The sequence below is a fragment of the Streptomyces sp. NPDC014733 genome (genome assembly GCF_043083385.1).
Classification (GTDB): Bacteria; Actinomycetota; Actinomycetes; order Streptomycetales; family Streptomycetaceae; genus Streptomyces.
Window position 1 is genome coordinate 1,018,319 of record NZ_JBIBYO010000001.1, and the last position, 55,202, is coordinate 1,073,520.

Consider the following 55,202-nt stretch of genomic DNA (forward strand, 5'->3'; position numbering starts at 1 on the left):
ACGGGTTCGGCAGCGGCGACTTCGGGCTGGTCATCGCGGTCAACGGCGCGCTGATCGTGCTGCTCCAGATACCGGTCACCCGCTTCATCGAGCACCGCAGCCCCGCCGCGCTGCTGATCGGCTCCGCGCTGCTGGCCGGGTACGGCTTCGGGCTCACCGCGGTCGGCGGTTCGGTCGCGGTGTACGCGGTGACGGTCGCCGTCTGGACACTCGGCGAGGTCGTCAACGCCCCCACCCAGATGGGGCTGGTGGTCCGCCTCTCGCCCACCCACGGCCGCGGTCGCTACCAGGGCATGTACTCCCTGTCGTGGTCGGTCGCGTCGCTGACCGCGCCGCTGGTCGGCGGCACCGTCATCGACCACTACGGGCCGGACGTCCTGTGGGCGGGCTGCGCCGTCGTCGGCACCGTCGCGGCGGTCGGCTACGCGCTGCTGCTGCGCCGGCTGCCGGGCACCGGCGCCTCACAGCCGCAGCGCACGCTGCGCGTCGTGAAGGTTGGGCGGGAAGACCGCGCCCGGGTGTCCGTACCGCTCGGCGCGGGTGCGCAGCGGTCCGGTGAAGTCGGGGGTGTCGATCTGGCCGAACGGGCGGACCTCGCTGATCGCGACGGTCGCGCTGTACGGGGCGATGTCGTCGAGCCGGACGCAGCCCGCCCGGTGGTTGGCGACGGTGATGTTCCAGTGGGTGAAGCGGGCGCCGTAGAGCGGTCCGGCGCTGCCGTCGCCGCCGTGGGCACCGTCGTTGGTGACGGTGATGTCCGTCCGGACGTTCGCGAACGGCAGTCCGCGGTGGGTGTCGAAGGTGCCCATCGCCATCCGGCCCCGTGACCAGACGTTGTGGCTGGACAGCCCCTCGACGTTGATGCCGTGCAGTTGGGTGCCGGGCGGCGCCGGGACCGTGCGGCGGTCGAGGGTGAAGTCCTCGACGAGGTTGTCGTGCGAGCCCTCGCGGCAGCAGTACGGATGGTGGCTGCCGCGCCCGGAGACGCGGGTACGGCGCAGGGTGCACGCCTTGGCGGCGACGAGCAGGAAGCCGTTGTCGGCGTGGCGGACGTGGACGTCGTCGACCCAGCAGTCCCAGGCGCACTGGAGGGCGACGCCGTTGTAGCCCTTGTCGAGCAGGTGCGGGGACTGCGGCGTCTCGGTCATCTCCAGGGTGAGCGCCTCGACGCCGGCGCCGGTCAGCGGCGTGACGTGGGTGGTGAGGCGGGGGCGGAAGGCGGGGCGCGCGTCGAGCGGCAGCGGGCGGTCGAGGGTGAGGCGGCGGCGTCGGGGGTCGACGGCGGTGACCCGGCAGGGCCACTCGTAGGGGACGTACGAGGTGAGCTTGGTCCGGTCGTCCCAGGGGTAGGCGGCGGCGCCCGGAATGTCACCGCTCATGTGGCGCAGCAGGGTGTGGTCGGCGTCGTCGGAGAGCTGGAGCAGGACGCGGGCGCCGGGGTGCAGGGCGGAGGTGTCGGCGACGGTGAGGGTGCGGTCGCCGCGGCGGGCGGGGCGGACGGTGGTGAGGGTGCGCCAGGCGTCGCGGCGGTTGCCGGTCCAGCCCTCGAACGGCCACTCGCGCGCCCTGATCGCCCCGGTCAGCGACGCCCAACGGGCCTGCGGACAGAGCCAGATGAGGCCGCCCGCCCAGGACCAGCTGGACTTGTCGCCGCCGTAGCGGCTGCCGTACGGGCCGATGAGATCGGTGAGGCTGCGGGTCGCGTACAGCGTGGTGCGGCCGCTGCCCGCGCCGCGCAGGACGACGTTGTCGTGGCCGATGCGGATGAGGGAGTCGATGCGGTAGGTGCCCGGCGGGAGGTACACGGTGCCGCCGCCGCGCCGTCCGGCGTCCCGCAGCGCGCGGTTGAGGGCCGGGGCGGCGTCCGCCGAGCCGTCGGGGCGGGCACCGTATTCCCGGACGGCGTCGGCCACTACGGGACGCCGGGGCGGTTCGGCGCCGCCGCGGTATCCGGCGCGGCCCACGTAGGGGATCTGCGGGTGGGTGAAGGGGCTACGGGTGAACTCCCGCCAGAGGGCGGCCGTGCGGTCCCGGGTGCCCGCCGGGTCCGGGGCGGCCGGAGGTGCGGCGTGCGCGGTGCCGGACGGCAGGGCCGCCGCCGCGGCGGCGCCGATCGCGCCGCCGAGCAGCCCTCGTCTCGTGGTCGCCATGCGCCCCGCCCTCCCACGTACACGTATGTGATCGGCGTTCAGGTTGCTGATGGCGTGAGGATGCCACGGGTCGCGGACGGGCGGAAGAGGGCCGGAGCACCTCGGCGTTCGGGTCCCCGGACGTGCTGTCGGGGTGGCCGCACCCCCGATACGGGTGTCAGCCCCCTCGCGCCCGGCCCGGCGGGTCCACGATGCTGAACACGGGCCCGCGGCGGCGCTGCGGTCACCCGGTGGATTGCGTACGGAGGACGGGGGCGCGGCGCCCGGTGCCGCACCGGCCGGGGCTCGCGCGCGACACGGCGGGACGCGGCACGGGGCGCCGGGAACGCTCTCCGGGAAACGCCGAACCCGAGGCGGAGGGAGACGGTACGGATGGATTCGACGGAGCAACGGGGGATCCGGCGGGCGGCGACGGTGGCCGCCGCGGTCATGACGGCCAGTCTGATCGTGGGGGTCGCCGTCGGAACCGGCGGCCCGGGCGGCCACCGCGGCCCCGGCGGGCCCAACGGGCCGGTGGTCACGACGCATTCGACGGGCTCGATGAAGCCCGTGGGCGCCACCGGCACGGCCGACCGCGACACACCACCGGCCGGCGCCCGGGCGCGCACACCGGACGCCGGGCCGTTACGCCCGGCGTGACGCCGGCCGGGAGGGGCGGGGAGGGGGGAGGGCCCCCTCCCTGACCTCACCCTTCGTCGCCCCCCGCCCCCTCCCCCGCCCCCCGCGTCAGGTTCCCGAACGCCTCAAGGTTCCGGGTCGACTCGCCCCGGGCGACGCGCCAGGCGTACTCCTTGCGGATCGCCGTGGCGAAGCCCATTTCCAGCAGGGTGTTGAAGCTGCCGTCGGCGTTCTCCAGGACGGTGCCGAGGATGCGGTCCAGCTCCTCCTCGGTGACGGCGGTCAGCGGGAACTTCCCGACGAGGTAGACGTCGCCGAGCTGGTCGATCGCGTAACTCACGCCGTAGAGGCGGGTGTTGCGCTCCAGGAGCCAGCGGTGGACGGCCTCGTGGTTCTCGTCGGGGCGCCGTACGACGAAGGCGTTGACGGAGAGGGAGTGGCGGCCGACGACGAGGGAGCAGGTGGTGGAGAGTTTGCGGGTGCCGGGCAGGGTGACGACGTAGCGGCCGGGGGCGGGGGACTCCCACGTCAGTCCGGCGTCGCCGAGCGTGCGCTCGATCACCGCGGCGGCGGTCGCTCCGGCACCCCGGTCCGTCCGCCCGTCCTTCGCCTCAGTCACCTCGTCAGCCATGGGGTGATCGTAGGTGACGACGCCTTTCCTGCAGTGCGGCGGCGTAGACGTCGCCGGTGGCGGCGGCCGCGGTGTCCCAGCCGAAGGACTGGGCGTGCCGGGCGGCCGCGGCGCCCATCCGGGCGGGCAGCGCCGGGTCGGTGACGAAGCGGTCGAGGGCGCGGGCGTAGTCGGCCGGGTCGTGGCCGGGGACGAGATGGCCGGTGACGCCGTCGCGGACGGCCACCGGCAGACCGCCGACCTCGGCGGCGATCACCGGGGTGCCGCACGCCTGCGCCTCGATGGCGACGAGCCCGAAGGATTCGCTGTACGAGGGCATGACCAGCACGGATGCGGCGCGGTACCAGTCGGCGAGCTGCTGCTGGCCGACCGGCGGGCGGAAGCGGACGACGTCGGTGATGCCGAGCAGGGCGGCGAGTTTCTGCAGCTCCTCGGGCTTGGCGAGGCCGCTGCCGCTGGGGCCGCCGACGACCGGGACGACGAGGCGGGAGCGCAGCTCCGGCCGCCGTTCGAGGAGGACGGCGACGGCGCGCAGCAGCACGTCGGGGGCCTTGAGCGGCTGTATCCGCCCGGCGAAGAGGGGTATCAGCGCGTCCTGCGGCAGGCCGAGGCGGTCGCGGGCGGCGGCGCGGCCGGCGGCGACAGAGGCGTCCGCGCCGGGGCCGCTCAGGGTGACGGAGGTGGCGCCGGGGCCGAGGGGCCGGAAGCGGTCGAGGTTGACGCCGGGGTGGACGACGGCGACCCGGGCGGGGTCGGCGTCGTAGTGCCGGACCAGCTCGTCGCCCTCCTCGGCGGTGTTGGCGATGAGGCGGTCGGCGGCGCGGACGATCTGGGTCTCGCCGATGACGCGGGCGGCGGGCTCGGGGGTGTCGCCCTCGGCGAGCGAGGCGTTCTTGACCTTGGCCATGGTGTGCATGGCGTGGACGAGGGGGACGCCCCAGCGTTCGGCGGCGAGCCAGCCGACGTGGCCGGAGAGCCAGTAGTGGGCGTGGACGAGGTCGTAGTGGCCGGGGCGGTGGCCCGCCCACGCCTGCATCACGCCGTGGGTGAAGGCGCAGAGCTGGGCGGGCAGCTCCTCCTTGGCGAGCCCTTCGTACGGTCCGGCGTCGACGTGGCGGACGAGGACGCCGGGGGCCAGTTCGACGGCGGGCGGGAGGGTGGCGGTGGTGGCGCGGGTGAAGATCTCCACCTCGATGTTGATCGCGGCGAGCTTCCGGGCCAGTTCGACGATGTAGACGTTCATGCCGCCGGCGTCGCCGGTGCCGGGCTGGTGGAGCGGGGAGGTGTGGACGCTGAGCATCGCCACCCGGCGCGGGCGGCGGGCGGCTCCGGGGAGCCGCAGCCGGGACGGGCCCGGGTGCTGGCCGAGGGGACGGCTGCGGAGCCGGGACACGTATGGGCTCACTGCGAGCTACCTCTCTCCTGTGACGGGCTGCGCGCCTCCGGCCTGGTCCAACAACGCGGACCCGGCATCCATTTCCCCCGGACCGCCCGAGTTCCCACCGTTATCCAACCGTAACCGTACGGGGCGGGGTGCCGACTGGACGTGACGAGCGTGCCGCCGGACGGGCTTCCTGAAGACACCCCCTTAGGCTCGTCGTATGCCCCGCCGCTCCGCCGTCCCCGCCGCCGCCCGTCCCGTCGGGAACGCCACCCGGGGCACGACCAACCCGAACCGGCTGCGCCGGATGGACCGCTGGATCGCCGCCGAGCACGGGGCGGCGCTGCGGCGCAGCCAGGACCCGGTAGCCGTCGATCTCGGCTACGGGGCGGCACCCTGGACGGCGCTGGAGCTGCTGACGCGGTTGCGGACGGCCCGGCCGGATGCGCGGGTGGTCGGGGTGGAGATCGATCCGGAGCGGGTGGCGGCGGCCCGGCCGTTCGAGCGGCCCGGGCTGGAGTTCCGGCACGGCGGGTTCGAGGTGCCGCTGCCCGGCGCCCCGGGACGGGCACCGGCGCTGATCCGGGCGGCGAACGTGCTGCGGCAGTACGACGAGGACGAGGTCGCGGCGGTCTGGCGGCGGCTCTGTGCGCGGCTGGCGCCGGACGGGCTGCTGGTCGAGGGCACCTGTGACGAGATCGGGCGCCGCCATGTGTGGGTGGCGCTGGGTCCCGAGGGGCCGCGCACGGTGACCTTCGCGACCCGGCTCGCCTCCCTGGACACCCCGTCCGACCTGGCCGAACGGCTGCCGAAGGCGTTGATTCACCGCAATGTGCCGGGTGAGCCGGTGCATGCCTTCCTCCGCGACTTCGACCGCGCGTGGGCGGCGGCCGCCCCGCTCGGCGCGCTCGGTGCCCGGCAGCGCTGGCTGGCCGCCACCCGCGCCCTGGCCGCCGACTGGCCGCTGACCGGCGATCCGCGCCGCCGCCGGCAGGGCGAGGTCACGGTGGAGTGGGAGGCGGTGGCGCCCCGGGGGTGAGGCCGGGCGGGGCGTCCACCGCGTGCGGACCGGCCGCCCCCGGCGGGACGCCGCCGGCGTGGCCGCCGCGGCCCGGCACCGGCCGGACCCGGGCACCGCCCGGCTCTCACGCCACCCGTCCTCACGCCGCCGGAACCCGCTCCCCCGCCACCCTGCGGGCCAGCTCCCTCAGCCGGGCTTCTGTCAGGGAGCCTTCCTGAGCGCTGTAGGTGACGAGGAGCTGATCGTCCTCCACGGACAGGCGGAGGCTTTCGAAGGTGATGTCCAGGGTGCCGACCTCCGGGTGGACGAGGCGCTTCACGCCGTAGCGGCATTCGCTGACCGCCTGCGCCGTCCACACCCTGCGGAACTCCGGGCTGCGGTCGAGGAGTTCGCCGACGACGGTCCGGATGCGCGGATCGTCCGGGTGCCGTCCGCTCTCGGCGCGCAGGGCGGCGGCGGCCTGTTCGGTGACGCGTTCCCAGTCGGGGTGGAGGGCGCGGGCCGCCGGGTCGAGGAAGACCAGCAGTGCGGAGTTACGCCGCTCGGGTGCGAGGGCGGCGAGGTCGAAGCCGATCCGGCCACCCAGCGTGTTCCAGGCGAGGATGTCCAGGCCCCGGCCGAAGACCATCGCCGGGACCGCGCCGTCCATCGCGTGCAGCAGCTGCCGCACCTCCGGCCGCACGGTCCGGCCGGGGGCGTCCGGGCCCCGGCCGGGTGTGCGGCGGCCGTGGGAGGCGAGGTTGCGCAGGTACGTCGCCTCCCCGCCGGTCAGCCGCAGCGCCCCGGCGAGGGCGTCGAGGACGCCGTCGGAGATCGCGGGGGCGCGGCCCTGCTCGATGCGGGTGTAGTAGTCGACGCTGATGCCGGCGAGCTGGGCGACCTCCTCGCGGCGCAGGCCACGTACCCGGCGGCGGTGCAGCCCGCCGGGCAGCCCGAGGGCGTCCGGGTCGAGCGCCGCGCGGCGGGCCTTGAGGAACGAGCTGATCTCAGCTTCGGCAGACGGCATCCGTCCAGTATGCGGCGGGGTCCGCTCGGGTGGTTCTGCCGGACCCAGGTTGCGGCGGGTCTGGTGCCGCGGGTGGGCGGCCCGCAGGCTGAGGGCACCCGCCGCCGGACCCGCAGGGCCGGTGGGCAGGGCTTCCGCCGTGCGCACGGCCCCCACCCGCACTCTCCGCAGGAGGAGCAGCAGATGAAGCAGAGGACGCTCGGCGGCACCGGGATCTCCGTGAGCGAATTCGCGCTGGGCGCGATGATGCTCAGCCCCATGGGCGGCACCGACCCCGACGAGGCCGTCACGGCCGTCCAGCGGGCGCTGGACGCCGGGATCAATTTCGTGGACACCGCCGACATGTACGCGGCGGGTGAGTCGGAGAGGGTCGTCGGCCGGGCGCTCAAGGGCCGCCGCGACGACGTCGTCCTGGCGACGAAGTTCTACCACCCGATGGGCGACGACCCCAACCGGCGTGGCGGCTCCCGGCGTTGGATCGTCCGCGCGGTCGAGGAGAGCCTGCGGCGGCTGGGCACCGACCGCATCGACCTCTACCAGATGCACCGCCCCGACCCGGCCACCGATCTGGACGAGACGCTCGGCGCGCTGTCGGATCTGGTACGGGCGGGAAAGGTGCTGGCGGTGGGGAGTTCGACGTTCCCCGCCGAGCAGATCGTCGAGGCGCAGTGGGTGTCCGAGCGGCGCGGCCACGTCCGCTTCCGTACCGAGCAGCCGCCGTACTCGATCCTGAACCGCGGGGTGGAGGCGGCGGTGCTGCCGACCGCGCAGCGGTACGGCATGGGCGTGCTGACCTGGGGTCCGCTGGGGGCCGGCTGGCTGTCCGGGCGGGATCTGTCGGTGAGTTCGCGGGCGTCGCTGGAGACGCGGAAGTTCGATCTGTCGCTGCCGGGCAACGCCCGTAAGGCGGCGGCGGTGGCGGAGTTGAAGCAGGTGGCGGAGGAGGCGGGGATGTCGCTGCCGCATCTGGCGACGGCGTTCGTCCGCGCCCACCCGGCGGTGACGTCCGTGATCATCGGGCCGCGCACCCTCGACCAGCTGAACGGTCTGCTGGCGGGCGCGGAGGTGACGCTGAGCGCGGATCTCCTGGACCGTATCGACGCCATCGTCCCGCCGGGCACCGACCTCAACCCCGCCGACAACTACTACACGGCCCCGGCGCTGGCGGACGCGTCACTGCGGCGGCGGTGACGCGTGTGGGCGGGTGGCCCCGGACCGGCTCCGGGCGGGTGGCCCCGGACCGGCGGCCCCGGGCGGACGGCCCTCGGACCGGCGCCCCGGGCGGGGCTTTCGAATTCCTCCGCCGGAATTCGAACTCCTTTCACCCGCCCGGCCCGCCGTCCCGGCTCCGCCCGCGTCCGGGTGGAATTCCGCACTAGATTCGACCGGCGTCCGGATTCCGGGAATTTCCGGAGGAGAATTCCGGGCCCGCCGTGAATTCCGCACCCGGGAGAGACCGTTGACCCTGCCGCCACCACCGCGCCCCGCCCGCCCGACCGCCGCCCGGCCGGCACCCGGCCCCCGCACATCCCGCCGTACCGTCCGCGCCGCCGCCCTCGGGGCGGTCGCCGTCCTGGCCGCCGCCGTGCCCGGTGTCGGCGTCGCGGCCACCCCGCCCACGGCCACCGCAACGGCCACCACACCGGTCGTCGACGGCGTCTACACCCTCGGCCAGCGCGGCCAACGGGTGACGGAGCCGGACGGGGACCCCGACGCGCACGCCACGCTGGTGCCGCCCGCGGCGCAGCCGGACACGCAGCGGTGGGAGATCCGCTGCGACGACGGCGGCGACTGCACGCTGAGCAATGTGCGCAGCGGCGCGTTCCTCGGCCACCGCGGCGGGCCGGCCGCCCATGAGCCGGTGACCACGCGGACCGAACCGACGGCCTGGCATCTCGACCCGGCGGGCGCGCCCGGCACGTACCGGCTGCTCGCCGCCAAGGACCGGAATTACGCGCTGGACCTCTCACCGCTGCTCATTTATCCGCCCCGGCTGGAGTTGAACACCGCGGGCGGGAACAGCAGCCAGGTGTGGGAGATCCGGCCGGCGCATTCCTGAGCCGACGGCGGACGATCCCGGTCCGGGCCGGATACGGGCGGGTGGGCGCGGCCGGTGTGGCCGAGGGCGCCCGCCCGGGCCCAGGGGGGGCGCGCACCCCACCTCCGCGCGCCCCGCACCCCGCACCGCGCGCCCGTCAGCCCACCACCCCGGCTCCCCGCAACACCTCCAGCAGCGCGTCCACCAGCCCCCGGTCGCGTTCCTGGGTCACCCGGGCGCGGGCCGCCGCCGGGGGCAGCCACAGCAGTTGGTCGACCTCCCGGTTGGGGAGGAAACCGCCGCCGGTGGCCTCGGCGGCCCAGTAGCGGACCTCCTTGGGGCGGCCCTCGACGACGTAGTGGACGGTGGGCAGACGGGGGCCGAGGGTGCAGGTCATGCCGGTCTCCTCGACCGTTTCGCGGACTGCCGCCGCCCGGAAGCTCTCCCCCCGCTTCAGCTTGCCCTTGGGGTGCGACCAGTCGCCGTACTTGGGCCGCCCGACGAGCGCGATCTCCAGCCCGTCGCCGGACCGGGCCGGGCGCCACAGGACGCAGCCCGCGGCCCGGATCGGGCGCGCCCCCGGTGCGGCCGGACCGGGCGTCCCCTCGCCGCTCGCCGTCGTCATCTCGTCGCTCCTCCTGCCGGTCACGGGCCTCCTCGGGGCATCGGGCGCGGGCGTCAGCTCCAGCGGCTCTCGGGCGCGGGCCCGGGCAGCCACAGGCGGCTGAAGGCATGGCGGGCCGCGGCCACCTCATGGCGCTGGTCGGCGTGGAGGACGCCGAGCGCGTAGGCGGTGGCCGGGGCGATGCGGGGCGTCCGGGCGGCGGACGCCGCGGCGGACGCGGCCTCGGCGGCATCGCGGTGGCGGCCCAGCGCCCGCCCGGCCTCCGCCAGCCGCGGGTCGGCGCGGCCCGGCGCGACGACCTCCTGGGCGTAGCGGCTGAGCCGGACCAGCGTGCGCACCTGGTGCCAGGGGGCGTCCTCGCGGTGCTCGGCGGAGAGCGCGTCGGACGGGTGGGCGTGTCCGGCGCGGGCCGACGGCAGCGCGGCGACGGCCTCGGCGAGACGGCGGTGGGCGTGCTCGGCGAGCGGCTGGAGCGCCCCGGTGGCCGGGGCCGTCCCGGCGGCGCGGGCCGGTGGCGCCTCGGACGCCAGGACCGCGACCGCGTCGGCGAGCGCGTGGAAGCGGGCGGAGCCCAGCGCCTGGAGGGCGGCGGAGTGGGCGCGGCTGCGGGCCAGGGTGAGCTGGCGGTCGAGGAGGGCGGCGGCGCGTGCGGCGCCCGCCGACAGCAGCCCGTCGCCGTCCGCCTCGCCCGCCGCGTCGGCCGGCTCCGTTCCGGTGCCGGTGCGGCCGCGCGCCGGTGCGGCGCCGCGCCCGGCGGCCGTACGGTCCCCGCGCCCGGTGCCGCGTCCGGCGGGCTGGGGCCGGTCGGGGCGGCCGGTGAGACGCTGGAGGGCGGCCATCAGGCGGTCGCGGCGGTCGGCGAGGGCGTGCTCACGGGCGAGGGCGCCGGACAACCAGCCCAGTTCCGCGCGGAGTTGGTCGGCCCACGCCTCCTCGGTCAGCGGCCGGAAGGTGTGCAGGGTGGCGCTGATCCGGCGGGCGGCGCGGCGCAGCTGCCGGGCGGCGTCCTCGGCGGCGTCGGCGTCCGAGCCGCTCTCGCGGTGCTGCCGCAGGCTGCGCAGGAAGTCCGCGGACCGGTCGTGGAGGTACGCGGCGAGGGCCTGCCCGGCGGTGGCCCCGTCGGCCGGCGCCCCTTCGAGGGAGCCCCCGTACGGGCCGGGCCCGTCCACCACCGCGGCCCGTGTGCCGCACCCCGGGCCGGGCCCGGATCCGATACCGATGCCGATGAGACCGCCCGGCCCCCCGGCCGGAAGGTCAGGTCGCTGGGCCACGCCGGCGCCTCCGCGCGTCGATGAGCATTTCCTGTACGTTGCGCAACGGCTTGCCGTCCGCGTCGACCGCGTTCCGGGTCCAGTCGCCGTCGGGGCCGAGGTGCCAGGACGAGGTGGCGTCCGAAGTCCCGGTCTCCAGCAGTCTGTTGAGGGCGGCGCGGTGCGCGGGGTCGGTGACCCGCACCAGCGCCTCGATCCGCCGGTCGAGGTTACGGTGCATCATATCGGCGCTGCCCAGCCACACTTCGGGCTCGCCGCCGTTGCCGAAGGCGAAGACCCGGGAGTGCTCCAGGAAGCGGCCGAGGACGCTGCGGACCCGGATGTTCTCGCTCAGCCCGGGCACCCCGGGGCGCAGCGCGCAGATGCCGCGGACCCATACGTCGACGGGTACACCGGCCCGCGAGGCGCGGTAGAGCGCGTCGATGACCGCCTCGTCGACGATGGAGTTGACCTTGATGCGGACGTAGGCGGGGCGTCCGGCGCGGTGGTGGGTGATCTCCTTGGCGATCCGCTGGACCAGCCCCTCGCGCAGGGAGCGGGGGGCGACCAGGAGGCGGCGGTAGGTGCCGCGCCGGGAGTAGCCGCTGAGCCGGTTGAAGAGGTCGGAGAGGTCCGCGCCGACCTGCGGGTCGGCGGTGAGCAGGCCGAGGTCCTCGTAGAGCCGGGCGGTCTTGGGGTGGTAGTTGCCGGTGCCGACGTGGGCGTAGCGGCGGAGCGTTTCGCCTTCCTGGCGGACGACGAGCGACAGCTTGCAGTGCGTCTTGAGGCCGACGAGCCCGTAGACGACGTGGCAGCCGGCCTCCTCCAGCTTCCGCGCCCAGGTGATGTTGGCCTGCTCGTCGAAGCGGGCCTTGATCTCGACGAGGACGAGGACCTGCTTGCCGGATTCGGCGGCGTCGATCAGCGCGTCCACTATCGGCGAGTCGCCCGAGGTGCGGTACAGCGTCTGCTTGATCGCCAGCACGTCCGGGTCGGCCGCCGCCTGTTCCAGGAACGCCTGGACGGAGGTGGAGAACGAGTCGTACGGGTGGTGCAGCAGCACGTCGCGGGCGCGGACGGCGGCGAAGATGTCGGGCGCGGAAGCGGACTCGACCTCGGCGAGGTCGCGGTGGGTCCCGGCGACGAACTTGGGGTACTTCAGCTCGGGCCGGTCCTGTGCGCCGATGCCGAAGAGTCCGGTGAGGTCGAGGGGGCCGGGCAGCGGGTAGACCTCGGCCTCGGAGATCTTCAGTTCCTGGACGAGCAGGTCGAGGACGGACGGGTCGATGGACTCCTCGACCTCCAGCCGCACCGGCGGCCCGAAGCGGCGCCGCATCAGCTCCTTCTCCAGCGCCTGGAGGAGGTTCTCCGCGTCGTCCTCCTCCACCTCCAGGTCCTCGTTGCGGGTGACCCGGAACATGTGGTGGGCGCGGACCTCCATCCCCGGGAACAGCTCCTCCAGGTGGGCCGCGATGACGTCCTCCAGCGGGACGTACCGCTGCGGGGACGCCTCCAGGAAGCGGGAGAGCAGCGGCGGGACCTTGACCCGCGCGAAGTGGTCGTGGCCGCTGACCGGGTTCCGTACGACGACGGCGAGGTTGAGCGAGAGGCCGGAGATGTACGGGAAGGGGTGCGCGGGGTCGACGGCCAGCGGGGTGAGGACGGGGAAGATCTGCTGGCGGAAGAGGGTGAACAGGCGGGCCTGTTCCTTCTCGGTCAGCTCGGGCCAGCGGATGAGGTGGATGCCCGCGTCGGCGAGGGCGGGGGCGACGTCCTGCTGGTAGCAGGCGGCGTGCCGGGCCATGAGCTCGCGCGAGCGGGTCCAGATGAGGTCGAGGACCTCGCGGGGCTGGAGCCCGGAGGCGGAGCGGGTGGCGACGCCGGTGGCGATGCGGCGCTTGAGCCCGGCGACGCGGACCATGAAGAACTCGTCGAGGTTGGACGCGAAGATCGCCAGGAAGTTGGCGCGCTCCAGCAGCGGGGTGGCCGGGTCCTCGGCCAGCTCCAGCACCCGTTCGTTGAACGCCAGCCAGCTGCGCTCACGGTCGAGGAACCGCCCCTCGGGCAGCTCCTCGCCGCCCGCCCCGGGGACGGCGGTCTCCTCGTACTCGTCCGGGTCGGAGTCCAGATCGGGCGCCAGCTCCGGGACGGACGGGGCGACCGCGTTCGGGCGGTGGGCCGCGATGGCACCGACCGACGGCTGGGCCGCGGGGCTCCGGTCCGGCAACGCCACGGCGGGCCGGGACGGGGCCGGCTGCCCGGTCTCGGTGGGGACCTGAGCGCTCGGCTGCTGGTTCATGTCCCCATTCTTCCGCGCCTGGTGCGTTCCAGGCGCGTCGGACGGGTACGCGGCGGAGAGCCGTGGTGGGGGAACGTTCGGCACAGCGGGCTGCATTCACCGATGCTCGCAAGCGCGTCTGAATCACCGGTAACGCGAACGTGGCGACCAGGCAAGCGGGGCGCTACCGAGCAGGAACGGAGTGGGGTGAACGGGGGCGTACGGGGCCCGCCGGGGCGGCGGAATCCGGCCCGCGCGCGGGGCGCGCGACGCCCCCGGAACACGCGACGGCGCCCGGTCCGTCCGTGGGGAACGGGCCGGGCGCCGTCGCGCCGCGGGCGGGGCCGGTCAGCCGAACTGCCGCCGGACCACCCGGTAGATCACCGCGGTCACCACCGCGGCCAGCGCGAGGGCGATGCCCGCCTCGATCCAGGCGAGCGGCCAGTGGTGGGCGGCCGGGTGCTGAACGATGTACGAGCCGCCGTCGACGTGGTGGGAGAGCAGGCACTTCTCCACGCCGGGCCCGGCGGAGCAGGTGCCGCGGGGCAGGTGCTCGCCGCTGGTGGTGAGGCTGCCCTCCCACAGCACCCAGGAGTCGTCCGGCACCCTGCCGCCGTGCGGGAAGTCCGTGGTCACGGACGGCAGCAGGTACTGCCTCGCGTTCATGAACACCAAGGTCAGGGCGGCGGAGACACCGAGGGTGAGGACCATGGCCACGATGGTCCGGCGGAGCAGCAGCCCGACCAGCGTGCCGGTCGCGAGCATCAGCAGGCTCTGGGCGACGGGCACCGGCCCGAGCGCCATGAACCCGGAGTCGGAGTACCAGTACGCGCCCAGCGTCTCCTGGCCGCCGGAGCGCCACATCCACAGGTAGCCCGCGGCGAGCCCGGCGGCGGTGACGGCGGTCAGCACGGCGGGCAGCGCCAGCTTCGCGGTCAGCCAGCGCAGCGGCCCGACGGACTGGGTCAGCGCGACCTTGTGGGTGCCGCTCTCCAGCTCCCGGGCGAGCAGCGGCGCGCCGACGAACAGGCCGATCAGCGCGGGCAGCAGCACCAGCAGCAGCTGTCCCAGGCGGAAGGTCTTGCCGTACCCCGCCCGGAAGTCCTCCACCGCTCGCTGGAGGCCCTCGCAGCGCGGGCTGGGGGAGAAGAGCGCGCAGCCCGCGATGTCGTGCTGGGCGAGGTACGCGGTCATCGAGGCGCCCTGCACCACCATCCCGATGCCGCCGGCCAGCAGCAGAGCGAGGAGGCCGAGCGCCACGCCCCGGTTCTGCCGCCACACCAGCCACAGCAGACCGCCCCGCCGGCTCGTCCCGGCGGTGCGTCCCGCCGCCCCCGCCGTCCGGGGTTCCGTCGCCGTGCTCATACCGTCACTCCTTCGTTGCCGTGCAGTTCCCACCTGTGTCCCGGGGGTCCCCCGCCGCTCTGCCGCCGTCCGCGCGGGACACCGGACAGCAGCGGCCCCTGGGCCGTCCGGAACGCCGCGCCGCCCCGGGGCGCGCCCCCGTTGCGCGGCAGCCCCGGCACGCCCGGCCGCTGCCAGAGCCGCGGGCCCGCCGGTGCGCCGCCGGGCGCGGGCGGGGCGGGCGCCCCGGGTGAGCGGAGATAGCCGAGCAGCAGCTCCTCCAGCGACGGTTCGGCGGCCTCCCAGGGCCCGTCGAGCGCACCCTGCCGCCGGACCAGCGCGGTGTAGCGCCGCCCCGACCACTGCGCGTCGACGACCGGATGCGCGGCGAGCCCGGCGGGCAGCGTCCCGGGCCGGGCGGCGGTGCCCAGCAGCAGCGCGTGCGCGGCGATCACGCCGTCGACCTCACCCGCCAGCCGGACCCGGCCCTCACCCAGCAACAGCAGGTGGTCGCAGATCCCGTCCAGCTCGGCGAGGGCGTACGAGGAGAGCACGATCGTGGTGCCGTGCACCGCCGCCTGCTCCATCAGCTGGGCGGCGACCTCGTGCCGGGCCAGCGGGCCGAGTCCGGCGAACGGCTCGTCCAGCAGCAGCAGTTCGGGCCCCTTCGCGAGCGCCTGCGCCATCGCGAAGCGGGCGTACCGCTCCGCCGACAGCTCCCCGACGCGCGCCTGGAGCGGCACCCGTCCCGCCTCCAGCACCCGCTCGGCGCGCGCCGCCTGCCACGGCCCGTCGTGCCGGGCGCGGGCGTACCGCAGCGCCTCGGAGACGGTGCGCCAGGGCCGGGTGACCCGCTCGCGGCCCAGGTACGCGACCCGGCCGCGGCCGTCCGCCGTCCTGGGGTCGGCGCCGAAGACGCGGACGGTTCCCGCGTCGGGGCGCAGGAGTCCGGCGGCGAGGGAGAGGAGGGTGCCGGTGCCCGCGCCGGGCGGTCCGGCCAGCGCGCAGATGCGTCCGGCGGGCAGCCGGAACGTGCAGTCCCGCAGCTCACCGTGGTGCCGGTGGCGCCTGCCGAGACCGGTCGCCTCCATCGCCGTACCCCTCGAAGCGTCGCCGAGGGGGCCACTCGTCGCCCGCCGCACCCGCACACCCCATTCCACTAATTAAGTAGTGGAAGAGTGGGGGAAAGGGGCTGCACCTGTCAACCTGAACGCTCTACGCTCCCCCGATGCCGACCTCTCCCGCACACTCGCCGCTCCCCTTCACCCCGCCGAACCCGCTGCGCACCGCGCGCCTCGACCTCCGCCCGGTCACCGACGACGACTTCGCCGCCATCCACGCCTACCAGCGCCTCCCCGAGGTCTGCCGGTACCTCTACTGGGGCCCGCTCGACGAAGCCGGGTCCCGCGACTCCGTCGCCAAGAAGACCGCCCGCACGACGCTGCGCACGGAGGGCGACGTCCTCCAGCTCGCCGTCGTCGTCCGCGAGACCGGCACCCTCGTCGGCGACGTCACCTTCGTCTGGACGAGCGCCGCCCACCGCCAGGCGAGCATCGGCTACGTCTTCCACCCCGCCCACCACGGCCACGGCTACGCCACCGAGGCGAGCCGCGCCCTCCTCGCCCTCGGCTTCGACCACCTCCGCCTCCACCGCATCCAGGCCGAGTTGGACGGCCGCAACACCGCCTCCGCCGCTCTCCTCGAACGCCTCGGCATGCGCCGCGAGGCCCACCACGTGGAGAACGAATTCCTCGACGGGGAGTGGACCGACGAGGTGGTCTACGCGATGTTGGCGCGGGAATGGGAGGCGCTGCGGGCGCCGGCTCCGGAGGCCGCGCCCCGCGTCTGAACTGCGGAAACCAGCCGGGCAGGTCCCGGCCGGGTTCCGGGGCGACCCGCACGCCGGTGACCGCGGCGCCGGTTCGGGATGATCCTCCGGAAACCCTCAAGCAGCTTGTCGCACACGGAGCACAACCGTCACGATTGACCCCATGGCACCCTTTGCAGGACTGAGCGGAAAGAAGCACAGCGGACAGAAGCACGACGTCGTGCCGGTCATCCGGGACGCGGACGTGATCACGGCGGCGCTGCGCCAGGCACTGGCCGACGCCCCGCCCGAGGAACGCCCCGGCCTGGAACGCGCCGCCGCACTCGCGGAGTCCACCGCCGCGGCCACCGAGTCCCAGCTGCGCGCCCGCTGGGTCCGCTCCCGGCTGACTGCCGCCGGCTTCACCGGAGCCGTCGACTCGGTCGCGGCGGTCAAGGCCCTCCGCCAGGCGGAGCCGAAGCTGACCCTGCTGGCAGCGGTCGAACTGCAGAAGGACGCCGTGAACCATCCGGAGTGAATCCGCCGGGGCCGGGCCCGTCGAGCGCGCCCGGCGAGGCGTTACGCGGCGGCCGGCCTTCGACCGGTCCGGTCCGGCGTTACGCGGCGGATGCGCCCGGGGTGGCCGCCGGGCCGGGCACGGGCGCCCGGCCGGGCGCAGCCGCCGGCCCGCGGGCTTCCGCCCCGGCCCCCGCCGCCCCGCCGATCTCCGCCGCCAGATCCACCACCGTGCACCGCCGCAACTCCACCACCAGCTGCGACGCCAGGAACCACGCCGCGTGCGGATGCCTGTACGGCAGGACCCCGTCGTCCGACGCGGCGGCCAACCCACCGCCCCGGCCCGGCGCGTGGAACCCGCCGTACACCCCGCGCACCCGCGCCTTCCGCACCCGTACGGCGACCGGATCGCCCAGCTGCGGACAGTGCCGCACCGCGACCGCCGCGCACCCCACGCAGACCGGCGGCTTCATCCCGTACGCCCCCTCAGGCCACCCCGGCGCCCGGCCCTCCTGCCGGGGCAGCAGGAACAACACCCCACGCCCGCCACCTCGTCCCGGTACGCCGGCCCCGCCCCGTCCCGCCCGCACCGTCAGCGAACGCACGGCCACCCGCTCCCCACTCCAGGCGGTGATGTACGGAACGGGCACCTTGCCGTGTCCTCCGGAATGCAGCATTGCCTTCGGCCTCCTTGCCACGAGGTTCGAATCCCACTCCCGGGTGAAGTCGGCCCGAGATGTGCTCAGTTGGTCACCTGGGGAACGCGGCGGGCAATAAAGGCGCACCCATTGAACCGGCGGCATTCAAGTTTGCTGCCGATGTCTGTGCCGGCGTGCGCCCACATGAGGAGAGGCCACAGCGTTGGACGAGACCACCCCACCCGAGCACTTGAATCCGCTGCAACGCTTCGGCCGCGACGTCAGAGAGGTACGTCTGGCCCGCAAGCTCACCCAGAAGCACCTCGCCAACTCGACGGGCTACTCCGACGGCTACGTGAGCAAGGTCGAGTCCGGCACGCTGCTGCCCAGACCCAGCATGAAGTTCGCCAAGGGCTGCGATGTCGCCTTCGGCACCGGCAAGTTGTTCACCGGAATGCTGGAGCGGATCGAGGAGGGCGACCACCCGAGCTGGTTCGTCCCATACCTGAACCTGGAGAAGAAGGCGACGCGGATACTGGATTACTCGGCGAACCTCGTGATGGGGCTTCTCCAGACGGAGGATTATGCGCGGGCGGTGTTCCTCTCGCATCACTCCCAGGAGGCATCCGAGGCGATCGAGGGCAAGACCGCCGCACGAGTTCGCCGCCGTCAGATCTTCGAACGGGAGAAGCCTCCGCTCCTGTGGAGCATCATGCACGAGTCATGCCTACGCACGGTGATGGGTAGCGCCGAGGTCATGGCTGGCCAGCTCGCATACCTGCTGGAAGCCGCTGAGTCGCCGTACATCACGCTCCAAGTGATGCCGTTCCCGGCAGGCGCCCCAGCCGCCTCCACGAGGCCGTTCACCGTGTTGCGTTTCGACGGCTCCCCCGCGGTCCTCTACACGGAAACGCGGGTAGGAGGCAGTTTGCATGACTCCGCACAAACGGTCGAAGCCGCCATCGATGACTACGATCTGTTGAGGGCGCACGCGTTGTCCCCGGACGCATCCCTGGACTTGATCAAAACCGTGCTGAAGGAGTACCGAGCATGAGCCCCGACGTCGATCTCACCGCCGCAGAGTGGGTCAAGTCGTCGTACAGCGACGCCAACGGCGGCCAATGCGTCGAGTTCTCCCGCACCTTCGCCTGGGTCAAGTCGTCCTACAGCGAGGGCAACGGCGGGGCGTGCCTCGAATTCGCGCCCGCCGCGCAGGCGCACGGCATCGTCCCCGTCCGCGACAGCAAGAACCCCGACGGGCCCGCACTGGTCTTCCCCGCCGGGCACTGGACGGCGTTCATCAAGGCCCTGGAGGGCGGGGAGTTCAGGGCCATCTGATCTCTCGGCGCCGGGGCGGCGGACCGGCCACCGCTGCGGCCTGACTTACTGCTGCGATGCCCGGGAGGCGGCCCCGGCGAAGGCGACATGCAGGTCGATGACGACCTCCTCGCCCTCCCAGCGGCCGCGCTCCGAGATGCCGAGGCCGATCAGCGCCAGCTCACCGGCCTGGTCGCGCAGTGCGTACTGCTCATGGGTCTCCTCGCCGAGGTCGCCCAACTCGTCGCGCTCCCAGGCGGCCACCGCGGCCTCGGCCACAGCCCTGGGCAGCCGCACCGTGACAGGGCCGACCTGCGCGTCGACCTGCTTCCCGATCGCCGCCAGCACCTTCGCGTCTTCCCGATACCGGGCGTACTGCTCCTGATCCGCCACAGGGCGAGACTACTCCGGGCACACTGAGCGGAAGCCCGCTTCCCCCGGTGCTGCATACCGGGGGAAGCGGGCCTCCTTGTCTCGCCACCGTACGACGGGACCCACGACCCGCCACGCGGTGACCGCTCAGCGGTCACCGGCAGTCGACTGTTGGCGATCGGACCGATCAGCGGTAGTAGACCGCCATGATCGGGTCACTGTCGTCGCACCACACCTCGTGGTAGCCGTTCGCCTGGGCGCCGGCCAGCTCCTTCGCCTCGCACTCCGCCTTCGAGGGGTACCGCTCCGCGCCGGCGGGAATCCAGCCGTCGCCGGGCGGCGGGGCGGCGAACGCAGTGGCGGCGGACAGCGGGATGGATACCGCCGCGGCACCGACGGCGAGGCCGATACCGATACGGGAACGCCAGGACTTCATCTCTTCCTCCATGCACAAAGGCTGAATTCAGCGCTGCTCAGCACGCACACACCCGTTGCCAAGACCCCCTCTGTGCGGGGACGTTGATGGCGCGTGTGTTTCACGGAGAGAGATGCGGGCCCGGCGAAGGAAGTTCGCTCCGGGATGCAGGTTTCTCGGGTATGCCCTCGCGCTTACGTACCCCCGGTCCGTACGGGCAAGTCCCGGGATAGTCCGCGTAATGTGGGGGCAAAGCGGGAAGCCGGAGGGTGAATGAGCGAACGGCTCTCCCGCCCGCTGCATCTCCATGGCGAGGGCCCCGCGACCGGCACGCGGTCGCGGGGCCCTCGGGCGTCAGGCCGGCGGTCCGGCTCAGGTCTCCGAGCGGTACATCAGGTCCGTCTCGTGGGTGACGAAGCCCAGGCGTTCGTACACCGTCACCGCGGCCGCGTTGTCGGCGTCGACGTAGAGCATCGCGGTGGGCAGGCCCTCGGCGGCCAGGTGGCGCAGGCCGATGGCGGTGAGGGCCTTGCCGAGGCCGCCGCCCTGGGCGCCGGGGCGGACGCCGACGACGTAGACCTCGCCGAGACCCTCGTCGGCATGCACCTTCGTCCAGTGGAAGCCGACCAGCGTGCCCTCGCGCTCCGCGAGGAAGAAGCCCTTCGGGTCGAACCAGGACTCGGCCTTGCGGTCGTCGAGGTCGCGCTGGGCCAGCGAACCCTGCTCGGGGTGGTGCGCGAAGGCGGCGGCGTTCACGTCCAGCCAGGCGGCGTCGTCCTGGCCGGGCTGGAAGGTGCGGACGGTCACGCCGTCGGGGAGCTGCGGTTCGGGCAGGTCGAGGTTGGTCAACGGGCGGCGCATCTGGCGCAGTTCGCGGAACTTCGTCAGGCCGAGGGTCTGCGCCAGGTGGCGGGCGGCGGCGTGGCCGCCGTGGGCCCAGACGCGCAGCCGGCGGCCGGACTGGGCCAGTAGTTCATTGCCGAGCGCCCGGCCGTGGCCGCGGCCGCGGTGCGCGGGGTGGACGACCAGTTCGGCGGCGGGCGCCTCCACCGGGTCGGTGTCCTCCAGCTGGCCGTAGCCGACCAGCGCGATGCCCGCCTCGGCCTCCTCGGACGGTACGGACACCAGCAGGTGCCGCACCCCTTCCCGGGCCCCGCCGCGCAGCTGGAGCCGTCCCTGTTCGGACACGGCGGGCTGCCCGTCGGTCCGCGCGGCCTGCTCGATCAGCGCGAGTACCTCGGCGGCTTCCTCGGACGTGAGCGTGTCGGCGACCCGGATCCGGCGGCCGGTGGGGCCCATCTCCTGTGCAGCGTCAGTCATGGTCTGAAGCGTACGGCCCCGGGGGGCGGGGCGGACGGACTCGTGGGGGCGGGCCCTGCGCACCCCGGTCCCGTACGGGTCGGAGCCCTACGGGGTGACCCGTACGGGCACCGCCTCTCCGGGGTGACCCGCACGGGGCGGGACCTCCGGGGCACCCGGTACGGGCTGCCGGGACCCTGCCGGCCGGCGCGGGGCGGCGCGGATACCGGCTCGCCGGGGGCTCACCGCGGCCGCTGCTCCAGCACGGCGCGGAAGGTGCGCTCGCCGATGCCGTGCATCAGCGGGTTGTCCGCCGAGCGCGTCAGGAAGACCAGCGACAGGGCGAGCGCCCAGCCGCGCGCCCGCTCCCAGGTCGCGTCGTCCGCGCGGCCGTACGCCCGCCGGAGGGCGGCGCGCTGCCCCGCCGTGAACAGCATCCAGGCCACGGACAGATCAGTGGCGGGGTCGCCGGCGGTGATGTCCCCGAAGTCGATCACGGCGCCGATACGGCCGCGGTCGACCAGGATGTTGGCCGGGTGCAGATCCCCGTGCAGCCACAGCGGCGGACCGGCCCAGGCGGGCGCGGCGAGCGCCGCCTCCCAGATCCGCAGCGCGGCGGCGCGGTCGGCCGGAGCGAGGTGTGTCAGCCCGCTCAGGACGCCCTCGGCGCGCCCGGCCAACGGAATGCCGCGGGACGGATGGCCGGGCGCCTCCGCAGGGGCCGGGGTGTGCAGTGCGCGCAGAAAGCCGCCGAGCGTCGCGGCGGCCGACCCCGGATCGTCGGGGGCCGAGACCGCCGCGGCCCGGCCCGGGAAGAACGGCACGACGCTCCAGGGCCACGGGTACCGGTCCGTGCGCCGCCCGACCCGTACCGGCGCCGGTACGGGCAGCGGCAGGCGGCCGGCCAGCTCCGGCAGCCACCGCTGCTCGTGGGCGACCAGTTCGGCGGCGAGGGCGCGCCGCGGCAACCGGACGAGAAGCTCCGTGCCGAGCCGGCACACCAGGTTGTCCCAGCCGTTGGCCAGCACCTCGACCGGCAGGCCCGCCAGGTCGGGGTGCTGCTCACCGAGCAGCCGGCGTACCTGCCCGGCGGAGACGGGCAGGTCCGCGGCGGGCATTCCGTGAACCGTCACGGCAAGGACCCTACGCCGCACCCCGGCGGGCCCGCGCCGGACGCGGACCCGTGGCGGACGGGCGGCGGCCTCCGCCGGCCAGCCCGATCAGGCCGACGGACCGTCACCGCCCGGCCATCTCCCGGCCCTGTTGCGCTACGCGCGTTGACCGTAGGCTGCGTGCGCCCGGACGCAGTCGCGTGCCGGTACCGCAGCCCCGCCCGGCCGCCCGCATCCGCGCGGCGCCGCCGGGTGACCGGTCCACGGAAGGGATCCCATGGAAGCGACACCCCAACGGCGCCGCCTCGTGCGCAGATTGACGGCCGGAGCGGCGGTACTGGCCGCCGCCACCGCGGTCACCGCGGCCTCGCTGCCGTCCGGTGCGGGGCCGGGCGCCGGCCGCGCGGGCGCCGCCCAGGGGCGGACCGTCGACGTCCAGTTGCTCTCGTTCAACGACTTCCACGGCAATCTGGAGCCGCCGCAGGGCTCGTCCGGGACGGTCGAGGAGATCCAGAAGGACGGCAGCAAGAAGACGGTGGCGGCGGGTGGCGTCGAGTACCTCGCCCAGTCGCTGCGCACGGCCCGTAAGGGACATCCCTACTCCGTGACCGCGGCCGCCGGGGACATGGTCGGGGCCAGTCCGCTGCTCTCCGGGCTCTTCCACGACGAGCCGACCATCGAGGCGATGAACAAGCTCGGCCTCGACGTCACCTCCGTCGGCAACCACGAGTTCGACGAGGGCCGGGCCGAGCTGACCCGCCTCCAGCGGGGCGGCTGCCACCCCAAGGACGGCTGCTTCGAGAAGGGCAAGACCTTCCAGGGCGCCGACTTCCCGTACCTGACGGCCAACGTCACCGACGACAAGACCGGAAAGCCGCTGCTCAAGCCGTACACCGTGTGGAAGCACCACGGCGTGAAGATCGGCTTCATCGGGGTGACCCTGAAGGGGACCCCCGACATCGTCAACGCCGACGGCGTCAAGGGGCTCACGTTCCACGACGAGGTCGCCACGATCGACAAGTACGCCAAGGTCCTCGACAAGCAGGGCGTGAAGTCGGTCGTCGCCCTCATCCACGAGGGCGGGATGCCCGCCTCCACCTCGTACAACTACGACTGCGACAGCCCCGGTCCGGGCGACGGCATCTCCGGGCCGATCACCGAGATCGCCAAGAAGGTGACCCCGAAGGTCGACGCGCTGGTCACCGGCCACACCCACCAGTCGTACGTCTGCACCCTCCCCGACCCCTCCGGGAAGCCCCGTACGGTCACCTCCGCCGCGTCGTTCGGAAAGCTCTACACCGAGACCACGCTGACGTACGACCGTGCCACCGGCGACATCGTGCGGACCGCCGTCAAGGCGCGCGGCGCGGGGCGGGCGGTCAACCACGTCGTGGACCGGACGCAGCCCAAGGCGGCGGACATGACGTCGCTGATCGCGCGCTGGAACAAGCTGGCCGCGCCGGTCGCGGACCGGCCCGTCGGACACATCTCCGCGGACATCGCGGGCCGGGGCGCGCAGGCAGCGGAGTCACCGCTCGGCGATGTCGTCGCCGATGCGCAGCTGGAGGCGACCACGCCCGCGGACAAGGGCGGCGCGCAGCTCGCCCTGATGAACCCCGGGGGGATCCGTTCGGATCTGGCGTACGCGGCGTCCGGCAAGGAGGGCGACGGGGTCGTCACCTACGGGGAGGCGTTCACCGTCCAGCCGTTCACCAACATGATGCGGACCCTCGACCTGACCGGCGCTCAGCTGCTCACCGCGCTCCAGCAGCAGGTCAGCGGCGCCAACGAGGCGTCGCCGAAGATCCTGCAGGTCTCCGACGGGCTCACCTACACCCTGGATCTGACGAAGTCCGGAGCCGACCGGATCGTCAAGGACTCGGTGAAGCTGAACGGCGCCGCGCTCGACCCGGCGAAGACCTACCGCGTCGCGATGAACGAGTTCCTGGCCGGCGGCGGCGACGGCTTCCCCGTCTTCAAGGACGGGAAGAACCCGCTGGTCGGCGGCTCCGACCTGGACGCCTTCACCGCCTACCTGACGGCCCACTCCTCGGCGGACAAGCCGCTGACACCGCCGAAGGCCGACCGGATCACCATCGTGAAGTAAACCTGCGTGGGCGGCGGTTGCCCTGCCGCCCACCTACGGGAATGCCCTTGCGGGTCCCCCTACGGGCCCGGCCCCGGCAGCCGCCACGGGCCGCGCGGCCCGTAGGGGCTGCCCCGCCGGGTACCCGGACGGCCCGGCCGCCGGGCCCCGGACGGGCTGCCCCGGACGCCCCGTACGGGACGCGCCCCCGGGGCCGCAGGGCCACGGCCACGCCCGATATTCCCCTTCCCGCCACGAACAATCGTGGCGTTGCGCACTTACGGCCGGGTGGAGTTGCTAACGGGGGACCCGCTCATGGTCAGATGTGCGGATGCGAACCCCCCAACGCATATCTTCACCCTCGTCCCCGCTCCCCGACACGGGATCCGCCGCCCCACCGGCACCGGACGAGAAGGACCGGGACACCCGTGAGTTCGAGCCGGTCAACCCGTACGCGGACCTGGCCGCCCTCGCCGACCCCGAGCCGGAGCCGGAACCGGAGCCCGTCGAGCCGCACCGGCTGGAGCACCGCCGCTACCTCAACGAGCGCGACGGCAGCGACGATCCGCTCGGGCTGGGGCTGCGCTCCGACGAGGACGACCCGGACGCCTGGCAGCCGCCCAACCACCGGCGGATGAAGCGCGGCATCAGCCGCTTCGCCGCCGTACCGCTCACCCTCAAGGTGCTGGTCGCGGTCGTGGTGCTCGCCGCCTTCCTCACCCTCGGCGACCGCTTCGCCGTGCTCTACGCGCAGAACAAGGCCGAGGAGCAGATCAAGAAGGCGATGCATCTGACGGCCGCGCCCGAGGTCGACATCAAGGGCTTCCCCTTCCTCACCCAGGTGCTGGACAAGCGCCTCGGCCAGGTCGACGTCACCATCCCGGACGTGGCGGCCGACCGGGTGTCGCTCGCGAAGTTCGAGGCCAGCGCGCGCGACATCCGGCTGGACGGCGATCTGCCCACCGCCATCAAGGGCGCCACCATCGGGCAGATGCACGGCACGGTGCTGCTCGCCTTCGAAGACATGAACCGCGAACTGGGCGCCTCCCAGGTCAAGTTCAGCGAGATGGGCCCGAACGAGGTCCGCGCCGTGGGCCGGCTGCCGATCGCCGGGCACGAGCTGCGGATGCACGCCCAGGCCCGTATCCAGCAGGCCGGCGACCGGGGCGTCTCCACGCAGATCAGCAAGATGCGGCTGGACATCGGCGATGTCGCGGTCTACCGCCCCGGCACCGGCAAGGAGGAGGGCCTGCGGCTGACGCAGAAGGCCGCGGGGGAGCTGAGCCGCCAGGCCGGGAAGATCAAGTCGATGCTGAGCGTCCCGGCGATCGTGCACCGCATCGGCATCCCGCAGGAGTACGTCGATCAGGCGCTGCACAGCGAGGACAAGCTGCACGAGCTGACCGGCTCGCCGGACTTCGTGTCGAAGCTGATGAAGGTCAACCTCGTCGACGTGGTCGTCGACCACCCGTGGCTCCTGGAGAAGGTCGGCATCGACCCGAAGATCCTCGGCGCCCTCACCGGGCTGACCAAGCCGCAGCTCGCCGACCAGCTGTCGCTCTCCTTCCGCCTCCCGAAGACCCCCGGTGACGTGCGGCTGCGCCACATCTCGGTCGAGGAGGACGGCATCCGCGCCGAACTCGACGGCCGCGATCTGCCGTTCGGCGACGCCGCGAAGAAGGCCGGGAAGTAGCGGCGGCGAGGGGTACGGGCCGGGGCCCGGCCGGGCCCGCCCTCACTCCGGGGTGCCCGCCGGGGGCCCCGGAGGCGGCGGGGTGGGCGCCCCCGGCAGCGTCAGCACCGCCTCCGTACCGCCGCCCGGCGCCGGCCGCAGCAGCACGCCGCCACCGGCCTGTTCCGCCGTCCGCGCGACGATCGACAGGCCCAGACCGCTGCCGGGCAGCGAACGGGCCGACGGGGAGCGCCAGAACCGGGCGAAGACATGCGGGAGCTCGTCCTCCGCGATGCCCGGACCGTGATCGCGTACGGTCAGCTCGCCCGCCGCGAGACGTACCTCGACGGTGCCGCCCGCCGGGCTGAACTTCACCGCGTTGTCCAGCAGATTGACCACCGCGCGCTCCAGCGCCGCCGCCTCCGCGCGGACGTACCAGGGCGCCAGGTCCGAGGTGATCGTCAGCGTCGGGCCGCGCAGCCGGGCCCGTTCCAGGGCGGTGGCGACCGTGTCGTGCAGCGCCACCACCCGCAGCGAGGTGCCGCCGCCCGGCCCGGCGTCCGGCGTCCGCGACAGCTCCTGGAGATCGCCGATCAGCGACGCCAACTCCCCCATCTGCGCCTTCACCGACGTCAGCAGCGCCTCCTTGTCGGCGGGCGGGATCGGCCGGCCGGCGCGTTCGCTGCGCACCAGCAGATCGATGTTGGTACGCAGCGAGGTCAGCGGCGTACGGAGTTCGTGCCCGGCGTCCGCGATCAGCTGCCGTTGCAGCTCCCGGGAGGCGGCCAGCGCCGCCGTCATGGAGTTGAACGCCCGCGACAGCCGGGCGATCTCGTCCTCCCCGTCGGCCGGGATGCGGATGGTGAGGTCCTCGGTGCGGGCGATGTGCTCGGCGGCGTCGGTCAGCCGGTCGACCGGCTTGAGCCCGGCGCGCGCCACCCACAGTCCGGCGGTCGCGGCGCCCAGCACCCCGACCCCGGAGACGATCAGCAACACCAGCGCCAGCTGGTTCAGCGGCTGGGTGACCTGGTCCATCGGCGCGGCGACGGAGACCGCGATGCGGTTGCCGCGGGCGTCGGTGAGCGGGCCCGGGTAGTGCAGGGTCGCCACCCGCATCGGGGTGCCGTCCACGGAGCGGGTGGTGTGGACGGCGGAGTTCAGCCGCCCGTCCGCGACGGCCACATCGGCGCGCTGCGCGGGGATCGGGTCCTTCTCCGGCGAGGTGCACACGTCCCCGGAGGTCGACACCAGCTGCACGGTGTACGGCGTCGGCTGGAACGCCACCTGCCCGTCGGCCGTCCCCGAGCAGGAGATCTTCAGCGCCTGGACGTAGCCCTGGCCGACGTCGACGCTGCGCAGCGTGGAGTCGAGCTGTCCGGTGAGCCGGTCGCGGGTGATCAGCCAGCAGGCGGCGGCGGACGCCGCGACGGCGAGGGCCACCGCGACGGCGGTGAGCATCGCGAGACGGGAGCGGAGCGGCAGCTGCCGGTAGCGGCGGGCGGCGCGCGCCAGCAGCCCGGGCGCCCGCTCCCCCGCGGTGGCGCCGCCCGGGGCCCGCGGCGGCGGGGGCTGCGCGGTCATTCGCCGCCGCCCTCCGCGCGCAGGACGTAGCCGACGCCGCGCACCGTGTGCACCAGCCGCGGTTCGCCCGCCGCCTCCGTCTTGCGGCGCAGATACATCACGTACACGTCCAGGGAGTTGGAGGTCGGTTCGAAGTCGAAGCCCCAGACGGCCTTGAGGATCTGCTCGCGGGTGAGGACCTGCCGCGGGTGCGCGAGGAACATCTCCAGCAGCGTGAATTCGGTCCGGGTCAGCTCGACGGGCCGCTCGCCGCGGGTCACCTCGCGGGTCGCCAGGTCCATCCGCAGATCGGCGAAGGCGAGGACGTCGCCGTCGGCGGGCGGCGCCCCGGCGGCCGCCGCGTAGGAGCTGCGGCGGAGCAACGCCCGGATGCGGGCGAGGAGCTCGTCGAGTTCGAAGGGTTTGACGAGGTAGTCGTCGGCGCCCGCGTCGAGGCCGGTGACGCGGTCGCCGACGGTGTCGCGGGCGGTCAGCATCAGGATCGGCACGGTCACCCCGCTCGCCCGCAGCCGGCGGGCGGCGGTCAGCCCGTCCATCCGCGGCATCAGGACGTCCAGCACGATCAGCTCGGGATCGTACGAGGCGACCTTCTCGACGGCGTCGAGCCCGTCGACGGCCTCCTCGGTGGCGTACCCCTCGAACGCCAGCGAGCGCCGCAGCGCCTCGCGGACCGCGGGCTCGTCGTCGACGATCAGGATGCGGGCGGGCTGGTCACCGTGGTCGGCGGGGCTCATGCGCGACTACCTCTGGATACCTCTGGACGCGATACGGAACGGGGGGCGGCGGGCCGCCCGGGGCAAGCGTCGCACGAGGACGGCCCGGCCCGAGGGGAGGTCGGGCCGGGCGGCAGCCGTGCACACGGCCCGGGCGGACGCGGGAAACGGGCGACGGGGCGGCCGGCCGGCCCCACACCGGCCCAGCCGTCCCGTCACCCCTCCCCCGGGATCACACCCCGCTGTTCGGCCCGCCGCTGCCGCCCCCACGCAGCGCGGCGAGGTCCGCCTTCACGGTGTTGATCGGGATCGCGAACCCCAGGCCCACACTCCCGGCGGTGCTGCTGCTCGCCGAACTCGGCGAGTACATCGCGGAGTTGATGCCGACGACCTGCCCGGCCATGTTGATCAGCGCACCACCGGAGTTGCCGGGGTTGAGTGAGGCGTCGGTCTGGATGGCCTTGTACGAGGTCTTGGAGGAGCCGGTGTCGCCGTTGTAGCGGTTGCCGCCGAACTCGAACGGCCACTGGTCCCCGCCCGGCCCCTGGTCCGGGCTCTGCCCGTCGCTCTTCGGGACGGTGACGTCGCGGTTGAGCGCGGAGACGATCCCGCTGGTCACCGAGCCGGTCAGGCCCTCCGGCGAGCCGATCGCCACGACCTGGTCGCCGACCGCCAACCCACCGGAGTCCCCGAGGCTCGCGGGCGTCAGCCCCTTCGCGTCGTCCACCTTGACCAGCGCCAGGTCCTTGTCCGGGTCGGTCCCGACGACGCGCGCGGTCTTCCGGCTGCCGTCGCTGAACGCGACGGTCACCGTGCGGGCGCCGGCCACCACATGGTTGTTGGTGACGATCTCGCCCTTGGCGGTGACGACCACACCGGAGCCGGTGGACCGGCCCTCGCCGGTCCGCGCCTGGATCTCGACTATCGACGGGCTGACCGCCTTCGCCACCGCGGCGACCCCGCTCCCGCTGGTCTTCCCCGCGTTGACCAGCGGCGCGGAGACCGTCGAGCCCTGCCCGTGCTGCGTCGCCCCGGCGATCAGCGCCGCGCTGCCGCCGCCGATGAGACCCGAGGCCAGCGCCACCGCCGCGATCAGCGCGACCGGCCGCCGCGCCCGGCGCCGCGGCGCCTCCTGGGACGCCTGCGGCGCGGCCGGATTGGCACCCGCGAACCCCGCGTACGTGCCCTCACCGCCGGGCGCGTACGGAGGCGGTGGCGGGTACGCCGCGCCGGCCCCGCCCGTGCGGGCGTGGTCGCCGTGGCCGTAGCCGTACGGCCCGTCCTGGGACATCTCATCGCCGCTGCGGCGGTAGCTCTCGGTCATGTGATCACTGTGCGCGGCCACCATGAGAACGGGGTGAGAACGCCCTGAGAGACCCGGCAGAAGTGGGTATGCCCGGTATAAGAACACCCGCCCGGAGGCGCCCGGTGTCAGCCGCCGCAGCCGCAGGAGCGGCGGACCACCAGCCGCGAGGGGAACTGCCGCAGCCGCTCGCGGCGCGACCCGGCCACCCGCAGCCCGTCGTCGAGGACGAGATCGACGGCGGCGCGCGCCATCGCCTCCCGGTCCGAGGCGACCGTCGTCAGCGGCGGATCGGTCAGCCCGGCTTCCTTCACATCGTCGAACCCGGCGACCGCCAGCTCCCCCGGCACATCGATCCGCAGCTCCCGCGCGGCGCGCAGCACGCCGATGGCCTGGTCGTCGGTGGCGCACATCAGGGCCGGCGGCCGGTCCGGCCCGGCCAGCAGCTCCAGCGCGACCCGGTAGGCGTCGTAGCGGTTGTACGGGGCCTGGAAGTAGCGGCCCTCCAGCGACCGGCCCGCCTCCAGCATCGCCCGGCGCCACCCCTCGACGTGGTCGGTGACCGGGTCGCCGGACTTGGGCGTCTGCTCCGTACCGCCGAGGAACGCGACGTACGGGTGGCCGTGCTCCAGCAGATGACGGGTGGCGAGCTGGGCGCCCCACACGTCGTCGGTCATCACCGCGACATCGTCGATCGCGTCGGGCCTGCGGTGCAGCAGCACCACCCGGGCGTCCCAGGCGTCGATCTCCGCGGCGGCGTGCTCGCTGGGGCCCTGGCTGATGAGGATCAGTCCGGAGACCCGCATCCCGAGGAAGGCACGCAGATAGTGGACCTCGCGCTCGTCGAGGTAGTTGGCGTTGCCGACCAGCACCATCTTGCCGCGCTCGGCCGCGGCCTGTTCCACGGCGTGCGCCATCTCCGCGAAGAACGGCTGCCGGGCGTCGGGGACGATCAGCCCTATGAGGTCGGTACGGCGCGACGCCATCGCCTGCGCGACCCGGTCCGGGCGGTACCCCAGCTCCTTGATCGCGGCGAGCACCCGCTCCCGGGTGGCCGGGGCGACCGGCCTCGGTCCGTTGTTGATGACATAGCTGACCACCGCGGTCGAGGTCCCCGCCAGCCTTGCCACATCATCCCGCGTCACCTTGGCCACGCGCGGCAGTCTACGCGGGTGAACGGGGGGCTCCCCAGGGGGCGGCCGACGGTTCAAGGGGGCGGGTGTGGCAGGGCCCGGGCCGTGAACCGTCGGCCCGCGCTCACTTCTTGCCGGACCGCGCCCCGGTCGCCGTGGCGCCGGAGCGCACGGCCTCCTTCGCGGGTGGTGCGGCCGCGGTCCGCTTCTCGGACGGTGCGGCCGCGGCGGCCTTCTTCTCCTTCGCCTCGGCCGCGCGCTCCGCCTTGTCCGGCACCACGAAGCGGTAGCCGACGTTGCGGACGGTGCCGATCAGCGACTCGTGCTCGGGGCCGAGCTTCGCGCGCAGCCGCCGGACGTGGACGTCCACGGTGCGGGTGCCGCCGAAGTAGTCGTAGCCCCAGACCTCCTGGAGCAGCTGGGCGCGGGTGAAGACCCGGCCCGGGTGCTGCGCGAGGTACTTCAGCAGCTCGAACTCCTTGAAGGTCAGGTCCAGGACCCGGCCCTTGAGCTTGGCGCTGTAGGTCGCCTCGTCCACCGAGAGATCACCGGTGCGGATCTCCATCGGGCTGTCGTCGACCGACAGCTGGCGGCGGCCCAGGGCCAGCCGCAGCCGGGCCTCGACCTCGGCGGGGCCCGCCGTGTCGAGCAGGACGTCGTCGACGCCCCAGTCGGCGGTGACGGCGGCGAGTCCGCCCTCGGTCACCACGAGGATCAGGGGGCAGCCGGGGCCCGTGGACCGCAGCAGCTGGCACAGCGACCGCACCTGTGGCAGGTCGCGGCGGCCGTCGATGAGGATGACGTCCGCTCCGGGGGTGTCGATCAGGGCCGGGCCCTCGGCAGGAGCCACCCGCACACCGTGCAGCAGCAGGCCGAGGGCGGGGAGCACCTCCGCCGACGGTTGCAGCGCATTGGTCAGCAGCAGGAGGGAACTCACTTCCGACCACCTGCCCGGTACCCGGCCCGTTCTTGTCGGTACTGCTCGCTTCGCTCGCCCATGACGTCTGGTTCCTCCTCGGTCCCTGCGACGGGGGCACCACCCGGCCTCGGCCGGGGGAGTCTGCGGCACTGCTTCGTACGCTGCTTTCGGCCACGCACCGTGCCTGTCCGAAAGCACAAAAGGATCCGGGGGCTTCGCTGCCCGGATCCTCCACGCCCAGCAGAATAGCCCACATGTCCCCCGGACCCGAGGTCGATCCCGGCCGCTCCCGTGTTCCTTCGGTCACGTCACGTGGTCGCCGAGCGTCGCTGCTGACCGCCGACGGCGTCCGGATCGAGGCCGCGTACGCCCCGCGCGACGGCACCGCCGACGGGGCCCGCGCGGGCGCCGCCGGCACCCTCGCGCTGGTCGTCGCGCACGGTTTCACCGGCTCCCTGGACCGTCCGACGCTGCGCCGCGCGGCCGCCGCGTTCCGGGGCCGGGCGGCGGTGGTGACGTTCTCGTTCCGCGGCCACGGGCGCTCCGGCGGGCGCTCCACCGTCGGCGACCGCGAGGTGGAGGATCTGGCCGCGGCGGTCCGCTGGGCCCGCGCGCTGGGCCACCGCCGCGTCGCCACCCTCGGCTTCTCCATGGGCGGCTCGGTGGTGCTGCGGCACGCCGCGCTGTACCGACCGGCGCACAGGGGGCGCACCGCAGCTCACACCGATGCGGTCGTGTCGGTGAGCGCCCCCGCGCGCTGGTACTACCGCGGCACCACTCCGATGCGCCGCCTCCACTGGGCCGTCACCCGCCCCACCGGCCGCCTCGTCTCCCGCGTCGGCCTGCGCACCCGTATCCACCCCGAGGACTGGGATCCGGTGCCGCTCTCCCCCGTCGCCGCGGTCCCGCTGATCGCGCCCGTCCCGTTGCTCCTCGTGCACGGCGACCGCGACCCGTATTTCCCCCTCGACCACCCGAGGATGCTGTACGCCGCCGCCTCCCCGGCCACCTGCGACCTCTGGCTGGAACCGGGCTTCGGCCACGCGGAGAACGCCGCCGCCCCCGAACTGCTGGACCGGATCGGGGGGTGGATCGCGGAGCGGCTACCCACGGCGCAATGACAGGAAGTAGGTATCATTGCGTCACGCTCTATCGCACCCCGCACCTTCAGCCCGCCGACCAGAGGGTCCTGGACGAGATCGACGGCCTGCGGGAGCAGCTCCGGCATGCGGTACAGCAGGTCCCCAGGAAGTGGGAACTCGATCTCCGTAAGGCCCTGACCGCCGGCGCCATCGCCGCCTCGAACACCATCGAGGGCTACCGGGTCGACGCCAAGGACGTGGCCGACCTGATGGACGGCGAACGCGACGTGGACGCCAGCGAGGAGAACAAGGCGGAGACGCTCGCCTACCAGCAGGCCATGCTGTACATCCAGTCGCTCCACGACGCCCCCGACTTCTGCTACAGCAAGGGGCTCCTCAACGGTCTCCACCTGGATGCTCCAGGGACACCACCACCCTCTCACCACCGCAGGGCAATGGCGCAGAACCGCCATCCGCATCACGGCCCCCGGTGACGAGTTCGCCACCGACTACGAGGGGCCCGATCACGAGCTCCTCCCCGACCTCACCGGCGCACTCGTCACCTGGCTCAACGAGGGGGACCTCGATCATCACGTCCTCGTGCGGGCCGCGATGGCCCACCTGAACCTCGTGAAGATCCACCCGTGGTCCGACGGCAACGGCCGGATGTCCCGTTCGCTCCAGACCCTGGTCATCGCCCGCGGTGGAGTGCTCGCCCCGGAGTTCTCCTCCATCGAGGAGTGGTTGGGCATGCCGGGCAACACCTGGGAGTACTACAAGGTGCTCCGCGAGGTGGGCGGTCCCGTCTGGTCGCCTGAACGCGACACCCTTCCGTGGATCCGGTTCAACCTGCTCGCCTCTCACCAGCAGACCCAGCGCGTACAGCACCGGGTGGACCGGTCGAACGGCTGCTGGATCCAGCTGATGGAAGCAGCCGACGACCTCGGCGTCACCGAGCGCCAGCTGACCGCTCTGCACGAAGTCGCGATGGTGGGCCGGGTGCGGCGCTCGCGCTACGAGAAGGCGGAGGCGCTCAACACCCAGCAGGCGACGAGGGATCTCCAGTCCCTCACCAGGACCGGGCTGCTGAACGCCGTCGGACAGACCCGAGGGCGGCACTACACAGCGGGCCCGCGCTTCCCCCGCCACGTCCTGGACACCGCGCAGCGGCGCCACACCATCACCGACCCGTACGCCGCCTGACAGCCAGGGCCGTCCCGGCTGCCGGCGGCCGGGACGGCCGGTGAGTTACTCCGCCTCCACCACCGCCTCGGCGAACTGGGCCGCGTAGAGGCGGGCGTAGGCGCCGTCGGCGGCGAGGAGGGTGTCGTGGGTGCCCTGCTCGACGATGGCGCCGGACTCCATGACCAGGATCAGGTCGGCGTCGCGGATGGTGGAGAGGCGGTGGGCGATGACGAAGCTGGTCCGGCCGGTGCGCAGCCGCGCCATGGCCTGCTGGATCAGCACCTCGGTGCGGGTGTCGACGGAGCTGGTGGCCTCGTCGAGGACGAGGATGGCGGGCTCGGCGAGGAAGGCACGGGCGATGGTGATCAGCTGCTTCTCGCCGACCGAGACGCTGCCGCCCTCGTCGTCGACGACGCTGTCGTAGCCGTCCGGCAGGGTGCGCACGAAGCGGTCGACGTGGGTGGCGCGGGCCGCCTCGACGATCTTCTCGTGCGGGGTGCCGTCGGGGGCGCCGTAGGCGATGTTCTCGGCGATGGTGCCGCCGAAGAGCCAGGTGTCCTGGAGGACCATGCCGATACGGGAGCGCAGTTCCTCGCGGCCGATCCCGGCGATGTCGGTGCCGTCGAGGGTGATCCGGCCCGAGCGGGTCTCGTAGAACCGCATGAGGAGGTTGACGAGGGTGGTCTTGCCGGCGCCGGTGGGGCCGACGATGGCGACGGTCTGGCCGGGCTCGACGGTCAGCGACAAGCCCTCGATCAGCGGCTTCTCCTCGTCGTAGCGGAACGAGACGTTCTCGAAGGCGACGCGTCCGGCGGTGCGCGGCGGCGCGGCGGACTCCTCCGGGTCGGGCGTCTGCTCCTCGGCGTCGAGGAGTTCGAAGACCCGCTCGGCGGAGGCGACGCCGGACTGAACCAGGTTGGCCAGCGCCGCGAACTGTGCGAGCGGCTGGCTGAACTGGCGGGAGTACTGGATGAACGCCTGGACGTCACCGACGGAGAGCGCGCCGGAGGCGACCCGCAGTCCGCCGACGACGGCGATCAGCACGTAGTTGAGGTTGCCGACGAAGGTCATCGCGGGCTGGATGAGACCGGAGATGGCCTGCGCCTTGAAGCTCGCCTCGTAGAGCGCGTCGTTCTGCTCGCGGAAGCGGTCGGCGGACTCCTTCTGACGGCCGAAGACCTTCACCAGGGAGTGGCCGGTGTACATCTCCTCGACATGGCCGTTGAGCTTGCCGGTGGACGACCACTGCTTGACGAACTGCGGCTGCGCCCGCTTGCCGACCCGGGTGGCGACGAGCACCGACAGCGGCACCGTGATCAGCGCGACCACCGCCAGCAGCGGGTTGACCCAGAACATCATCGCGAGGACGCCGAGGACGGTCAGCAGCGAGGTGACGATCTGGCTCAGGCTCTGCTGGAGCGTCTGCTGGATGTTGTCGATGTCGTTGGTGGCGCGGGAGAGCACCTCACCGCGCTGCTGTTTGTCGAAGTAGCTCAGCGGCAGCCGCGACAGCTTCTCCTCGACCTGCTCGCGCATCCGGAAGACGGTGCCCTGCACGGCGGTGGTGACCAGCCGTGCCTGGAGGAAGCCGAAGAGGGTGGCCGCAGCGTAGATCAGGGTGGCGTAGAGCAGGACCGTGCCGACGGCGGTGAAGTCGATGCCGTGGCCGGGGACGAGCGGCAGGGTGCCGATGAGGTCGGCGAGACCGCCCTGCCCGTGGGCGCGCAGCTGCTCGGCGGCCTGCGCCTTGGTGACGCCGGACGGCAGATCGCGGCCGATCAGTCCGGCGAGGAGCAGGTCGGTGGCGTGCCCGAGGACGCGCGGGCCGGTGACCGTGAGCGCCACGGAGGCGACGGTCAGCAGCAGCGCGCCGGTGAGCGCGGCGCGCTGCGGCCGCAGCTGGCCCAGCAGCCGCTTGCCGGAGCCCTTGAAGTCCAGCGATTTCACCAGCGGCGGGCCGCCCATGGCGCGGGCCGGTCCGGTGGGGCGCGCGGTGCGGCGCAGCTCCTCCGCCTCCGCGGCGTCCTCGCCGCGGGTCTCCGTCTCCTTGTCCGCGGTGGTCACGCCGCCTCCTGCTCGGTGAGCTGGGAGAGCACGATCTCCCGGTACGTTGCGTTGTCCGCCATCAGTTCGGCGTGGGTGCCGGTGCCGACGACGCGGCCCCCGTCGAGGACGACGATGCGGTCGGCGCCGCGGATGGTGGCGACGCGCTGGGCGACGATGACGACGCTCGCGCCGCCGGTCTCGCGGGCCAGCGCGGCGCGCAGCGCGGCGTCGGTGGCGTAGTCGAGGGCGGAGAAGGAGTCGTCGAAGAGGTAGAGGTCCGGCTTGCCGACCAGTGCGCGGGCGATGGCCAGGCGCTGACGCTGACCGCCCGAGACGTTGGAGCCGCCCTGCGCGACCGGCGCCTGGAGACCGCCCTCCATCGCCGCGACGAACTCCTTGGCCTGCGCGGTCTCCAGCGCCCGCCACAGGTCCTCGTCGGTGGCGTCCGGGTCGCCGTGGCGGAGGTTGGAGGCGATGGTGCCGGAGAAGAGGTACGGCTTCTGCGGGACGAGGCCGATGGTGCGGGCCAGCGTCGCCTCGTCGAGGGTGCGGACGTCCTCGCCGCCGACCAGGACGGTGCCGCCGGTGGCGTCGAAGAGGCGCGGCACCAGGCCGATCAGGGTGGACTTGCCGCTGCCGGTGGAGCCGATGACGGCGGTGGTCTCGCCGGGCCGGGCGAGCAGCGAGATGTCCTTGAGGACGGGCTCCTCGGCGCCGGGGAAGCGGAACTCCACGCCGCGCAGCTCCAGCTCGCCGGGGCGGCCGAGGGTGGTGACCGGCCGCTCGGGCGGGACGACGCTGCTGTCGGTGTCCAGCACCTCCTGGATGCGCTCGGCGCAGACCTCGGCGCGCGGCAGCATCATCGTCATGAACGTCGCCATCATGATCGACATGAGGATGTACATGAGGTAGCTGAGGAACGCGGTGAGCGCGCCGATCTGCATCGCACCGGAGTCGATGCGCAGCCCGCCGAACCAGACGACGGCGACGCTGGAGAGGTTCACGATCATCATGACCAGCGGGAACATCGTCGACATCAGCTTGCCGGAGCGCAGCGACACGTCGTAGAGGTCACGGTTGGCGGCGGCGAACCGCTGCTGTTCGTGACGGTCGCGGACGAAGGCGCGGATGACGCGGATGCCGGTGATCTGCTCGCGCAGCACGCGGTTGACGGTGTCGATGCGCTCCTGGACGCTGCGGAACAGCGGCCGCAGCCGGCGCACGATGACCGAGACGAAGATCCCCAGGATCGTGACGATCACCAGCAGCAGGCCGGAGAGCGGGACGTCCTGGTTGAGCGCCATGATCACGCCGCCCACGCACATGATCGGCGCGGACACCATCATCGTGAACGTCATCAGGACCAGCATCTGGACCTGCTGGACGTCATTGGTGGTGCGGGTGATCAGCGAGGGTGCGCCGAAGGTGGCCACCTCTCGGGCGGAGAAGGTCTGCACCCGGTCGAAGACCGCCGCCCGGATGTCCCGGCCGAGCCGGCCGGCGGTGCGGGCGCCGAAGTAGACGGCGCCGGTCGCGCAGGCGACCTGCAGCAGCGCGATGGCGATCATGACGCCGCCGACGCGCAGGATGTAGCCCGTGTCCCCGTGGATGACACCGTGGTCGATGATGTCGGCGTTGAGGGTGGGCAGGGAGATGGTGGCCAGCGTCTGGATGAGCTGGAGGAGGACGATCAACGATATTGCGCGCCTATGGGGCCGAAGATGCGCCCACGCGAGTCGGACCAACACCGTACGACCTTATGCGAACACTTGCCCGCGGCAACCGGATATCCGATGGCCTCATCGGGTGCACGGGTGCACGGGCCTCCGCCGGCCGTGTGCCGGAGCCGCCCGTCCGGCCCCCGGCCGCGCCGCGCCCGGCCGTGCGTACGCCATCATGGACGGCGCGGTCCGGGTGCCCCTGTTCCGGCGCCGCGGCGGGACCCCCGCACCGGGGACCCCCGCACCCACGAGATCCACGACACCCATCCACGACAAAGAGGCGGCCGTGACAACAACTGGCACCGTGCGCTACTGGGCAGCCGCCAAGGCCGCCGCGGGCACGGCCGAGGAGCCCTACGCGGCGGAGACGCTCGCCGAGGCGCTGGACGCGGCGCGCACCGCGCACGCCGCGCGCCCGGAGTTCGCGCGCGTCCTGGAGCGCAGCTCGTTCCTGGTGGACGGCGCCCAGGTCGGCACCCGCGACCACGCGGACGTCCCGCTCGTCCAAGGTGGCACCGTCGAGGTCCTGCCGCCGTTCGCGGGAGGCTGAGGAAACGATCATGAACGACTCCCCGCACCAGCCCTACGGCACCCCGGAGCAGCAGCCCGGCCCCGACCCGTACGCCGCCGGCCCGTACCCCGGACAGCCCTTCCCCCAGGGGTACCCGCAGTCCCCCTACGGGCAGGGGCACGCCCCGCAGCAGCCCTACGGGCAGGAACCCCACGGACAGGCCGCCTACGACCGGACCCCGCACGGCCAGGGGCACGACGGCCGGGCCGCGTACGACCAGGCGCCGTACGGGCAGGCCCCGGCGCCGTACGGGCAGCAGCCCGCGCCGCAGCAGTACGCGGCGCAGCAGTACGGGCAGCCCTCGCAGGGCCACCCGGGCCAGGACCCGTACGGGCAGCCCCAGGCCGCCCCGGCCGCCGCCCCGTACGAGCAGGCCCCGTACGAGCAGGCCCCGGCAGCCACCGCCCCCCACGCCCCGGCCGCGCCCACCGTCCCCGCCCCCGGCGGCGCGCAGGGCGGCGCGGCCCCGCACGGTGCCGTGCCCCGGGGCGCCGCACAGGGCGCCCCGCAGCCGGACGCGCCCCAGGACCTCTCCGGGCTCGCGCCCAACCAGCGGGCCCGGGCCGAAGGCCGGTCCCCGATCATCGCGCCGGGGCTCCAGCCCGCCGCGCTGACCGCCGTGCTCGCGCTGCTGCTCGCGGTCACCGCTCCGCTGCCGGAGGCCGTCCGGGCGGTGCCGGTGGTGCTGCTCCAGGCGGTCACCGCGGCCGGCTGGTTCCGGCTGAACGGCATGTGGCCGGCCCGGCAGGGCATCGCGCTGGCGTTCCTTGCGGGTGTGACGACGGACGTCGCGCTGCTCGCGACGGAGCGCGAGGACGCCCCGCTGGTGGTCCTCGGCACGCTCGGCGTGTGGTGCCTGCTCGTCCTCGTCCTCCAGCTGCGCAACCGCAGCAGCGCCGACGAGCGGATGTACGCGCTGACCGCGGGGCTGACCTCCACGGCGCTGGCGGTGCTCGCCGCCGGACAGCTCTCCGCCGTCCCGGACGCGGTCGTGGTGGGCGCCGCCGGTGTCGCCCTGGCCGTCCTGGTCCGCGCACTGCCGCTGCCGGGCCCGGTCTCCGCGGTCCTGGCGCTGCTCGCCGCCGCCGGTGCGGGCGCCGCCGCCGGGCAGCTCAACGCGTTCGGCGCCATGGGTGCCGCGCTGGGACTGGCGGCCGGTTGCTGTGCGCTGATCGGTCTGCGGGTGGCGAGCTACGACTACCCGTCCCGCTTCGTCCACCTCACCGCGGGCGTCGCGCTGCCGCTGGCGCTCGCCGCCCCGGCGGTCCACCTGCTGGGGCCGGTCCTGAGCTGACCCGCCCGCCTCTCCGACCGCCTCCCCGACCGGCCGCCGCCGGGCGCCCCGCGCGCCCCCGACGGCCGGTCGCGTTCCGGGAGCCGCCGCGGGCCGGGTCGCGGCGCGGGAACCGGTCGCCCCGTCGTTCCCCGCGGCCGGTCGTCCGGACGGGTGAGTCGTCTAGGCTCGCCGGTGCGCGGGCAGGGGCTCCGCGACGTACGGAGACGAAGCGACAGGCCGGGTGGACCGGCCGAGTGTGGGGGAAGGGTTCGATGCGCGCACTGAAGGTGCTGCTGGTGCTGGTGGTGGTGGTCGGCGGGTTGTTCGTCGCCGCCGACCGCGTCGCGGTCAATCTCGCCGAGGACAAGGCGGCGGAGAAGATCCGCGGCAGCCTGTCGCTCCCGGCGGATCCGGAGGTCTCGATCAAGGGCTTCCCGTTCCTGACCCAGGTCGCCGGGCGCAGCCTGGACGAGGTCGACACCTCGCTGGGCGATCTCAAGGCCAGCGCCGACGGCCACACGCTCCGGGTCGCGAAGCTGAAGGCGACCTTCCACGACGTGCGGCTCTCGGACGACTACAGCTCGATCGAGAAGGCCGCGTCGGCCACCGCCACCGCCACCCTCTCCTACCCGGACCTGACCTCGGCGTCCGGCGCGAACGTGCAGGTGGCGTACGGCGGGCAGAAGGACGGCCGGGGCCAGGTGAAGATCTCGCCGAGCTTTCCGCTGCTCAGCTCGCTGGAGGTGACCGGCTCGGTCACCGCGCAGGGCAACACCCTGCGGCTGCGCGCCGACTCCATCCCGACCATGTGCCGGCTGCTCCCCGGCTGCGCCGACAAGGTCCGCGAGCAGACCGACCACGAGTGGAAGCTCGACCAGCTGCCGTCCCACCTCAAGCTCGACAAGGTCACCACCGGCCCCGGCGGCGTGAAGATCACCGCGACCGGTACGGACGTCAAGCTCCCCGGCTGACCGCCCGCCGCCCGGCTGCCCCCACGTCCAGCCGTTGAGACGGCATGTTCCGTACGACAGACCCCCCACCGTCCCACCGCCGTCCGGCCCCCGCGGGGGAGCACCGGGCGGCGGTCTTCGTTCCGTATCGCGGACAATCGCGTCTCGTCATGTGACACACCGGTGACAGGCCCCGGTGTCCGTCCCTACGATCGAGGCCATGCAGAGCGCATCGAGCGGTCTCCGTTTCCGGGGACAGGCGAACCTCACGAAGCGGCGGGCAGTCGACCTGTGCCGCGTCGCCACCATGCTCTGTCGCCCTGTCTGACGGGTCCGTCCCCGTCGCCGGCCGGTCCGCCCCGGCCGCTCCGTCTGATCGCCGTTCCCGTTGTGCCACGCCGCGCCGCGCGCCGCCCTCGGCCGCCGCGCTTCCCCGGCGTATCCGCGTGCCCGTCCCGCAAGCACACCCCCGCAACTGCCCCGGAGGAGAAGAACATGAGCCGCACCGACGTTCTGGTGGACGCCGACTGGGTCGAGGCCCACCTCGACGACCCGAAGGTCGTCCTCGTCGAGGTCGACGAGGACACCGCCGCGTACGACAAGAACCACATCAAGAACGCCGTCCGGATCGACTGGCAGAAGGACCTTCAGGACCCGGTCCGCCGCGACTTCGTCGACCAGGAGGGCTTCGAGAAGCTGCTCTCCGCCAAGGGCATCGCCAACGACGACACCGTCGTCCTCTACGGCGGCAACAACAACTGGTTCGCCTCGTACGCCTACTGGTACTTCAAGCTCTACGGCCACGGCAGCGTGAAGCTGCTCGACGGCGGCCGCAAGAAGTGGGAGCTGGACTCCCGCGACCTGGTCGACGGCTCCGAGGTCCCGAACCGCCCGGCCACCGCGTACAAGGCCCAGGCACAGGACACCTCCATCCGCGCCTTCCGGGACGACGTCGTCGCCGCGATCGGCACCAAGAACCTCGTCGACGTGCGCTCCCCCGACGAGTTCAGCGGCAAGCTGCTCGCCCCGGCGCACCTCCCGCAGGAGCAGTCGCAGCGCCCCGGCCACGTGCCGAGCGCCCGCAACATCCCGTGGTCGAAGAACGCCAACGACGACGGCACCTTCAAGTCGGACGACGAGCTGACGGCCCTCTACGAGCAGGAGTCCGTCGACCTGGCGAAGGACACCATCGCCTACTGCCGTATCGGTGAGCGTTCCGCCCTGACCTGGTTCGTCCTGCACGAGCTGCTCGGCCAGGAGAACGTCAAGAACTACGACGGTTCCTGGACCGAGTACGGCTCGCTGGTCGGCGTGCCGATCGAGCTCGGCGCCAACAAGTAAGTCCGCCCCACCCCTATACCCCTCAAGGAATCCCCATGTGTGGAGCACAGGCCGGCGGCCCCGACGCGTCGACCATCAAGCCCGGTGAGACCACGATCCAGGGCAGCGTGACCCGCGACGGCGAGCCCGTCACCGGCTACGTCCGCCTGCTGGACAGCACCGGCGAGTTCACCGCCGAGGTCCCCACCTCCGCGACCGGACAGTTCCGCTTCTACGCCGCCGAGGGCACCTGGACGCTGCGCGCCCTCGTCCCCGGCGCCACCGCCGACCGCACCGTGGTCGCGCAGAAGGGCGGCCTGGCGGAGGTCGCCATCGCCGTCTGACGACAGCGTGCGGTGGGTGCGCGGCAGCGGTCGCGCACCCACCGGCGGAGGGCCGCACCCCGGGGTTGGACGCCTTGCTGGGGGTGCGGCCCTCCGCGCTGTGTACGGACCGGCGGGGCGTGTCGCGAACGGGCCGCCGGGGCTTCTTTCCGGGGCTGCGCGGACTTACCGTGGAGGTATGCCCGGCTGGCTGCCTCCCCGACGCCGTCATCGCTGGTACTTCGTGATGATGGGGGTTTGCCTCACCCTTTTCGTGCTGGCCTGGAGCGTGGTGCGGATGTGGTCGGTGACGGCCGCGGTGGTGATGTGCGTGATCGCGATGGTCATCCCGCCGGTCGCGGCGATCGTCGCCAACCGCCGGGGCCCCTACGAGCGCTGGTGGGACGAGTCCGGCGACCCGGAGTCGGACCGCTGGTGGCGCGAGCTGGACGACCGCGACGACCACCACTCGCACTGAGGCGCCGGCCCCGCTCCGCGCGCGGGGAACCTCACAGCGCCGTCGCGAACGGCGCCGACTAGACTCGTGCCCGGTCCGTTCCACCCCACTCCGTCCAAGGAGCACGACGTGCTTGAGGCAGTCTTCACCACCCTGCTCGTCCTGGTCGGCGTCGGCGTCATCGCCTTCGCCGGTCTGACCTACAAGAAGCTCTACCAGGGTCAGCGCTGACGACCGCCTCCCGACGTGCCGCCTTGTCCCTCCCCACAGATCGCCTGAGCTGATGATCGAGATCCCGTCCGACCTGAACCCGGCCCTCGTTCCCCTGGCCTTCCTCCTCGGCAACTGGGAAGGCGCGGGCGTCGCCGACTTCCCCGGCACCGAGAAGTGCAACTTCGGGCAGGAGGTCACGTTCACCCACGACGGCCGTGACTTCCTGGAGTACACCTCGCACAGCTGGGTCCTGGACGGCGAGGGCAAGAAGGTCCGTCCGCTGGAGACCGAGAGCGGCTACTGGCGCATCGACAAGGACCGCAAGGTCGAGATCGTCATGATCCGCGACCAGGGCATCGTCGAGGTCTGGTACGGCGAACTGGCCGACCAGAAGCCCCAGATCGACCTCGCCACCGACGCCGTCGCCCGCACCGCGGCCGCCGGTCCGTACACCGGTGGCAAGCGGCTCTACGGCTACGTCAAGAGCGACCTGATGTGGGTCGGCGAGAAGGCCACCCCCGAGGTGCCGCTGCGGCCGTACATGTCCGCGCACCTGAAGAAGGTCGCCGGCCTCAAGGAGTGGGCGGAGAGCCTGCCGGCCGACACCCCGGACGGCGTCTCGTTCTTCAACGCGGACGGCACCCCGTACGAGGGCTGAGCACCGCCCGACGGCGTACGGGACGGTGTTCGCACTGTCCCGCACATCCCACAACCGCATACGCATGACGCGCCCCGCGGGGGAAGTCCGGTGAGAGTCCGGCGCTGACCCGCAACGGTAAGCGGAGCCCCCGTCCAGGGGAGCGTCCGTGAGCCCGATCGCCCGCGGCGGCGCCTGTTCCTGTAGAACTCGCCGTGGACTGCGAGGGGACGCCCGCCGCGCGCCGGGCCGTGCCTTCACTTGCAGGACGGCCCGAGTCGAAGGCGGACCGTCCGTGGAACCGACGCCCTCCCAGGCCCCCGCGCCCCGCACCGCGCGCCCGCACGAGGCGCCCGCGCCGGTGCGCCGCCTCCCCCTCCCGCCGCTGGTCGCGGCCCTCACCGTCGCGCTGCTCGGCTCCGTCGTCTGCGGCGTCGGCCTGGGCTCCGCCGGGGTGAGCTGGAGCCAGGTGGTGCGCTATCTGGCCGCCGGGGTGACCGGCGGGACCCTCCCGGCCGGGGACGCCGCGGGCTACACCGTCGTCTGGGAGCTGCGCTTCCCCCGGGCGCTGCTGGCCGCCGTCGTCGGCGCGGGGCTCTCCGCCATCGGCGTCGCCGTGCAGGCGCTGGTCCGCAACGCGCTCGCCGATCCGTTCGTCCTCGGGATCTCCTCCGGCGCCGCCGTCGGTGCCAACGCCGTCCTCCTCTTCGGCGCCGCCGGGGCGCTGGGCGTCTGGGCGCTGTCGACCTCCGCGTTCGTCTGCGCGCTGCTCGCCATGGCCCTGGTGTACGCCGCCGCCCGCACCTCCCACGGCCTCACCCCGCTGCGGCTGGTCCTCACCGGCACCGCGATGTACTACGGCTTCTCCGCCGTGACGACGCTGATGGTGTTCTCCGCCGACCGCGGTGAGGCGGCCCGTTCGGCGGTGATGTGGCTGCTGGGCTCCCTGAGCGGCGCGGGCTGGCCGTCCGTGCCGCTGGCCGCCGCCGCGGTGGCCGGGGCGGTGCTCTACCTGCGGCTGGCCGCGGGCCGGCTGAACGCGCTGGCCATGGGCGACGAGACGGCCGCGGCGCTCGGTGTGGACGCCGGACGGCTGCGGCGGGAGCTGTTCCTGGTGGTGGCGGCGGTGGCCGGGGCGGTGGTCGCGGTCAGCGGGGCGATCGGCTTCGTCGGGCTGCTGGTGCCGCATGTGACGCGGATGCTGGTGGGCGCCGACCACCGGCGGGTGATCGCGGTGGCGCCGCTGCTCGGCGCGGTGCTGCTGGTCTGGGCGGATGTGCTGTCCCGGGTGCTGATCGCGCCCGTCGAACTACCCGTCGGGGCGATCACCGCGGTGCTCGGCGTGCCCGGCTTCGTGCTGCTGATGCGGCGGAACGGCTACAGCTTCGGAGGGGGCGTCTGATGCGCGTCGACATCGAGGACCTGGCCGTGGAGGCCGCCGGGCGGCGGCTGCTCCACGACGTGACGCTGCGCGCGGCGGAAGGGCAGCTCATCGGGGTGGTCGGCCCCAACGGCAGCGGCAAGTCCACGCTGCTGCGGTGCGTCTACCGGGCGCTGCGCCCGGCGGGCGGCACGGTCCGGCTGGACGGCGCCGATCTGCACGCCATGGACGCCCGCGAGGGCGCCCGGCTGCTGGCCGCGCTGCCGCAGGAGGGCCAGGCCACCTTCGACTTCACCGTCGCCGAGATCGTGGCGATGGGCCGGCTCCCGCACCAGCGCGGCTCGGGCCGGGCGTCCGCCGCCGACGAGGAGATCTGCGCGCGGGCGCTGGCCCGGGTCGGCGCCGGGCATCTGCCGCACCGCGGCTTCCCCGGCCTGTCCGGCGGCGAGAAGCAGCGGGTGCTGATCGCCCGCGCGCTGGCCCAGGAACCGCGGGTACTGGTGCTGGACGAGCCCACCAACCACCTCGACATCGCCCAGCAGCTGGAGGTCCTGGCGCTGGTCCGCGACAGCCGGCTGACGGTGCTGGCGGCGCTGCACGACCTCAACCTCGCGGCGCAGCACTGCGATGCGCTGTACGTCCTGGACGGCGGCCGGATCGTCGCCTCCGGCGCGCCGCACGAGGTGCTCACCGCCGAACTGCTCGCCGAGGTCTTCGGCGTCCGCGCCCACCGCGTCCGCCATCCGGAGACCGGCGCCGTACAGCTGCTCTTCGACCGGCTGCCGCAGCGAACGGCCGCCCCGGAGGCCGCCCCGGACGGCGCCGCTTCCCCCTCCGCCCCGTCCTCCCCCTCCCCCAGATGAGGCCGCCGATGTCCCGTCGCCCCGCCGCCCTGTTCGCCGCGCTCGCCGCCCTCGTCCTGCCCCTCACCGGATGCGGGGCGAAGATCTCCTCGGAGCGGGGCGCCGACCGCAAGGAAGCCGCCGGTTACCCGGTCACCGTCAGGAACTGCGGCACCGATCTGACCTTCGACCGAAAGCCGTCCCGGGTCGTCACCAACGACATCGGCATCACCGACCTGATGCTGGCGCTCGGCCTGGAGGACCGGATGGCCGGGTACGTCACACCGCCGTACCGGGGCCGGATCGACAAGGTGGCCTGGCGGGACGCTTACGACAAGGTGCCGTGGCTGTCGAAGAAGGCGATCACCAAGGAGATCGCCCTCGACGCCCACGCCGACCTCGTCCTCGCGGGCTGGAACTACGGCTTCGGCGAGGGCAACGACCTCACGCCCGCCTCCCTCAAGAAGCTCGGCATCGGCTCGTACGTGCTGACCGAGTCGTGCCGCAACGGCGGCGCCGGCAGCGCCCGCGGGGTGATGCCGCCGCTGGAGGCGCTCTACACCGACCTGACGGCCCTCGGGAAGATCTTCCACGTCGAGGACCGCGCCGCGAAGCTGATCGGGGAGTACCGCGCGCAGATCGCCGAGGCCCGCGCCGGGCACCCCGAGGACCGGCGGAAGCCCACCGTCTTCCTCTACGACAGCGGCACCGACAAGCCGCTGACCGCGGGCGCGTTCGCCGGTCCGGACGACATCATCACCAAGGCGGGCGGCGTCAACATCACCAAGGACCTCAAGGACACCTGGACCACCGTCGGCTGGGAGACCGTCGTCGAGCGCGACCCCGACGTCATCGTGATCAACGACTACGGTTCGCCGACCGCCGCGCAGAAGAAGGACTTCCTGCTCCACTACAAGCCGCTGGCGAACGTCTCCGCCGTCAAGCACCGCCGGATCTACGCGCTGGACTACGCCGACCTCGTCGAATCGCCCCGGAACCCGGCCGCGGTGCGCTCGTTGGCGCGTTATCTCGCCGCCGGACACGTCGGCTGACTCCTCGGGCGGCCGGGCGCTCCTTACACTGGGCCTGTGGTGAGCACCGACTGGCAGAGCGACCTCCGCAAACGCGGCTACCGGCTGACGCCCCAGCGTCAGCTCGTGCTGGAAGCCGTCGACCGACTGGAGCACGCGACCCCGGACGACGTCCTCACCGAGGTACGCAAGACCGCGGGCAGCGTGAACATCTCCACCGTCTACCGCACGCTGGAGCTGCTGGAGGAGTTGGGCCTGGTCAGCCACGCCCACCTCGGGCACGGCTCGGCGACGTACCACCTCGCCGACCGCCACCACCACATGCACCTGGTCTGCCGGGACTGCACGGAGGTGATCGAGGCGGATCTGTCGGTGGCCGAGCCGTTCGCCGCCACGCTGCACGAGCAGTTCGGCTTCACCACCGACCTGAAGCACTTCGCCATCTTCGGCCGCTGCCGCGCCTGTACGCAGAAGGCGGCGGAGCGGCAGGACGGCGAGGCGTAGGCCCCGCGGCAGGCCCGTTCCGCGTCGCGGGCGCGGGGCCGCCCCGCGCCCGCCCGGGCACCCCACCGCGCTCCCGGTGGCGTACCGCCGGGCCGTAGGCTGGCGGCATGAAGAGTTCCCTGCTGTCGCTGCCCGGCGCCGTCCCCGCCGAGGCCCCCGACGAAGGCGTCGCCGCGCACTACGGTGACCTCTTCCGTGAACAACGCGCGCTGGCGGACGGCTCCGGTTTCGTGGACCTCTCGCACCGCGGCGTCGTCACCGTCACCGGTCCTGAGCGGCTGAGCTGGCTGCATCTGCTGGTCACCCAGCACGTCAGCGAGCTGCCGCCCGGGCAGGCCACCGAGGCGCTGATCCTCTCCCCGCACGGCCATGTGGAGCATGCGCTCTACCTCGTCGACGACGGGGAGACGACGTGGCTGCACGCCGAGCCGGGCACCCAGGAGGCGTTGATCGCCTATCTGGAGAGCATGAAGTTCTTCTACCGCGTCGAGGTCGCCGACCGCACCGCCGACATCGCCGTGGTGCACCTCCCGGCCGGTTCGATCACCGAGGCGCCCGAGGGCACGGTCGTCCGCGAGACGCCGCACGGCCGGGACCTCTTCCTGCCGCGCGCCGAGCTGGACGAGTTCGCCGCGGCCCACGGCCCGGCGGTCGGCGTCCTCGCGCTGGAGGCACTGCGCGTCGAGGCGCACCGTCCGCGGCTCGGCCTGGAGACCGACCACCGCACCATCCCGCACGAGCTGGGCTGGCTGGAGAGCGCGGTGCACCTCCAGAAGGGCTGCTACCGCGGTCAGGAGACCGTCGCCCGCGTCCACAACCTGGGGAAGCCGCCGCGCCGGCTGGTCTTCCTGCACCTGGACGGCAGCGAGGTGCATCTGCCGCCGCACGGCACGCCGTTGCGGCTCGCCGCCGACGGTCCCGAGGGCCGCCAGATCGGCTTCATCACGACCTCGGCCCGCCACCACGAGCTGGGCCCGATCGCCCTGGGCCTGATCAAGCGGAACGTCCCCGTCGACGCCCCGCTGGACGCCGAGGGCACCGCCGCGGCGCAGGAGGTCGTGGTCGCGCCGTAGGGCGCCCCGAGACACGGCGAACGGCCGCGGCCCCTCCCGTAGGGACCGCGGCCGTTCGTCGTGCCGGGAGAGCGCCGGTGATCAGACCTCGACGAGGACGGTGAACGGCCCGTCGTTGGTCAGCGACACCTTCATGTCGGCGCCGAACCTGCCGGTCTCCACCTGGGCGCCGAGGGCCCGCAGCTGAGCGACGACCTCGTCGACGAGGGGTTCGGCGACCGGGCCGGGCGCGGCCGCGTTCCAGGTGGGGCGGCGGCCCTTGCGCGCGTCACCGTAGAGAGTGAACTGGCTGATGACCAGCAGCGGGGCGGCCGTGTCCGAGCACGACTTCTCGCCCTGGAGGATCCGCACCGACCACAGCTTCCGGGCGAGCTGCGCCGCCTTCTCCGCGGTGTCGTCGTGCGTGACCCCGACCAGCACGCACAGTCCCTCGCCGACGATCTCGCCGACCGTCTCGCCGTCCACGACGACGCGTGCGCCGTCCACCCTCTGCACCACTGCTCGCATACCCGCCATCATGCCGGGCCCCGGAACCGTTCGGACAGCCGTGCCCCTCCAGGGGCCGTTCGGGTGTCATGGCCCTGCATACGGACCGCCCAGAGTGGCACGATGCGTGCACGTGGTGCGTTTCATGGACAACATGCCCTGGATGCCGCACCGGACGAGGGGACAACACTCATGAACACTGCCGGCGCCGGGCGGATGATCCCCGGTCCCGTACCACCCGCCCGTACGACCCCGGGTGCCGCTCCGGCACCGCCCGTCGCGCGGGGGACGACCATGGCGACGGCTCCTGACGGCGCCCGCACCGAGGATGGCCCCATGCTCCAAGCCGGCCGGTCGCAGCACCGCCCACCGCAGCAGCGCGACCGCTTCCACCCCGTCGTCCAGCCGGATCTGACCGCCCCGGGCCTGCCCGAACTGCGGGTGCTGCGGCGCGACGCACAGCGCGAGGAGGCCGATCTCAGCTATCTGCGGAGGCTGCTCCAGGGCCGGATCGACATCCTGCGGGCGGAGCTGGCCCGCCGGGCGGCGCCGCTGCCGCCGCTGCTCGACCGGCTGCCGGAGATCCTGGCGGACGTCCCGTCCCGCCACCGCTCCTCCGCCCGGCACGTCACGGTCGGCACCCCGCACGGCGAGGAGTACCGGCGGCTCGCCGACGACATGCTCGGCGAGGTGGAACTGTCCGATCTGGGGGCGCGGACCGACGGCGAGCTGACGGAGGCGATGACCCGGCTGGTCCGGTACGAGCAGCAGGTCTCCGGGCGGCGGCAGTCGCTCCAGCGGATGGCCGACGATTGCAGCACCGAAATGGCCCGCAGGTACCGTGAAGGGGAAGCACAAGTAGACGACCTGCTGTCCTGACCTGGGCCACAAGCCTTCCAGGGAGGGCCGGTCACGTTCCCGGAAGGCCCATCGATGTCTCCGTCCCGCCCGATATCCGACCGCCCGGCGCCGGTCACCCCGGACGCCCCGGTCCTCGCCGAGGTCGTCCGCTCCGGTTTCGTCGAGGGGCGCCACCGCGGCTCCCTGGTGGTGCTGGCCGCCGACGGCAGCGTCGAGACCGCGCTCGGTGACGTCGACGCGCCCGTCTTCCCCCGCTCCACCAACAAGCCGATGCAGGCCGCGGCGCTGCTGCGGGCGGGCCTGGAGCTGTCCGGGGAACGGCTCGCGCTCGCGGCGGCCAGCCACTCCGGAGAATCGTTCCATCTGGAGCTGGTGCGGACGATGCTGGACGAGTTCCGGCTCGACGCGGCGCAGCTGCAGACGCCGCCGGACCTCCCGCTGGACCCGGAGGAGGCCGAGCGGTACCTCGCGTCCGGCCAGGTCCGCTCGCCGCTGACGATGAACTGCTCCGGCAAGCACACCGCGATGCTCGCCGCCTGCGTCGCCAACGGCTGGCCCACGGAGACCTACCTCGACCAGGACCACCCGCTCCAGCAGCTGATCCTTCAGTGCGTGCGCGCGGCGAGCGGTGAGGAGGTGGCCCACATCGGCACCGACGGCTGCGGCGCGCCGCTGATGTCGCTGTCGCTGACCGGTCTGGCCCGCGCGTTCCGGACCTTCGTCCTCGCCGCGCCGGGCACGCCCGAGCGGCGGGTCGCGGACGCGATGCGCGCGCACCCCGAGTACGTCGCGGGGACCCGGCGCCCGGACACCTGGCTGATGCGGGAGCTGCCCGGGACGCTGTCGAAGATGGGCGCGGAGGCGGTCCAGGCGCTGGCGCTGCCCGACGGCCGGGCCCTCGCCTTCAAGATCGACGACGGCAACACCCGCACGCTGGGCCCGGTGCTGGCGCGCACGCTGCGCGGGATGGGCGTCGAGGCGCCGGTCCTGGAGCGGATCGCGGACGTACCGCTGCTGGGCGGCGGCGTCCGGGTCGGGGAGATCCGCGCGGCGTTCTGAGGTACGCGCGGGGCGGGGCGGCGGGACCGGCTTCGCCCCGCACCGCCTGCCCGGTCGCGTGGTGTTCCCTCGTCGTACGGCGTTGGCCTGCACAAAGGGCGTCGGGCGTGCCTACAGTGGCGGCGACAGCCAGTGGGGAACGATCACAGCAGGAGGCCGGCGATCATGAGCGATGCGCAGACCGGACCGCAGGGGCCCGAGGCGACCGAGCACGCCCACGACCCCGAGGTGCTACAGCTCGCGGCCAAGGTGTTCGACCTCGCGCGGCAGGGCGACACCGACACCGTCGCCGCGTACGTGGACGCCGGGGTGCCGGCCAATCTGACCAACGAGAAGGGCGATTCGCTGGTCATGCTGGCCGCCTACCACGGCCACGCGGCCACGGTGGAGGCGCTGCTGCGGCGCGGCGCCGACGCCGACCGCGCCAACGACCGCGGCCAGACGCCGTTGGCGGGCGCGGTCTTCAAGGGCGAGGACGAGGTCGTGAAGGTGCTGGTCACCCATGGCGCGGACCCGGCCGCGGGTACGCCGTCGGCGATCGACACGGCCCGGATGTTCGAGAAGACGGAGCTGCTGAAGCTGTTCAAGGCCGCCTGAGCGGCACGGCTTCCCGGGACAGGGCCCCGGGCGGAGCGGACACGGGCCGGATACGGCGCGGGACCGCTGCCGCCCGGGGCCCTGCGGCGTCCGGCCCGTGTCCGGCCCGAGGGGGGCGGGCGGCGGGCAGATCGCAGACGGAGGGCGGCGGGCGGCGGGCGGCGGGCGGCGGAACGCAACCGGCGGAACGCAATCGACGGACGGCAGTTGACCTCAACTCCACTTGAGGTTTTAGCGTCGGTCCCGACGGCGGCACCCGCCCCCGCATCCACGCTCCCTTCCGGAGGAATCCCGTGTCCGCGACCGACGCCCCCGCCCGCCACACCCTCGCCGTGCTCGTCGGCTCCACCCGGGAGGGCCGGTTCGCGCCGGTCGTCAGCGGCTGGTTCGCCCGGCAGGCCGCCGCCCGTCCGCACCTCGACGTCGACGTCATCGACCTGGACGCGGTCCGCCCCTACGAACTGCGCCACGGCACGCCGGAGTTCGAGGAGTTCGCCGGACGCATCGCGGCGGCCGACGCGTTCGTGGTGGTCACCCCCGAGTACAACCACTCCTTCCCCGCGCCGCTCAAGCACGCCATCGACCTGCTGAACCCGCAGTGGCACGCCAAGCCCGTCGGCTTCGTCTCGTACGGCGGGCTCTCCGGCGGTCTGCGGGCGGTCGAGCAACTGCGACTCGTCTTCGCGGAGTTGCACGCCACGACGGTCCGCGAGACGGTCAGCTTCCCGCTGGCCTGGACGCTCTTCGACGAGAACGGCGAACTGCACGACCCGGCGCCGGCCACCAAGGCGGCCGACACCTTGCTGGACCAGCTCACCTGGTGGGCCCTCACGCTGCGCGAGGGCCGGGCCGCGCGGCCGTACGGGGCCTGACCGGGGGGCGTGCACGCACTTCGCGCACGCCCCACGGCTCACCCCGCGCGCCGGGCCACCGCCACGTACACGGTCATCACGCACGGGATGCGGCCGTCCGGCAGCGCCGTCGGCGCGGTGGCGGCGGTGAAGCGGTCGCGCAGCTCCGCGACGGTCGCCGGATCCAGCGGCGCCAGGTCGTAGAGGCAGCCGACCGTCCGCCACACCGCGTCCGGCGGCGCGGTCAGGTCGAGCGGGACGCGCTCCCAGGTCACCGGGGCGAACCCGGCGGGCCCGAAGACCGCGTCGAACCCCTCGCGGGTCCGCAGCCGCCGGTCGCCGAGGCGCGGGATGCGGCGCTCGGGCGGCGCCGCGTCGAGCACCGGCCGCAGCAGCCGCAGAAACGTCGCGTACGCCTCGCCCTCCCCCGGCCCGCCGCCGAGCACCGCGGCCAGCGTCCCGCCGGGCGCCAGCACCCGGCCCAGCTCGGCGGCGACCCGCTCGGGCTCGTTCATCAGCATCAGCGCCATGTGGGACACCGCGCCGTCGAACCCGCCGTCGGGGAAGGGCAGACGCTCGGCGCTCCCGGCGTGCAGCGGTGCGGTGGCCAGCCCCGGGCGGCGGCGGGCCAGGGCCAGTTCCGCCGCCGACAGGTCGACGCCCGCGACCTGCCGGCCGGGCCGGGCGGCGAGCAGTTCCAGCAGCAGACCGTCGCCGCAGCCCACGTCCAGCACCCGGCGCCGCCCGGCCACCGCGTCCCGCAGCAGCGCATAGCTGGACCGGCCGTCGGGCCCGCGGCCGTGCGCCATGGCCCGGGCGGTGACCGCGGGGTGCGCGGCGTGGAAGCGCCGGAGGAAGGCGGGGCCGTCGGGGGCCGGAGCCGGGCCGCCGGGGACCGGGCCGTCCGGACGCCCGCCCTCCGCCGGTGGCGCTCCGGCCCCCGGCTCCTCCCGCACCGGCTCCTCCTGCACCGGCTCCTCCCTCACCGGCCGACCAGCGCCAGGCTCCCCGCGTCGTAGCGGGTGCCGGCGACGCGGTCGGCGGGGGCCGCGGCGTCGATGGCGGCGAGGTCGTCGGCGGACAGTTCGATGGTCACCGCGGCGAGGTTCTCCTCCAGGTACCGCTCACGCCGGGTGCCGGGAATCGGGACGACGTCGTCGCCGCGGTGCTGCACCCAGGCCAGCGCGAGCTGCCCGGCGGTCACCCCGCGCTCGGCGGCCAGCTCCTCCAGCCTCCGGACGATCGCGAGGTTCTGCTCCAGATTCCCGTCGGCGAACCGCGGCTGGGTGCGCCGCAGATCGCTCTCCGCCATGCCCTCGACGGAGGCGTAACGTCCGGTCAGGAAGCCGCGGCCGAGCGGGGAGAACGGGACGAGGCCGATGCCCAGCTCCCGGCAGACCGGCGCGATCTCCCGCTCCAGGTCGCGCGTCCACAGCGACCACTCGCTCTGCAGCGCGGCGATCGGATGGACCGCGTGCGCCCGGCGGACGGTCTCCGCGCCCGCCTCGCAGAGCCCGAGGTGGCGCACCTTGCCCGCCGCGACCAGCTCCGCCATCGCGCCGACCGTCTCCTCGATCGGCACCTGCGGGTCGACGCGGTGCTGGTAGTAGAGGTCGATGTGGTCGACGCCGAGGCGGCGCAGCGACGCGTCGCACGCCTGCCGTACGTAGGCGGCGTCGCCGCGGATGACGGCCGGCTCGCCGACGCGGTTGGCGAAGCCGAACTTGGTGGCGAGCACCACCTCGTCGCGCCGCTCGGCGAGCAGCCTGCCGAGCAGTTCCTCGTTGTGGCCCGCCCCGTAGAAATCGGAGGAGTCCAGGAGCGTGACGCCGAGGTCGAGCGCCCGGTTCAAGGTGGCGAGCGACGCCCCGTCGTCCGACGCCCCGTATCCGTGGCTCATCCCCATGCACCCGAGCCCCTGGGCCGAAACCTCCAGCGCACCGAGCTTGCGCGTAGGCATTCCCGTCGTCCCCGTCATCTCCGCCACCTCCTGGCACCGCCCGCCGCCGGGGCCTTCCCGGAACCGCGGCCGTCCCGACGACCGTAGGAGGTGGAGTGCGCTCGAAGTCAACGAGGTGGCGTGCCGGGCGGGTTGGCGGCGTACGGGCGTGCCTGCGGGCGGCGGTCCGGCGCGTGTGGTCGCCTGTACCGGGGACGCCGACCGGCACGGTGATCCCAACCGGACTGTCAGTGCCGGGAGTTACGGTGCCGAGTACCGCAAGACCGGCCGTCCACGGCGTACCGGCGGCCCGGTACCGAGCGCAGACCTGCGAAGGAGACACCCGATGGGCAAGGTCACCACCAGCGTCACCACGATGTCCCTGGACGGCTACATCGCCGGACCGGACGAAAGCGGCTTCGACCTGCTGTTCCAGTGGTACGGCAACGGCGACGTCGAGATCCCGTCGGCCAGCCCCGACGTGCCGCCGTTCCGCGTCTCCGCGGCCAGCGCCGCACTGCTGCGGCGGGAGTGGGGGAACACGGGGGCGCTGATCGTCGGCCGGCACCTCTACGACCTGACGCACGCCTGGGGCGGACGCCACCCGATGGACGTGACCACGGTCGTCCTCACCCACCGCCGGCCGGACGACCGGCCCGAGGACGACGCGGACTTCGTCTTCGTCACCGACGGCATCGCGGCGGCGGTGGCCCGGGCGAAGGCGCTGGCCGGGGAGAAGGACGTGGTGGTGAACGGCGGGCAGATGGCCCGTCAGTGCCTGGAGGCCGGGCTGCTCGACGAGGTCGGGGTCGCGCTGGTGCCGGTCGTCCTGGGCGGCGGGAAACGGCTCTTCGACGGACTCGGCGGCGGACCGGTGCGGTTCGACGGCCCCGTCGCGGTGATCGAGGGCACCGGCGTCACCCATCTGCGCTACCGGGTGAGGAAGTGAGCCGACAGCGCAGATGCGGCGGCGTCCGCTCCCGCCCCTGCGGGGGCGGCCGACCGGGCCCGGCCGCTCCGGGCCTCCGCGGACGTCAGCCGATGGGGTTGACGAAAGTGGCCGGGTGAGTGGCACCGGACTGGTCGACGAGCGGACCCCAGGGCCACTCGACCGTCAGGGAGGTGGTTTCGTTCGGCGGGGTGACCTGCATGGTTGCGGGCTTCCAGGAGCCTTCGTCGTTCTCGTGGGCCATACCGAGGCTGAGCGTGAAGTCGGTGGATTCGCCGGGGGCGAGGGTGATCGAGCTGTACCTGGCGGACGAGCGGGCCAGCGACCAGGGGGTGCCGCCGTTGTCGGGCACGAGGTCCACACCGGGGAAGCCGCCGATCCTGCAGGTCCGGCCGCTGGTGTTGGTCAGCAGGATGCTGGTGGTCGTCGCGCCCTGCGCGTCCGGGTCCGGCGCCGCGTCGTCACCGGTGGCGAACTCCGCCTTCAGGCCGGAGGTGTGGCACCGCTCGCCCTGGGTGGCCGAGTTCGTGGTCTCCCCGCCCGCGGCCCCCGCCTTGGCGTCGCCCTTCGCCCCGGAGCCCGCCGGCGACTCCCGGTCCGGCACCGTGGTGGAGACGCCCGCG

General features: G+C 73.6%; 54 protein-coding genes, 2 pseudogenes and 1 riboswitch (2 of these 57 running past the window's edge). Of the genes and pseudogenes, 31 read left to right on the top strand and 25 right to left on the bottom strand.

What is annotated here, in order from left to right:
- Positions 1-410, top strand: a pseudogene (locus ACF1BH_RS04630) (MDR family MFS transporter); its annotated part reaches 760 nt to the left of the window's first position; the annotation flags it as partial.
- A gap of 51 nt (positions 411-461) precedes the next feature.
- Here ACF1BH_RS04630 and ACF1BH_RS04635 read toward each other — a convergent pair.
- Complete coding sequence (locus ACF1BH_RS04635; RefSeq protein WP_391640909.1) at positions 462-2,150, bottom strand: glycoside hydrolase family 55 protein; 1,689 nt, start codon at positions 2,148-2,150, stop codon at positions 462-464.
- 372 nt (positions 2,151-2,522) lie between these two features.
- Between ACF1BH_RS04635 and ACF1BH_RS04640 the strand changes: the two genes are divergently transcribed.
- A complete protein-coding gene (locus ACF1BH_RS04640) occupies positions 2,523-2,789 on the top strand; it encodes a hypothetical protein (protein WP_391640910.1) in 267 nt (88 codons plus the stop codon).
- 46 nt (positions 2,790-2,835) lie between these two features.
- Here ACF1BH_RS04640 and ACF1BH_RS04645 read toward each other — a convergent pair whose 3' ends face one another.
- On the bottom strand, positions 2,836-3,399 hold the full coding sequence (locus ACF1BH_RS04645; RefSeq protein ID WP_391640911.1) for a YbjN domain-containing protein: 564 nt from the start codon (positions 3,397-3,399) through the stop codon (positions 2,836-2,838).
- Positions 3,392-4,804: a D-inositol-3-phosphate glycosyltransferase gene (gene mshA, locus ACF1BH_RS04650; protein WP_391640912.1), complete on the bottom strand. Its 1,413-nt coding sequence runs from the start codon at positions 4,802-4,804 to the stop codon at positions 3,392-3,394. Before mshA ends, ACF1BH_RS04645 begins: the two co-directional genes overlap by 8 nt.
- Before the next feature lie 196 nt (positions 4,805-5,000).
- On the opposite strand from mshA, the gene ACF1BH_RS04655 reads away from it, so the two are divergent.
- Positions 5,001-5,819, top strand: coding sequence for a class I SAM-dependent methyltransferase (locus ACF1BH_RS04655; RefSeq protein ID WP_391640913.1), 819 nt, complete (start codon positions 5,001-5,003; stop codon positions 5,817-5,819).
- Positions 5,820-5,940: 121 nt separating this feature from the next.
- On the opposite strand, the gene ACF1BH_RS04660 is transcribed toward ACF1BH_RS04655, so the two are convergent.
- On the bottom strand, positions 5,941-6,807 hold the full coding sequence (locus ACF1BH_RS04660) for a helix-turn-helix domain-containing protein (RefSeq protein ID WP_391640914.1): 867 nt from the start codon (positions 6,805-6,807) through the stop codon (positions 5,941-5,943).
- A 183-nt stretch (positions 6,808-6,990) separates the two neighbouring features.
- On the opposite strand from ACF1BH_RS04660, the gene ACF1BH_RS04665 reads away from it, so the two are divergent.
- Positions 6,991-7,998 carry an aldo/keto reductase gene (locus ACF1BH_RS04665; protein ID WP_391640915.1) on the top strand — a complete coding sequence of 336 codons (1,008 nt, stop codon included), beginning with the start codon at positions 6,991-6,993 and terminating at the stop codon, positions 7,996-7,998.
- Positions 7,999-8,266: 268 nt separating this feature from the next.
- A complete protein-coding gene (locus ACF1BH_RS04670; protein ID WP_391640916.1) occupies positions 8,267-8,866 on the top strand; it encodes an RICIN domain-containing protein in 600 nt (199 codons plus the stop codon).
- A gap of 136 nt (positions 8,867-9,002) precedes the next feature.
- Here ACF1BH_RS04670 and ACF1BH_RS04675 read toward each other — a convergent pair whose 3' ends face one another.
- The 5 genes from ACF1BH_RS04675 to ACF1BH_RS04695 all read right to left on the bottom strand — a co-directional run bounded on the left by ACF1BH_RS04675 (position 9,003) and on the right by ACF1BH_RS04695 (position 15,433).
- Positions 9,003-9,470, bottom strand: a complete 468-nt coding sequence (locus tag ACF1BH_RS04675) for an NUDIX hydrolase (RefSeq protein ID WP_391641015.1) — start codon at positions 9,468-9,470, stop codon at positions 9,003-9,005.
- 53 nt (positions 9,471-9,523) lie between these two features.
- Entirely contained in the window at positions 9,524-10,741 is a 1,218-nt protein-coding gene (locus ACF1BH_RS04680) for a CHAD domain-containing protein (protein WP_391640917.1), read from the bottom strand.
- Positions 10,725-13,019, bottom strand: a complete 2,295-nt coding sequence (locus ACF1BH_RS04685) for an RNA degradosome polyphosphate kinase (RefSeq protein ID WP_391640918.1) — start codon at positions 13,017-13,019, stop codon at positions 10,725-10,727. The genes ACF1BH_RS04680 and ACF1BH_RS04685 overlap by 17 nt, the downstream gene beginning before the upstream one ends.
- A gap of 327 nt (positions 13,020-13,346) precedes the next feature.
- Positions 13,347-14,363, bottom strand: a complete 1,017-nt coding sequence (locus ACF1BH_RS04690; protein ID WP_391640919.1) for an ABC transporter permease — start codon at positions 14,361-14,363, stop codon at positions 13,347-13,349.
- Positions 14,360-15,433 (bottom strand): ATP-binding cassette domain-containing protein, encoded by a 1,074-nt coding sequence (locus ACF1BH_RS04695; RefSeq protein ID WP_391640920.1) that lies wholly within the window; start codon positions 15,431-15,433, stop codon positions 14,360-14,362. Before ACF1BH_RS04695 ends, ACF1BH_RS04690 begins: the two co-directional genes overlap by 4 nt.
- A gap of 137 nt (positions 15,434-15,570) precedes the next feature.
- On the opposite strand from ACF1BH_RS04695, the gene ACF1BH_RS04700 reads away from it, so the two are divergent.
- Together ACF1BH_RS04700 and ACF1BH_RS04705 are read left to right on the top strand one after the other, a co-directional pair.
- Positions 15,571-16,191, top strand: a complete 621-nt coding sequence (locus tag ACF1BH_RS04700) for a GNAT family N-acetyltransferase (RefSeq protein WP_391640921.1) — start codon at positions 15,571-15,573, stop codon at positions 16,189-16,191.
- A gap of 142 nt (positions 16,192-16,333) precedes the next feature.
- Positions 16,334-16,687, top strand: a complete 354-nt coding sequence (locus tag ACF1BH_RS04705) for a hypothetical protein (protein ID WP_391640922.1) — start codon at positions 16,334-16,336, stop codon at positions 16,685-16,687.
- A gap of 79 nt (positions 16,688-16,766) precedes the next feature.
- Here the strand turns inward: ACF1BH_RS04705 and ACF1BH_RS04710 are convergent, their stop codons facing one another.
- Positions 16,767-17,138: a hypothetical protein gene (locus ACF1BH_RS04710; RefSeq protein ID WP_391640923.1), complete on the bottom strand. Its 372-nt coding sequence runs from the start codon at positions 17,136-17,138 to the stop codon at positions 16,767-16,769.
- A 388-nt stretch (positions 17,139-17,526) separates the two neighbouring features.
- Here ACF1BH_RS04710 and ACF1BH_RS04715 point away from each other — a divergent pair, with 388 nt between their 5' ends.
- Together ACF1BH_RS04715 and ACF1BH_RS04720 are read left to right on the top strand one after the other, a co-directional pair.
- Positions 17,527-18,357, top strand: a complete 831-nt coding sequence (locus ACF1BH_RS04715) for a Scr1 family TA system antitoxin-like transcriptional regulator (protein ID WP_391640924.1) — start codon at positions 17,527-17,529, stop codon at positions 18,355-18,357.
- On the top strand, positions 18,354-18,641 hold the full coding sequence (locus ACF1BH_RS04720) for a DUF397 domain-containing protein (protein ID WP_391640925.1): 288 nt from the start codon (positions 18,354-18,356) through the stop codon (positions 18,639-18,641). Before ACF1BH_RS04715 ends, ACF1BH_RS04720 begins: the two co-directional genes overlap by 4 nt.
- A 45-nt stretch (positions 18,642-18,686) precedes the next feature.
- On the opposite strand, the gene ACF1BH_RS04725 is transcribed toward ACF1BH_RS04720, so the two are convergent.
- The 4 genes from ACF1BH_RS04725 to ACF1BH_RS04740 all read right to left on the bottom strand — a co-directional run bounded on the left by ACF1BH_RS04725 (position 18,687) and on the right by ACF1BH_RS04740 (position 21,839).
- Complete coding sequence (locus tag ACF1BH_RS04725) at positions 18,687-19,013, bottom strand: hypothetical protein (protein ID WP_391640926.1); 327 nt, start codon at positions 19,011-19,013, stop codon at positions 18,687-18,689.
- A gap of 166 nt (positions 19,014-19,179) precedes the next feature.
- The gene (locus ACF1BH_RS04730) at positions 19,180-19,440 is read right to left on the bottom strand and encodes a hypothetical protein (protein WP_391640927.1); all 261 of its coding nucleotides are present in this window, start codon (positions 19,438-19,440) and stop codon (positions 19,180-19,182) included.
- Positions 19,441-19,779: 339 nt separating this feature from the next.
- Positions 19,780-20,706 carry a mycothiol synthase gene (mshD, locus tag ACF1BH_RS04735; RefSeq protein ID WP_391641016.1) on the bottom strand — a complete coding sequence of 309 codons (927 nt, stop codon included), beginning with the start codon at positions 20,704-20,706 and terminating at the stop codon, positions 19,780-19,782.
- Between the two features lie 242 nt (positions 20,707-20,948).
- Positions 20,949-21,839, bottom strand: a complete 891-nt coding sequence (locus tag ACF1BH_RS04740; RefSeq protein ID WP_391640928.1) for an aminoglycoside phosphotransferase family protein — start codon at positions 21,837-21,839, stop codon at positions 20,949-20,951.
- Positions 21,840-22,095: 256 nt separating this feature from the next.
- Here ACF1BH_RS04740 and ACF1BH_RS04745 point away from each other — a divergent pair, with 256 nt between their 5' ends.
- Positions 22,096-23,925 carry a bifunctional metallophosphatase/5'-nucleotidase gene (locus tag ACF1BH_RS04745; RefSeq protein ID WP_391640929.1) on the top strand — a complete coding sequence of 610 codons (1,830 nt, stop codon included), beginning with the start codon at positions 22,096-22,098 and terminating at the stop codon, positions 23,923-23,925.
- 310 nt (positions 23,926-24,235) lie between these two features.
- Positions 24,236-25,597 carry a DUF2993 domain-containing protein gene (locus tag ACF1BH_RS04750; RefSeq protein ID WP_391640930.1) on the top strand — a complete coding sequence of 454 codons (1,362 nt, stop codon included), beginning with the start codon at positions 24,236-24,238 and terminating at the stop codon, positions 25,595-25,597.
- 42 nt (positions 25,598-25,639) lie between these two features.
- Here ACF1BH_RS04750 and ACF1BH_RS04755 read toward each other — a convergent pair whose 3' ends face one another.
- From ACF1BH_RS04755 to ACF1BH_RS04775, 5 genes are all read right to left on the bottom strand, one after another.
- Positions 25,640-27,157: an ATP-binding protein gene (locus ACF1BH_RS04755; RefSeq protein WP_391640931.1), complete on the bottom strand. Its 1,518-nt coding sequence runs from the start codon at positions 27,155-27,157 to the stop codon at positions 25,640-25,642.
- Positions 27,154-27,891 carry a response regulator transcription factor gene (locus tag ACF1BH_RS04760; protein WP_391640932.1) on the bottom strand — a complete coding sequence of 246 codons (738 nt, stop codon included), beginning with the start codon at positions 27,889-27,891 and terminating at the stop codon, positions 27,154-27,156. Before ACF1BH_RS04760 ends, ACF1BH_RS04755 begins: the two co-directional genes overlap by 4 nt.
- A 211-nt stretch (positions 27,892-28,102) precedes the next feature.
- On the bottom strand, positions 28,103-29,194 hold the full coding sequence (locus ACF1BH_RS04765) for a S1C family serine protease (RefSeq protein ID WP_391640933.1): 1,092 nt from the start codon (positions 29,192-29,194) through the stop codon (positions 28,103-28,105).
- A 107-nt stretch (positions 29,195-29,301) separates the two neighbouring features.
- On the bottom strand, positions 29,302-30,327 hold the full coding sequence (locus ACF1BH_RS04770) for a LacI family DNA-binding transcriptional regulator (RefSeq protein ID WP_391640934.1): 1,026 nt from the start codon (positions 30,325-30,327) through the stop codon (positions 29,302-29,304).
- A gap of 103 nt (positions 30,328-30,430) precedes the next feature.
- Positions 30,431-31,243, bottom strand: coding sequence for a response regulator transcription factor (locus tag ACF1BH_RS04775; RefSeq protein ID WP_391640935.1), 813 nt, complete (start codon positions 31,241-31,243; stop codon positions 30,431-30,433).
- 236 nt (positions 31,244-31,479) lie between these two features.
- On the opposite strand from ACF1BH_RS04775, the gene ACF1BH_RS04780 reads away from it, so the two are divergent.
- Both ACF1BH_RS04780 and ACF1BH_RS04785 read left to right on the top strand, forming a co-directional pair.
- Positions 31,480-32,346, top strand: a complete 867-nt coding sequence (locus ACF1BH_RS04780) for an alpha/beta hydrolase (protein WP_391640936.1) — start codon at positions 31,480-31,482, stop codon at positions 32,344-32,346.
- Positions 32,343-33,510: pseudogene (locus ACF1BH_RS04785) on the top strand (Fic family protein). The gene ACF1BH_RS04780 and the pseudogene ACF1BH_RS04785 overlap by 4 nt, the downstream one beginning before the upstream one ends.
- Positions 33,511-33,555: 45 nt before the next feature.
- Here ACF1BH_RS04785 and ACF1BH_RS04790 read toward each other — a convergent pair.
- Entirely contained in the window at positions 33,556-35,457 is a 1,902-nt protein-coding gene (locus ACF1BH_RS04790; RefSeq protein ID WP_391641017.1) for an ABC transporter ATP-binding protein, read from the bottom strand.
- A gap of 95 nt (positions 35,458-35,552) precedes the next feature.
- Positions 35,553-37,286: an ABC transporter ATP-binding protein gene (locus ACF1BH_RS04795; RefSeq protein WP_391640937.1), complete on the bottom strand. Its 1,734-nt coding sequence runs from the start codon at positions 37,284-37,286 to the stop codon at positions 35,553-35,555.
- Positions 37,287-37,563: 277 nt separating this feature from the next.
- Between ACF1BH_RS04795 and ACF1BH_RS04800 the strand changes: the two genes are divergently transcribed.
- From ACF1BH_RS04800 to ACF1BH_RS04860, 13 genes are all read left to right on the top strand, one after another.
- The gene (locus ACF1BH_RS04800; protein ID WP_391641018.1) at positions 37,564-37,809 is read left to right on the top strand and encodes a MoaD/ThiS family protein; all 246 of its coding nucleotides are present in this window, start codon (positions 37,564-37,566) and stop codon (positions 37,807-37,809) included.
- Between the two features lie 10 nt (positions 37,810-37,819).
- Positions 37,820-39,124 (top strand): hypothetical protein, encoded by a 1,305-nt coding sequence (locus ACF1BH_RS04805; protein ID WP_391640938.1) that lies wholly within the window; start codon positions 37,820-37,822, stop codon positions 39,122-39,124.
- A gap of 254 nt (positions 39,125-39,378) precedes the next feature.
- Complete coding sequence (locus tag ACF1BH_RS04810) at positions 39,379-40,077, top strand: DUF2993 domain-containing protein (protein ID WP_391640939.1); 699 nt, start codon at positions 39,379-39,381, stop codon at positions 40,075-40,077.
- 199 nt (positions 40,078-40,276) lie between these two features.
- Positions 40,277-40,384: an Ms5788A family Cys-rich leader peptide gene (locus ACF1BH_RS04815; RefSeq protein WP_391640940.1), complete on the top strand. Its 108-nt coding sequence runs from the start codon at positions 40,277-40,279 to the stop codon at positions 40,382-40,384.
- 167 nt (positions 40,385-40,551) lie between these two features.
- On the top strand, positions 40,552-41,397 hold the full coding sequence (locus ACF1BH_RS04820; protein ID WP_391640941.1) for a sulfurtransferase: 846 nt from the start codon (positions 40,552-40,554) through the stop codon (positions 41,395-41,397).
- Positions 41,398-41,432: 35 nt separating this feature from the next.
- Positions 41,433-41,720 (top strand): DUF1416 domain-containing protein, encoded by a 288-nt coding sequence (locus ACF1BH_RS04825; RefSeq protein WP_030286290.1) that lies wholly within the window; start codon positions 41,433-41,435, stop codon positions 41,718-41,720.
- 229 nt (positions 41,721-41,949) lie between these two features.
- Positions 41,950-42,177, top strand: a complete 228-nt coding sequence (locus tag ACF1BH_RS04830) for a hypothetical protein (RefSeq protein ID WP_037679231.1) — start codon at positions 41,950-41,952, stop codon at positions 42,175-42,177.
- Positions 42,178-42,439: 262 nt separating this feature from the next.
- The gene (locus tag ACF1BH_RS04835; protein WP_391640942.1) at positions 42,440-43,027 is read left to right on the top strand and encodes an FABP family protein; all 588 of its coding nucleotides are present in this window, start codon (positions 42,440-42,442) and stop codon (positions 43,025-43,027) included.
- 79 nt (positions 43,028-43,106) lie between these two features.
- A riboswitch (cobalamin riboswitch) is annotated at positions 43,107-43,191 on the top strand.
- Between the two features lie 110 nt (positions 43,192-43,301).
- On the top strand, positions 43,302-44,408 hold the full coding sequence (locus ACF1BH_RS04840; RefSeq protein WP_391640943.1) for a FecCD family ABC transporter permease: 1,107 nt from the start codon (positions 43,302-43,304) through the stop codon (positions 44,406-44,408).
- Positions 44,408-45,250 (top strand): ABC transporter ATP-binding protein, encoded by an 843-nt coding sequence (locus ACF1BH_RS04845; RefSeq protein ID WP_391640944.1) that lies wholly within the window; start codon positions 44,408-44,410, stop codon positions 45,248-45,250. The genes ACF1BH_RS04840 and ACF1BH_RS04845 overlap by 1 nt, the downstream gene beginning before the upstream one ends.
- A gap of 8 nt (positions 45,251-45,258) precedes the next feature.
- Positions 45,259-46,281 carry an ABC transporter substrate-binding protein gene (locus ACF1BH_RS04850; RefSeq protein ID WP_391640945.1) on the top strand — a complete coding sequence of 341 codons (1,023 nt, stop codon included), beginning with the start codon at positions 45,259-45,261 and terminating at the stop codon, positions 46,279-46,281.
- A 36-nt stretch (positions 46,282-46,317) separates the two neighbouring features.
- Positions 46,318-46,764, top strand: coding sequence for a Fur family transcriptional regulator (locus tag ACF1BH_RS04855; protein ID WP_391640946.1), 447 nt, complete (start codon positions 46,318-46,320; stop codon positions 46,762-46,764).
- Positions 46,765-46,871: 107 nt separating this feature from the next.
- Complete coding sequence (locus ACF1BH_RS04860; RefSeq protein WP_391640947.1) at positions 46,872-47,837, top strand: YgfZ/GcvT domain-containing protein; 966 nt, start codon at positions 46,872-46,874, stop codon at positions 47,835-47,837.
- Between the two features lie 81 nt (positions 47,838-47,918).
- On the opposite strand, the gene dtd is transcribed toward ACF1BH_RS04860, so the two are convergent.
- The gene (gene dtd, locus ACF1BH_RS04865) at positions 47,919-48,344 is read right to left on the bottom strand and encodes a D-aminoacyl-tRNA deacylase (protein WP_384598183.1); all 426 of its coding nucleotides are present in this window, start codon (positions 48,342-48,344) and stop codon (positions 47,919-47,921) included.
- Positions 48,345-48,515: 171 nt separating this feature from the next.
- On the opposite strand from dtd, the gene ACF1BH_RS04870 reads away from it, so the two are divergent.
- From ACF1BH_RS04870 to ACF1BH_RS04885, 4 genes are all read left to right on the top strand, one after another.
- Positions 48,516-49,202 (top strand): ABC transporter substrate-binding protein, encoded by a 687-nt coding sequence (locus tag ACF1BH_RS04870; protein ID WP_391640948.1) that lies wholly within the window; start codon positions 48,516-48,518, stop codon positions 49,200-49,202.
- Positions 49,203-49,256: 54 nt separating this feature from the next.
- Entirely contained in the window at positions 49,257-50,243 is a 987-nt protein-coding gene (locus ACF1BH_RS04875; RefSeq protein ID WP_391640949.1) for an asparaginase, read from the top strand.
- Between the two features lie 165 nt (positions 50,244-50,408).
- Entirely contained in the window at positions 50,409-50,840 is a 432-nt protein-coding gene (locus ACF1BH_RS04880; RefSeq protein ID WP_391640950.1) for an ankyrin repeat domain-containing protein, read from the top strand.
- Positions 50,841-51,133: 293 nt separating this feature from the next.
- Positions 51,134-51,712, top strand: coding sequence for an NADPH-dependent FMN reductase (locus ACF1BH_RS04885; RefSeq protein ID WP_391640951.1), 579 nt, complete (start codon positions 51,134-51,136; stop codon positions 51,710-51,712).
- Between the two features lie 38 nt (positions 51,713-51,750).
- Here ACF1BH_RS04885 and ACF1BH_RS04890 read toward each other — a convergent pair whose 3' ends face one another.
- Together ACF1BH_RS04890 and ACF1BH_RS04895 are read right to left on the bottom strand one after the other, a co-directional pair.
- On the bottom strand, positions 51,751-52,662 hold the full coding sequence (locus ACF1BH_RS04890) for a class I SAM-dependent methyltransferase (RefSeq protein ID WP_391640952.1): 912 nt from the start codon (positions 52,660-52,662) through the stop codon (positions 51,751-51,753).
- Between the two features lie 11 nt (positions 52,663-52,673).
- The gene (locus tag ACF1BH_RS04895; protein ID WP_391640953.1) at positions 52,674-53,651 is read right to left on the bottom strand and encodes an aldo/keto reductase; all 978 of its coding nucleotides are present in this window, start codon (positions 53,649-53,651) and stop codon (positions 52,674-52,676) included.
- A gap of 325 nt (positions 53,652-53,976) precedes the next feature.
- On the opposite strand from ACF1BH_RS04895, the gene ACF1BH_RS04900 reads away from it, so the two are divergent.
- Positions 53,977-54,579 carry a dihydrofolate reductase family protein gene (locus ACF1BH_RS04900; RefSeq protein WP_391640954.1) on the top strand — a complete coding sequence of 201 codons (603 nt, stop codon included), beginning with the start codon at positions 53,977-53,979 and terminating at the stop codon, positions 54,577-54,579.
- An 85-nt stretch (positions 54,580-54,664) separates the two neighbouring features.
- Here the strand turns inward: ACF1BH_RS04900 and ACF1BH_RS04905 are convergent, their stop codons facing one another.
- Positions 54,665-55,202, bottom strand: partial view of a DUF4232 domain-containing protein gene (locus tag ACF1BH_RS04905; RefSeq protein ID WP_391640955.1) — the 3' portion only. 164 nt of this gene lie beyond the right edge of the window; 538 of the gene's 702 nt are visible here — the last part of the coding sequence; its start codon lies off the right edge, out of view — the gene reads right to left on this strand; the stop codon is at positions 54,665-54,667.

Coding starts and splice junctions, on each gene's coding strand:
- ACF1BH_RS04635 (WP_391640909.1), bottom strand. CDS start 2,150: ATGGCGACCACGAGACGAGGGCTGCTCGGCGGCGCGATCGGCGCCGCC.
- ACF1BH_RS04640 (WP_391640910.1), top strand. CDS start 2,523: ATGGATTCGACGGAGCAACGGGGGATCCGGCGGGCGGCGACGGTGGCC.
- ACF1BH_RS04645 (WP_391640911.1), bottom strand. CDS start 3,399: ATGGCTGACGAGGTGACTGAGGCGAAGGACGGGCGGACGGACCGGGGT.
- ACF1BH_RS04655 (WP_391640913.1), top strand. CDS start 5,001: ATGCCCCGCCGCTCCGCCGTCCCCGCCGCCGCCCGTCCCGTCGGGAAC.
- ACF1BH_RS04660 (WP_391640914.1), bottom strand. CDS start 6,807: ATGCCGTCTGCCGAAGCTGAGATCAGCTCGTTCCTCAAGGCCCGCCGC.
- ACF1BH_RS04665 (WP_391640915.1), top strand. CDS start 6,991: ATGAAGCAGAGGACGCTCGGCGGCACCGGGATCTCCGTGAGCGAATTC.
- ACF1BH_RS04675 (WP_391641015.1), bottom strand. CDS start 9,470: ATGACGACGGCGAGCGGCGAGGGGACGCCCGGTCCGGCCGCACCGGGG.
- ACF1BH_RS04685 (WP_391640918.1), bottom strand. CDS start 13,019: ATGAACCAGCAGCCGAGCGCTCAGGTCCCCACCGAGACCGGGCAGCCG.
- ACF1BH_RS04690 (WP_391640919.1), bottom strand. CDS start 14,363: ATGAGCACGGCGACGGAACCCCGGACGGCGGGGGCGGCGGGACGCACC.
- ACF1BH_RS04695 (WP_391640920.1), bottom strand. CDS start 15,433: ATGGAGGCGACCGGTCTCGGCAGGCGCCACCGGCACCACGGTGAGCTG.
- ACF1BH_RS04700 (WP_391640921.1), top strand. CDS start 15,571: ATGCCGACCTCTCCCGCACACTCGCCGCTCCCCTTCACCCCGCCGAAC.
- ACF1BH_RS04705 (WP_391640922.1), top strand. CDS start 16,334: ATGGCACCCTTTGCAGGACTGAGCGGAAAGAAGCACAGCGGACAGAAG.
- ACF1BH_RS04710 (WP_391640923.1), bottom strand. CDS start 17,138: ATGAAGCCGCCGGTCTGCGTGGGGTGCGCGGCGGTCGCGGTGCGGCAC.
- ACF1BH_RS04720 (WP_391640925.1), top strand. CDS start 18,354: ATGAGCCCCGACGTCGATCTCACCGCCGCAGAGTGGGTCAAGTCGTCG.
- ACF1BH_RS04730 (WP_391640927.1), bottom strand. CDS start 19,440: ATGGAGGAAGAGATGAAGTCCTGGCGTTCCCGTATCGGTATCGGCCTC.
- mshD (WP_391641016.1), bottom strand. CDS start 20,706: ATGGGCCCCACCGGCCGCCGGATCCGGGTCGCCGACACGCTCACGTCC.
- ACF1BH_RS04745 (WP_391640929.1), top strand. CDS start 22,096: ATGGAAGCGACACCCCAACGGCGCCGCCTCGTGCGCAGATTGACGGCC.
- ACF1BH_RS04750 (WP_391640930.1), top strand. CDS start 24,236: ATGCGAACCCCCCAACGCATATCTTCACCCTCGTCCCCGCTCCCCGAC.
- ACF1BH_RS04755 (WP_391640931.1), bottom strand. CDS start 27,157: ATGACCGCGCAGCCCCCGCCGCCGCGGGCCCCGGGCGGCGCCACCGCG.
- ACF1BH_RS04760 (WP_391640932.1), bottom strand. CDS start 27,891: ATGAGCCCCGCCGACCACGGTGACCAGCCCGCCCGCATCCTGATCGTC.
- ACF1BH_RS04765 (WP_391640933.1), bottom strand. CDS start 29,194: ATGACCGAGAGCTACCGCCGCAGCGGCGATGAGATGTCCCAGGACGGG.
- ACF1BH_RS04780 (WP_391640936.1), top strand. CDS start 31,480: ATGTCCCCCGGACCCGAGGTCGATCCCGGCCGCTCCCGTGTTCCTTCG.
- ACF1BH_RS04790 (WP_391641017.1), bottom strand. CDS start 35,457: ATGGGCGGCCCGCCGCTGGTGAAATCGCTGGACTTCAAGGGCTCCGGC.
- ACF1BH_RS04805 (WP_391640938.1), top strand. CDS start 37,820: ATGAACGACTCCCCGCACCAGCCCTACGGCACCCCGGAGCAGCAGCCC.
- ACF1BH_RS04810 (WP_391640939.1), top strand. CDS start 39,379: ATGCGCGCACTGAAGGTGCTGCTGGTGCTGGTGGTGGTGGTCGGCGGG.
- ACF1BH_RS04815 (WP_391640940.1), top strand. CDS start 40,277: ATGCAGAGCGCATCGAGCGGTCTCCGTTTCCGGGGACAGGCGAACCTC.
- ACF1BH_RS04820 (WP_391640941.1), top strand. CDS start 40,552: ATGAGCCGCACCGACGTTCTGGTGGACGCCGACTGGGTCGAGGCCCAC.
- ACF1BH_RS04825 (WP_030286290.1), top strand. CDS start 41,433: ATGTGTGGAGCACAGGCCGGCGGCCCCGACGCGTCGACCATCAAGCCC.
- ACF1BH_RS04830 (WP_037679231.1), top strand. CDS start 41,950: ATGGGGGTTTGCCTCACCCTTTTCGTGCTGGCCTGGAGCGTGGTGCGG.
- ACF1BH_RS04835 (WP_391640942.1), top strand. CDS start 42,440: ATGATCGAGATCCCGTCCGACCTGAACCCGGCCCTCGTTCCCCTGGCC.
- ACF1BH_RS04845 (WP_391640944.1), top strand. CDS start 44,408: ATGCGCGTCGACATCGAGGACCTGGCCGTGGAGGCCGCCGGGCGGCGG.
- ACF1BH_RS04850 (WP_391640945.1), top strand. CDS start 45,259: ATGTCCCGTCGCCCCGCCGCCCTGTTCGCCGCGCTCGCCGCCCTCGTC.
- ACF1BH_RS04860 (WP_391640947.1), top strand. CDS start 46,872: ATGAAGAGTTCCCTGCTGTCGCTGCCCGGCGCCGTCCCCGCCGAGGCC.
- dtd (WP_384598183.1), bottom strand. CDS start 48,344: ATGCGAGCAGTGGTGCAGAGGGTGGACGGCGCACGCGTCGTCGTGGAC.
- ACF1BH_RS04870 (WP_391640948.1), top strand. CDS start 48,516: ATGAACACTGCCGGCGCCGGGCGGATGATCCCCGGTCCCGTACCACCC.
- ACF1BH_RS04875 (WP_391640949.1), top strand. CDS start 49,257: ATGTCTCCGTCCCGCCCGATATCCGACCGCCCGGCGCCGGTCACCCCG.
- ACF1BH_RS04880 (WP_391640950.1), top strand. CDS start 50,409: ATGAGCGATGCGCAGACCGGACCGCAGGGGCCCGAGGCGACCGAGCAC.
- ACF1BH_RS04895 (WP_391640953.1), bottom strand. CDS start 53,651: ATGCCTACGCGCAAGCTCGGTGCGCTGGAGGTTTCGGCCCAGGGGCTC.
- ACF1BH_RS04900 (WP_391640954.1), top strand. CDS start 53,977: ATGGGCAAGGTCACCACCAGCGTCACCACGATGTCCCTGGACGGCTAC.